Origin of the sequence: Halomonas shengliensis, from assembly GCF_900104135.1 — a bacterium.
Lineage (GTDB): Bacteria > Pseudomonadota > Gammaproteobacteria > Pseudomonadales > Halomonadaceae > Halomonas > Halomonas shengliensis.
On record NZ_FNIV01000011.1, the window covers coordinates 55,488 to 98,002 of the forward strand.

Annotated in this window: 40 protein-coding genes (1 of these 40 only partly in view); 34 read left to right on the plus strand and 6 right to left on the minus strand. The window is 71.2% G+C overall.

Features of this window, described 5'->3' with window-relative positions:
* Positions 1 to 1,212: the 3' portion of a uracil-xanthine permease family protein gene (locus BLP95_RS14270; protein ID WP_089680515.1), read on the plus strand. Its footprint begins 27 nt before the window's first position; 1,212 of the gene's 1,239 nt are visible here — the last part of the coding sequence; its start codon lies off the left edge, out of view; it ends in the stop codon at positions 1,210 to 1,212.
* Position 1,213: 1 nt separating this feature from the next.
* Here BLP95_RS14270 and BLP95_RS14275 read toward each other — a convergent pair whose 3' ends face one another.
* Both BLP95_RS14275 and BLP95_RS14280 read right to left on the minus strand, forming a co-directional pair.
* Positions 1,214 to 2,113: a carbon-nitrogen hydrolase gene (locus tag BLP95_RS14275; RefSeq protein ID WP_089680517.1), complete on the minus strand. Its 900-nt coding sequence runs from the start codon at positions 2,111 to 2,113 to the stop codon at positions 1,214 to 1,216.
* A gap of 18 nt (positions 2,114 to 2,131) precedes the next feature.
* Positions 2,132 to 3,178, minus strand: a complete 1,047-nt coding sequence (locus tag BLP95_RS14280) for an agmatine deiminase family protein (RefSeq protein ID WP_089680519.1) — start codon at positions 3,176 to 3,178, stop codon at positions 2,132 to 2,134.
* Between the two features lie 155 nt (positions 3,179 to 3,333).
* Here BLP95_RS14280 and BLP95_RS14285 point away from each other — a divergent pair, with 155 nt between their 5' ends.
* The 4 genes from BLP95_RS14285 to BLP95_RS14300 all read left to right on the plus strand — a co-directional run bounded on the left by BLP95_RS14285 (position 3,334) and on the right by BLP95_RS14300 (position 8,557).
* On the plus strand, positions 3,334 to 4,173 hold the full coding sequence (locus BLP95_RS14285) for an SEL1-like repeat protein (protein WP_089680520.1): 840 nt from the start codon (positions 3,334 to 3,336) through the stop codon (positions 4,171 to 4,173).
* Positions 4,170 to 6,452, plus strand: coding sequence for an EAL domain-containing protein (locus BLP95_RS14290; RefSeq protein ID WP_089680523.1), 2,283 nt, complete (start codon positions 4,170 to 4,172; stop codon positions 6,450 to 6,452). Before BLP95_RS14285 ends, BLP95_RS14290 begins: the two co-directional genes overlap by 4 nt.
* A gap of 118 nt (positions 6,453 to 6,570) precedes the next feature.
* Positions 6,571 to 7,812, plus strand: a complete 1,242-nt coding sequence (locus tag BLP95_RS14295; protein ID WP_089680526.1) for a lipoprotein-releasing ABC transporter permease subunit — start codon at positions 6,571 to 6,573, stop codon at positions 7,810 to 7,812.
* Positions 7,813 to 7,849: 37 nt separating this feature from the next.
* Complete coding sequence (locus tag BLP95_RS14300; RefSeq protein WP_089680528.1) at positions 7,850 to 8,557, plus strand: ABC transporter ATP-binding protein; 708 nt, start codon at positions 7,850 to 7,852, stop codon at positions 8,555 to 8,557.
* A 72-nt stretch (positions 8,558 to 8,629) separates the two neighbouring features.
* Here BLP95_RS14300 and BLP95_RS14305 read toward each other — a convergent pair whose 3' ends face one another.
* Entirely contained in the window at positions 8,630 to 9,160 is a 531-nt protein-coding gene (locus BLP95_RS14305) for a DUF2062 domain-containing protein (protein ID WP_089680530.1), read from the minus strand.
* 262 nt (positions 9,161 to 9,422) lie between these two features.
* Between BLP95_RS14305 and BLP95_RS14310 the strand changes: the two genes are divergently transcribed.
* From BLP95_RS14310 to murB, 9 genes are read left to right on the plus strand one after another with little or no spacing between them, the layout of a single operon-like run.
* Positions 9,423 to 11,702: a DNA internalization-related competence protein ComEC/Rec2 gene (locus BLP95_RS14310; RefSeq protein WP_089680533.1), complete on the plus strand. Its 2,280-nt coding sequence runs from the start codon at positions 9,423 to 9,425 to the stop codon at positions 11,700 to 11,702.
* A gap of 43 nt (positions 11,703 to 11,745) precedes the next feature.
* Positions 11,746 to 12,432 (plus strand): MotA/TolQ/ExbB proton channel family protein, encoded by a 687-nt coding sequence (locus BLP95_RS14315; protein ID WP_176760302.1) that lies wholly within the window; start codon positions 11,746 to 11,748, stop codon positions 12,430 to 12,432.
* Positions 12,429 to 12,866 carry an ExbD/TolR family protein gene (locus BLP95_RS14320; RefSeq protein ID WP_089680536.1) on the plus strand — a complete coding sequence of 146 codons (438 nt, stop codon included), beginning with the start codon at positions 12,429 to 12,431 and terminating at the stop codon, positions 12,864 to 12,866. Before BLP95_RS14315 ends, BLP95_RS14320 begins: the two co-directional genes overlap by 4 nt.
* Positions 12,863 to 14,635, plus strand: a complete 1,773-nt coding sequence (msbA, locus tag BLP95_RS14325) for a lipid A export permease/ATP-binding protein MsbA (RefSeq protein ID WP_245678765.1) — start codon at positions 12,863 to 12,865, stop codon at positions 14,633 to 14,635. The genes BLP95_RS14320 and msbA overlap by 4 nt, the downstream gene beginning before the upstream one ends.
* The gene (gene lpxK / locus BLP95_RS14330; RefSeq protein WP_089680538.1) at positions 14,632 to 15,705 is read left to right on the plus strand and encodes a tetraacyldisaccharide 4'-kinase; all 1,074 of its coding nucleotides are present in this window, start codon (positions 14,632 to 14,634) and stop codon (positions 15,703 to 15,705) included. Before msbA ends, lpxK begins: the two co-directional genes overlap by 4 nt.
* A 10-nt stretch (positions 15,706 to 15,715) precedes the next feature.
* Positions 15,716 to 15,925 carry a Trm112 family protein gene (locus tag BLP95_RS14335; RefSeq protein ID WP_089680599.1) on the plus strand — a complete coding sequence of 70 codons (210 nt, stop codon included), beginning with the start codon at positions 15,716 to 15,718 and terminating at the stop codon, positions 15,923 to 15,925.
* Positions 15,925 to 16,713 (plus strand): 3-deoxy-manno-octulosonate cytidylyltransferase, encoded by a 789-nt coding sequence (gene kdsB, locus BLP95_RS14340; RefSeq protein ID WP_089680540.1) that lies wholly within the window; start codon positions 15,925 to 15,927, stop codon positions 16,711 to 16,713. The genes BLP95_RS14335 and kdsB overlap by 1 nt, the downstream gene beginning before the upstream one ends.
* Positions 16,713 to 17,189 carry a low molecular weight protein-tyrosine-phosphatase gene (locus BLP95_RS14345; protein WP_089680542.1) on the plus strand — a complete coding sequence of 159 codons (477 nt, stop codon included), beginning with the start codon at positions 16,713 to 16,715 and terminating at the stop codon, positions 17,187 to 17,189. The genes kdsB and BLP95_RS14345 overlap by 1 nt, the downstream gene beginning before the upstream one ends.
* Positions 17,189 to 18,205 carry a UDP-N-acetylmuramate dehydrogenase gene (murB, locus tag BLP95_RS14350; protein WP_089680544.1) on the plus strand — a complete coding sequence of 339 codons (1,017 nt, stop codon included), beginning with the start codon at positions 17,189 to 17,191 and terminating at the stop codon, positions 18,203 to 18,205. Before BLP95_RS14345 ends, murB begins: the two co-directional genes overlap by 1 nt.
* Positions 18,206 to 18,290: 85 nt before the next feature.
* Here murB and rne read toward each other — a convergent pair whose 3' ends face one another.
* A complete protein-coding gene (gene rne, locus BLP95_RS14355; RefSeq protein ID WP_089680546.1) occupies positions 18,291 to 21,527 on the minus strand; it encodes a ribonuclease E in 3,237 nt (1,078 codons plus the stop codon).
* A gap of 561 nt (positions 21,528 to 22,088) precedes the next feature.
* Here rne and BLP95_RS14360 point away from each other — a divergent pair.
* From BLP95_RS14360 to sppA, 3 genes are read left to right on the plus strand one after another with little or no spacing between them, the layout of a single operon-like run.
* A complete protein-coding gene (locus tag BLP95_RS14360) occupies positions 22,089 to 23,036 on the plus strand; it encodes an RluA family pseudouridine synthase (protein WP_089680548.1) in 948 nt (315 codons plus the stop codon).
* 9 nt (positions 23,037 to 23,045) lie between these two features.
* On the plus strand, positions 23,046 to 23,699 hold the full coding sequence (locus tag BLP95_RS14365; RefSeq protein ID WP_089680549.1) for an HAD-IA family hydrolase: 654 nt from the start codon (positions 23,046 to 23,048) through the stop codon (positions 23,697 to 23,699).
* Between the two features lies 1 nt (position 23,700).
* Positions 23,701 to 24,804, plus strand: a complete 1,104-nt coding sequence (sppA, locus tag BLP95_RS14370) for a signal peptide peptidase SppA (RefSeq protein WP_089680551.1) — start codon at positions 23,701 to 23,703, stop codon at positions 24,802 to 24,804.
* A 112-nt stretch (positions 24,805 to 24,916) separates the two neighbouring features.
* On the opposite strand, the gene BLP95_RS14375 is transcribed toward sppA, so the two are convergent.
* Positions 24,917 to 25,516 (minus strand): Maf family protein, encoded by a 600-nt coding sequence (locus tag BLP95_RS14375; RefSeq protein ID WP_089680554.1) that lies wholly within the window; start codon positions 25,514 to 25,516, stop codon positions 24,917 to 24,919.
* Positions 25,517 to 25,618: 102 nt separating this feature from the next.
* On the opposite strand from BLP95_RS14375, the gene BLP95_RS14380 reads away from it, so the two are divergent.
* The 16 genes from BLP95_RS14380 to BLP95_RS14455 all read left to right on the plus strand — a co-directional run bounded on the left by BLP95_RS14380 (position 25,619) and on the right by BLP95_RS14455 (position 39,548).
* Positions 25,619 to 26,146 (plus strand): YceD family protein, encoded by a 528-nt coding sequence (locus BLP95_RS14380; protein ID WP_089680556.1) that lies wholly within the window; start codon positions 25,619 to 25,621, stop codon positions 26,144 to 26,146.
* Between the two features lie 33 nt (positions 26,147 to 26,179).
* Complete coding sequence (rpmF, locus tag BLP95_RS14385) at positions 26,180 to 26,350, plus strand: 50S ribosomal protein L32 (RefSeq protein ID WP_023005526.1); 171 nt, start codon at positions 26,180 to 26,182, stop codon at positions 26,348 to 26,350.
* Between the two features lie 43 nt (positions 26,351 to 26,393).
* Positions 26,394 to 27,455, plus strand: coding sequence for a phosphate acyltransferase PlsX (gene plsX / locus BLP95_RS14390; RefSeq protein WP_089680557.1), 1,062 nt, complete (start codon positions 26,394 to 26,396; stop codon positions 27,453 to 27,455).
* Positions 27,456 to 27,472: 17 nt separating this feature from the next.
* Positions 27,473 to 28,432 (plus strand): ACP S-malonyltransferase, encoded by a 960-nt coding sequence (gene fabD, locus BLP95_RS14395; RefSeq protein ID WP_089680560.1) that lies wholly within the window; start codon positions 27,473 to 27,475, stop codon positions 28,430 to 28,432.
* A 30-nt stretch (positions 28,433 to 28,462) separates the two neighbouring features.
* A complete protein-coding gene (fabG, locus tag BLP95_RS14400; RefSeq protein ID WP_089680562.1) occupies positions 28,463 to 29,206 on the plus strand; it encodes a 3-oxoacyl-ACP reductase FabG in 744 nt (247 codons plus the stop codon).
* 133 nt (positions 29,207 to 29,339) lie between these two features.
* Positions 29,340 to 29,573, plus strand: coding sequence for an acyl carrier protein (acpP, locus tag BLP95_RS14405; RefSeq protein WP_008956801.1), 234 nt, complete (start codon positions 29,340 to 29,342; stop codon positions 29,571 to 29,573).
* 209 nt (positions 29,574 to 29,782) lie between these two features.
* The gene (gene fabF, locus BLP95_RS14410) at positions 29,783 to 31,021 is read left to right on the plus strand and encodes a beta-ketoacyl-ACP synthase II (protein WP_089680565.1); all 1,239 of its coding nucleotides are present in this window, start codon (positions 29,783 to 29,785) and stop codon (positions 31,019 to 31,021) included.
* Positions 31,022 to 31,027: 6 nt separating this feature from the next.
* Positions 31,028 to 31,849, plus strand: coding sequence for an aminodeoxychorismate lyase (gene pabC / locus BLP95_RS14415; protein WP_089680567.1), 822 nt, complete (start codon positions 31,028 to 31,030; stop codon positions 31,847 to 31,849).
* Between the two features lie 25 nt (positions 31,850 to 31,874).
* On the plus strand, positions 31,875 to 32,879 hold the full coding sequence (gene mltG, locus BLP95_RS14420) for an endolytic transglycosylase MltG (RefSeq protein WP_089680571.1): 1,005 nt from the start codon (positions 31,875 to 31,877) through the stop codon (positions 32,877 to 32,879).
* A gap of 32 nt (positions 32,880 to 32,911) precedes the next feature.
* The gene (gene tmk, locus BLP95_RS14425) at positions 32,912 to 33,604 is read left to right on the plus strand and encodes a dTMP kinase (RefSeq protein ID WP_245678766.1); all 693 of its coding nucleotides are present in this window, start codon (positions 32,912 to 32,914) and stop codon (positions 33,602 to 33,604) included.
* Positions 33,592 to 34,602 (plus strand): DNA polymerase III subunit delta', encoded by a 1,011-nt coding sequence (locus BLP95_RS14430; RefSeq protein ID WP_089680575.1) that lies wholly within the window; start codon positions 33,592 to 33,594, stop codon positions 34,600 to 34,602. The genes tmk and BLP95_RS14430 overlap by 13 nt, the downstream gene beginning before the upstream one ends.
* The gene (locus BLP95_RS14435; RefSeq protein ID WP_281187386.1) at positions 34,599 to 34,970 is read left to right on the plus strand and encodes a PilZ domain-containing protein; all 372 of its coding nucleotides are present in this window, start codon (positions 34,599 to 34,601) and stop codon (positions 34,968 to 34,970) included. The genes BLP95_RS14430 and BLP95_RS14435 overlap by 4 nt, the downstream gene beginning before the upstream one ends.
* Positions 34,971 to 35,016: 46 nt before the next feature.
* Positions 35,017 to 35,865: a TatD family hydrolase gene (locus tag BLP95_RS14440; RefSeq protein ID WP_089680579.1), complete on the plus strand. Its 849-nt coding sequence runs from the start codon at positions 35,017 to 35,019 to the stop codon at positions 35,863 to 35,865.
* A gap of 94 nt (positions 35,866 to 35,959) precedes the next feature.
* A complete protein-coding gene (locus BLP95_RS14445; RefSeq protein ID WP_089680581.1) occupies positions 35,960 to 36,520 on the plus strand; it encodes a DUF1285 domain-containing protein in 561 nt (186 codons plus the stop codon).
* A complete protein-coding gene (locus tag BLP95_RS14450) occupies positions 36,511 to 38,727 on the plus strand; it encodes an ATP-dependent helicase (RefSeq protein WP_089680583.1) in 2,217 nt (738 codons plus the stop codon). The genes BLP95_RS14445 and BLP95_RS14450 overlap by 10 nt, the downstream gene beginning before the upstream one ends.
* The gene (locus BLP95_RS14455) at positions 38,724 to 39,548 is read left to right on the plus strand and encodes a sulfurtransferase (RefSeq protein WP_089680585.1); all 825 of its coding nucleotides are present in this window, start codon (positions 38,724 to 38,726) and stop codon (positions 39,546 to 39,548) included. The genes BLP95_RS14450 and BLP95_RS14455 overlap by 4 nt, the downstream gene beginning before the upstream one ends.
* 132 nt (positions 39,549 to 39,680) lie before the next feature.
* Here BLP95_RS14455 and BLP95_RS14460 read toward each other — a convergent pair whose 3' ends face one another.
* Positions 39,681 to 41,321: an electron transfer flavoprotein-ubiquinone oxidoreductase gene (locus tag BLP95_RS14460; protein ID WP_089680587.1), complete on the minus strand. Its 1,641-nt coding sequence runs from the start codon at positions 41,319 to 41,321 to the stop codon at positions 39,681 to 39,683.
* A 374-nt stretch (positions 41,322 to 41,695) separates the two neighbouring features.
* Between BLP95_RS14460 and BLP95_RS14465 the strand changes: the two genes are divergently transcribed.
* Positions 41,696 to 42,448 carry an electron transfer flavoprotein subunit beta/FixA family protein gene (locus tag BLP95_RS14465; RefSeq protein ID WP_023005541.1) on the plus strand — a complete coding sequence of 251 codons (753 nt, stop codon included), beginning with the start codon at positions 41,696 to 41,698 and terminating at the stop codon, positions 42,446 to 42,448.
* Positions 42,449 to 42,515 lie beyond the last annotated feature (67 nt).

The window sequence follows — 42,515 nt, forward strand, 5'->3', positions numbered from 1 at the left end:
GCCGACTCCCTCCCGCGCACGCTGCTCACCGGCGTGCAGATGCTGTTCGTGGCCTTCGGCGCCCTGGTGCTGGTGCCGCTGCTCACCGGGCTCGACCCCAGCGTGGCGCTGTTCACCGCCGGCGTCGGTACCCTGGTGTTCCACGGCGTGACCCGGGTCAGCGTGCCGGTGTTCCTGGCCTCGTCCTTCGCCTTCATCGCGCCGATCCAGGGCTCCATCGCCAGCTTCGGGGTCTCGGCCACCCTGGGCGGGCTGATGGCAGCCGGCCTGGTCTATGTGGCGATCTCCCAGGCGGTGCGCCTCAAGGGCACCGGCTGGCTGCATCGCCTGCTGCCGCCGGTGGTGGTGGGTCCGGTGATCATGGTGATCGGCCTGGCGCTCGCGCCCGTCGCGGTGGACATGGCCACCGGCGAGACCAGCGACCATATCGGCTATGGTCAGGCGCTGGTGCTCTCCATGGTCAGCCTGCTGGTGACCCTGGTGCTGGCGGTGTTCGGCCGCGGCATCGTGCGTCTGGTGCCGATCATGGGGGGGATCCTCACCGGCTACCTGCTGGCGCTGGTCATGGGCCTGGTGGACTTCACGCCGGTGCGCGAGGCGAGCTGGCTGGCGCTGCCCGCCTTCACCGCGCCGAGTTTCCACTGGGCGGCGATCCTGTTCATGATCCCGGTGGCGATCGCCCCGGCGGTGGAGCATATCGGCGACATGATCGCCATCGGTTCGGTGACCCGCAGGAACTACCTGGAGAAGCCGGGCCTGCATCGCACCCTGCTGGGCGACGGCCTGGCCACCACCGCGGCGGCGCTGTTCGGCGGCCCGCCCAACACCACCTACTCCGAGGTGACCGGGGCGGTGACCCTGACCCGCGCCTTCGACCCGCGCATCATGCTGGTGGCGGCCTGTACCGCCATCGCCCTGGCCTTCGTGGCCAAGCTGGGGGCGCTGCTGCAGACCATCCCCGGGCCGGTGATGGGAGGCATCATGACCCTGCTGTTCGGCTCCATCGCCGTGGTGGGCATGAACACCCTGGTGCGCGCCGGTCACTCGCTGACCGCGCCGCGCAACCTGGTGGTGATATCGCTGATCCTGGTGTTCGGCATCGGCGGCATGCAGGTGGGCGGCGGCCAGTTCACCCTGCAGGGGGTGAGCCTGGCCGCCCTGGTGGGCATCGTGCTCAACTGGGTGCTGCCGGGCGCCGAGGAGGACGAGTAGGTCAGTCCCGGTAACGGCGTGTCAGGTCACCGTAGGCGTCGACGCGGCGGTCTCGCAGGTAGGGCCAGATACGCCGCACGTCCTCGCCGCGGCCCATGTCCAGGGTCACCAGCAGGCGCTCGGCCTGGGTGCCGGCGTGGGCCAGCAGCTCGCCCTGGGGCCCGGCGATGAAGCTGCCGCCCCAGAAGTCGACGCCGCGGCCGACGCCGGAGTGGTCCGGCTCGTGGTCGACGCGGTTGGCCACCACCACCGGCACGCCGTTGGCCACCGCGTGGCTGCGCTGGATCAGGGTCCAGGCGTCCTTCTGGCGCGCCTTCTCGTCATCGTCGTCGGCAGGGTCCCAGCCGATGGCGGTGGGGTAGAGCAGAAGTTCCGCCCCGGCCAGGGCCATCAGCCGTGCCGCCTCCGGGTACCACTGGTCCCAGCACACCAGCACCCCGAGCCGCCCCACCGAGGTATCGATGGGGGCGAAGCCCTGGCCGGCGCCATCGGCGTCGCCGGGGGTGAAGTAGAACTTCTCGTAGAAGCCCGGATCATCGGGGATATGCATCTTGCGGTAGTGGCCGACGGCGCCCAGCTTGCGGTCATAGACCACCGCGGTGTTGTGGTAGAGGCCGGCCGCTCGGCGCTCGAACAGCGAGCCCACCAGCACGATGTCGAGCTCGGCGGCCAGCGCTGCGAGGCGGCTGCCGGTGGGGCCGTCCAGGGGCTCGGCCAGGTCGAAGAGTTCGGTGTCCTCGTACTGGCAGAAGTAGTGGGTGGCGTGCAGCTCCTGGAGCATGACCAGCTCGGCGCCGGCGGCGGCCAGCTCGCGGATGCCGGCCTCGCTCTCGGCGAGGCTTCTGGCCTTGTCGGGCCAGCCGGGCTGCTGGACCAGGCCGACCTTCAGATGGCGGGGCATGAGGGCGTCTCCTTCGATTCAGTTCTTGGCCTGGGCGAGGCTGCCACTGGGCAGCTGCATGGTCAGGCAGTGCAGGCTGCCGTGCTGTCGGATCACGCTGCGACAGTCGATGGGCACGATATCGCGGCCCGGGAAGGCCTCGGCCAGGGCCGCGAGGGCCCGGGCGTCGGCGGCGTCGGCGTAGGTGGGCACCAGCACGGCGCCGTTGAGGATCAGGAAGTTGGCGTAGGTGGCCGGCAGCCGGTGGCCATCCTCCGGGTCGTGGCAGGGCGCGGGCCAGGGCAGGGGGATCAGCCGGTAGGGCTGGCCGTCGGCACGGCGCAGCGCCCTGAGCTCCGCCTCCATGGCGGCAAGCGCCGGGTAGTGGGGGTCCCGGGCGTCGTCGCAGCGTACGTAGGCGATGGTGCCAGGGTCGCAGAAGCGCGCCAGGGTATCCACGTGGCTGTCGGTGTCGTCCCCCTCGAGATGGCCGTTGGCCAGCCACAGCACCCGGGTCACGCCGAAGTCCTGGTGGAGCCACTCCTCCACGGCGCGGCGGTCGAGGCCGGGGTTGCGGTTGGGGTTGAGCAGGCACGCCTCGGTGGTCAGCAGGGTGCCCTCGCCGTCGCTCTCGATGGCGCCCCCCTCCAGTACCAGGCCGCGCTCGCTCACCGGGCAGGCGAACAGGCCCGCCTCGGCCAGGCGCCGGGTCAGGGTGTTGTCCCGGGCGGCGGGGAACTTGCCGCCCCAGCCGGTGAAGACGTAGTCGTGCAGCGTCAGCGCGCCGTCGCGCTCCACCGCCAGCGGGCCGTGGTCCCGCGCCCAGGTGTCGTCGGACGCGGCGACCACCAGCGTCAGCCGCTCATCCGCAACCCCCAGGCGCGCGAAGCGCTCTGTCAGATGGGTGCGGGTGAGGGTGTCGGGCACGCTGATCACCACCCCCTGGTAGCGGGTGATGGCCACCACCATCGCCTCCAGGGTCGCCTCGATGCGCTCGAGCAGCGCCGCCCAGTCGCTATCGGGACTCGGCCAGGTCAGTTGTACGGCATCCTGGGGGTGCCATTCGGGAAGCAGTCGGGTGGCCATCGGCGTGCGGTCCGGGTGAGGGGGTGTGGGCGCGAATGTAGGCGGCTCGGCGCCGCTATGCAATAGCGCTCGCCCGGTCGGTCGCGACTGGCCATCGCCCCGGGCGGTGGTATCCTGAAGCCATTCCCGCCCTGCCACGGTCGCCAAGGAGCCCCATGCGCGCCATCCTGCTGCTTTCTCTCGTCACCGGACTCGCGCTGGCGCTCGGTGGCTGTCAGAGCCTTTCCGACCGCGAGAGTGTGGCGGCCACGTCCAGCGACTGGCTGGCGCGCACGGGGGAGGCGATCAGCGCCCAGGGCGAGCGCCTGGGCGAGCTGTTCTCGGGACGCGATGGCGACGGCGAGGCCCAGGCCGCCGCCCGTGCCGAGGAGCGTCGGGCGCTCTTCGACCAACCCTGGATCGACCCGCTGACCCGCTACCTGGAGACGCACGGCAACGATCCTGACTACGCCGACGTGCTGCCCGAGATCGCCCGGGAGCGGGAGCGGCGTTGTGCCGCCATCGGTGCGGAGTACGCGCAGCGGGAGGCCACCCGGGAGACCCTGGCGCGCCTGCGGCGCGGCTACCTCTACTCCTGCCCCGGCGAGGTCAACGACTTCCATGCCCGGGTGCGGGAGCGCGAGGCGCAGCGTGCCACCCGGCGTTCCGCCGCTGTCGCGGCACAGGAGCCGCCCGGGGCGCCAGCCGAGGCGGCACCGGAGCAACCGGATGCCGACCTCGAGGAGGCGCTGGATCGCCGCCAGGCCAACGACTGCTATGTCTTCTTCACCATCCGTAACTTCCGGCAGGCCCGCGAGGCGTGCCTGGCGCCGGCCAAGCGGGGCGACCCCCGTGCCCAGCGCCACCTGGGCAGCCTGGCCGAGCTGGACGGCGACCGGGAGGCGGCGCTGCGCTGGTACCGGAAGGCCGTGGCCGGCGGCGATGCCCAGGCCGGGGAGCGCTTAGAGGCCCTCGACACCGCCTCCGGCGAGGAAGCCACCGGGGCCGATCGGTGAGGCGCCAGCGCCCGGTGCTGGGGCGCCGTCCGCTGATCATGCTGCTGCTGGCGCTATTGGTGGTGCTGTTCCTCGGCGGCATGTGGCTGCTCTCGACCCTCAACCTGCGCCAGGCGGAGGAGACGCTGGCCTCGCTGCGCCAGCGCCAGATCGTCGATACCTTCCATGCCAATATCGACCGCATCGACGCCCACCATCGACGCATGGAGCAGAACAGCCGCGACCTGGCCCGGGCCGGGCGGTTGCTCACCGAGATGGGGGCCGGCGAGGCGGCCCTGGCCGAGACCTTGACCCAGGCCCTCGAGGAGTTTCCCGATGCCCGCGGGGCCACCCTGTGGCTCACCGCGCTCGACCCGCCGCGGGCGCTGTATGCCCGCCGTTCGGAGGCGGGCGTGACGGCCACCCCCCTGGACACCGACTGGCAGGAGGCGGGCTGGTTCCAGCGCCGTCTCGCCGCCTGGCGAGAGGGGGAGGGGCAGCCCTACTGGTCCACCACCTACTTCAAGGCGGCGGTGGACGACGCGGTGATCAGCGTCGCGGCCCCGGTGCTCGACGACGACGGCCGGCTGCTGGGCATGGCGGCCAGCGACTGGGTCGCCGAGGACATCATCGGCCTGATGGCCGGCGTTGAGGTGACCCCGAGCACCTTCGCCTTCCTGGTGGACCGCGAGAACCGCAACCTCTCGAGCCTGGCCCGTGCCGAGGACCTCGCCGACGCCGGCCGGCGCATCGATGCGGTCTCGGCGCTGGGCCTGCATCGCGAGATCGTCGCCCTGGCGGCCGAGGAGGGGCCGGTGCGGCGCCCGCTGACGCTTGAGGGGGAGGCGTGGACGCTCTATCTCGGCGCGACCCGTGCCGGCATGGCCTTCGGCATCGCCGTGCCCCAGGCCGAGGTCGATGCCGTGCTGGCGCCCATGCGTCGGGTCAACCGGCGGCTGTTGATCGGCATCGGGCTGGCGATGGCGCTGCTGGCCGGGGTCACCCTCTTCCTGGTGGCGGGCCTGCTGCGCCAGCTGCGCACCCTCTACACAGACCCGCTCACCCGGCTGCCCAACCGGGCGCGGCTGCTGGCCGACCTCGAGGCAGGGCGTGCAGGCACCCTGGTGCTGGTCAACGTCGACGGCTTCAAGCAGTTCAACGACCTCTTCGGCCATCGCTGTGGCGACCGGGTGATCCAGCACGTGGCGGAGCGCCTGGAGGAGGCCCTGGCGGCGGCGCCCTGGCGGGGCAGTCGGCTCTATCGCATGCCCGGCGACGAGCACGCCCTGTGGCTGCCCGGCGCACCGAGCGACGAGGCGCTGCGCGAACGGGTCGAGGCGTTGTCCCAGGCGCTGCATGGCCTGCGCCTGGCGTGGCGCGGCCAGGAGTTGCCCCTGCAGCTGACCCTGGGGGTGGCGTCGAGCTGGCAGCTCGACCGCCAGGGCGACCGTGAGGAGAGCCTGCACTCCTCGGCCAATATCGCCCTGAAGCAGGCGCGCGCCGAGCGGCGCTCCTTCGCCTTCTACGACCCGGCGACCCGGGTGCGTCGCGACTATGAGCGCAACCTGGCGTGGGCCAACCGCCTGGGCCAGGCGCTGGACGAGGGGCGCGTGGTGGCCTACTTCCAGCCGATCCTGGATCTCGGCAGTGGCCGCGTGGGCAAGTTCGAGTGCCTGGTGCGCATGCTCGACGAGGCGGGGGAGCCGGTCAGCCCCGGCGCCTTCCTGGAGGTGGCCCGGCGCAGCCGCCTCTATCGCCGCCTGACCCTGACCATGGTCGAGCGCTGCCTGGCGGCGCTGGCCGAGACGCCCCATGACGTCTCCCTCAACCTCTCAAGCGAGGACATCCTCGACCCGGAGATCAGCGAGGCGCTGCTGGCGAGGGTCGCCGAGCAGGGCGTCGGCGAGCGTCTGATCTTCGAGATCCTCGAGTCCGAGGGGATCGACAACTACGCCGCGGTCAGCGACTTCATCGCCCGCGCCAAGGCGCTGGGGGTGCGCATCGCCATCGACGATTTCGGCAGCGGCTACTCCAACTTCGAGCACCTGCTGCGCCTCGATGTCGACCTGCTCAAGATCGACGGCAGCCTGGTGCGCCAGCTCGACGGCAGCGGCGACGCCGAGAGCCTGATCCGCGGCATCGTGGGCTTCGCCCGGGAGCTGGGGATCGCCACGGTGGCGGAGTTCGTGCACAGCGAGGCGGTACTGGCCCGGGTCCGGGCCCTCGGCGTGGACCATGCCCAGGGTGCCTGCATCGGCATGCCCGGTCCCGAGCCGCGCTGGACGGGCCTGCCCGACTGAGCCTCCGTGCAAATCCCGGGGAGGCGGCGGTGCCCCCGGTGCAGCGTCCCGGCAAAAGCCTTACCATGGGCGCCCGTCACCGGGCTACAGGGCTCTCGCCGCGACAAGGACCGCCAACATGCTGGACAGACTTCCTTTCCTGATCGGGTTGCGCTACGTGCGCGCCAAGCGCCGCAACCACTTCATCTCCTTCATCTCGCTGACCTCCATGCTGGGGCTGATGCTGGGCGTGGCCGTGCTGATCCTGGTGCTCTCGGTGATGAACGGCTTCGACCACGAGCTGCGCACCCGCATCCTGGGCATGGTGCCCCATGCCAAGATCGAGTCACGCACCGGCATGGTGGAGTGGGAGTCCCTGGCCGAGCGGCTGATGCAGCGCGAGCGGGTGATCGGCGCGGCCCCCTATGTGGAGCAGCAGGGCATGTTCTCGGTGGGGGGCAACAACCAGGGTGCCATGGTCAACGGCATCCACCCCGACTGGGAGGACCGCGTCTCGATCATCGGCGAGCACATGCGCGAGGGGAGCCTTGCCGACCTCGCGCCCGGCGAGTGGAACATCGTGCTGGGGTCGATCCTGGCCCGTCGCCTGGGCGTGGGGGTGGGCGACCGGGTCACCCTGCTGGTACCCGAGGCCTCCATCACCCCGGCCGGGGTCTTCCCGCGGCTCAAGCGTTTCACCGTCAGCGGCATCTTTAGCGTCGGCGCCGAGCTCGACGCCGGGCTGGCCTATGCCCATATCGAGGACATGCAGACCCTGGCGCGCCTCGGTAACGCCGTGGGCGGCCTGCGCCTGGAGCTCGATGACCTCTTCGCGGCGAGCGCCGTGACCCGCGCGATCGTCAACGACCTGGGGGTCGGCTACCGCGGCTACGACTGGACCTACTCCCACGGCAACCTCTTCCAGGCGATCCAGATGGAGAAGCGCATGATCGCGCTGCTGCTCACCGTGATCATCGCCGTGGCAGCCTTCAACATCGTCTCCACCCTGGTGATGGTGGTCACCGACAAGCATGCCGACATCGCCATCCTGCGCACCATCGGCGCCACGCCGCGCTCGATCATGGGCATCTTCGTGGTGCAGGGACTCGCCATCGGGGTGATCGGCATCCTGGTGGGGGTGGGGCTCGGGGTGCTGCTGGCGCTGACCATCGCCGACCTGATCGGCTGGGTCGAGTCCGCGTTCGGTATCCAGTTCCTCGACGCCGGGGTCTATTTCATCAGCGACCTGCCGTCACGGCTGCACTGGGAGGACGTGGGCAACATCGTCGCCGCGGCGCTGGGCCTGACCTTCCTCTCCACCCTCTACCCCGCCTGGCGCGCCGCGCGGGTCCAGCCGGCGGAGGTGCTGCGCTATGAGTGAGGCCCGCCGCGAATCCGCCCCCCACCAGGAGACGCCCATGGAACGCGCCGCCGGCCAGACCATGCTCGAGTGCCACGACCTGACCCGCACCTACCGCGAGGGGCCCCAGGACATCACCGTGCTGGATGGCCTGGCGCTGTCCGTGGCCGCCGGCGAGCGGGTGGCCATCGTCGGCAGCTCCGGCTCCGGCAAGACCACGCTGCTCAACCTGCTCGGCGGCCTCGACCGCCCCAGCCGCGGCGAGGTGCGCATCGCCGGCGAGCCGCTCTCGGCGCTGGGGGAGGCCGCCCTGGGACGCTTCCGCAATCGCCATATCGGCTTCGTCTACCAGTTCCACCACCTGCTCGCCGAGTTCACCGCGGTGGAGAATGCCGCCCTGCCGCTGATCGTGCGCGGGCTGGGCAAGAAGGCGGCGGAGGCACGCGCCATGGCGCTGCTGGAGAAGGTGGGCATGGCCCCCCGCGCCGATCACAAGCCGGGCGAGCTGTCGGGAGGGGAGCGCCAGCGGGTGGCCATCGCCCGCGCCCTGGTCACCGACCCAAGCCTGGTGCTGATGGACGAGCCTACCGGGAACCTCGACCAGCACACCGCCGCGGGGATCCTTTCGCTGATGGACGAGCTGGCGCGCACCACCGCCTGCGCCTTCGTCATCGTCACCCACGACCCGGCGCTCGCCGCCCACCAGGATCGCGTCATGCGTCTCGACGAGGGTCGACTGACCGAGCAGCCACGCGAGGGCGCCTGACGTCCTCGGACGCATCCTTGCCCTTGGCAACGCGGCCGCCCTCGAGGCGGCCGCGCGCGTCTCGGGCCTGGGTCAGGCTTCGCGGCAGGCGCGCCGCCGCCGTCGTCGCGCCTTCCAGCTGCGCGAGACCTGCCAGCGCCACAGCAGGCGGATGGCCAGGTTGCCGAGCAGGGCCAGCCCCAGGGCGGTGACCACCGAGCCCAACGCCAGGGCCGGCAGCAGGTCGCCGAGCCTCTCGGCGACCCACTGGGCCGAGAGGCGGTCGGGGGCCTCCCGGGCCGGCACCTGCATCAGCCAGGCGCCGAGGCGGTAGTTGGCATAGAAGATCAGTGGCATGGTCAACGGGTTGGTGACCCACACCAGCCCCACCGCGAGCGGCAGGTTGCAGCGCGCCAGCCAGGCGCCGCCGGCCGCCACCGCCATCTGGAAGGGAATCGGCAGCATGGCGCTGAACAGCCCCACCGAGAAGGCGTTGGCGACGCTGCGCCGGCTCAGCACCCACAGCGCCGGGTTGCCGATCAGCCCCTCCATGAAGCGCAGCGAGCGCTGGCGCCTCAGGGTCTCGGGGTGGGGCAGGTAGCGCTGTAGCAGGCGGCGCGGCATGGCGTGGGCTCGCGGAGTCGTTTCCTCGCCTATTATCCATAGATGCACAGGGCGCCGCACCCGCGGCCCCAGCCGGTGGGGCTATCGCATTTCGCCATGCGGCGACAGCGAAAGGCGCCGGGGACAGGGCGAAGAGGGGGTCCTATGCCAGGGATGGCATCGGTAGCGCCCAGGGACGGGTTCACAGCGCCCCGGAGCCTTGAGCGGTGCTTCCATCCACGATAGCTCCTACCTCTCTCGGCGACGCCCTTGGAGCGAGAAGATGTGGAAGGGATGGGCACTTTCCCTCGCCCTCGCCGTGCTGGCGGGGGTGGGGCTCGGTCACGGCGAACCGCCGGGCCTCGTCGAGGGGCTGGCGGTGGCGCTGCTGCTGGTCCTGGCCGCGCGCCGGCCCGGGCCCCTCGTGCTGCTGCTGGTGGTCGCCTGGACGGCGGGCGGCGTGCTCTCGGCGCGTCATGCCGAGCTGCCACCGGGGCTCTCCGGGGTCGACCTGGCCGTGGAGGGGCGGCTGACCTCGGTGACGCCCCAGGGGCGGCTCACCCGCCTGGTCGTGGAGGTGGACCATTGTCGTCCCCTCGCGCCGGGTCGGCTGCCCTGCAACGACCTGGAACGGCTACGCCTGAATGCCTACGGCGCTCCACCCATGGCGGCCGGGGAGCGCTGGGCGCTCGGCGTGCGGCTGCGCCCACCCCACGGGCTCGCCAACCCCGGCACCTTCGACTACCGCGCCTGGCTGTGGCGCGAGGGCTTCCAGGCCACCGGCTATGTGCGCGACGCCCCTCCGCCTCGCCGCCTGGCCGAGGCGGGTGTTTCGCCGCAGCGCCTGGCGCTGGACTTCCTCGATGCCAAGCCGCTGCCGGAGCGGGCGGCGCGCTGGCTGGCGGCCCTCACCCTGGGCGCCGACCAGCGACTCGTCGATGACGACTGGGCACTCCTCAACGCCAGCGGTACCACCCACCTGGTGGTAATCTCCGGGCTCCATGTGGGCCTGGCGGCCGGTGCCGCCCTGCTGCTGGGGCGTGGTCTGGCGCGCCTGGCCACGCCCGGGCGCTGGCGGCTGGCGGTGTGGCCCTGGTGGCTGGCCGCCGCGGTCGCCTCCGCCTATGCCGGGCTGGCGGGGCTCGAGCCGCCGGCCCTGCGTGCCCTGATCATGACCCTGGTGGGGCTCTGGGTAGCCAGCGGTCGTCACGCTCCGGGCCCCTGGCAGGGGTGGTGGCTGGCCCTCGCCCTGGTGCTGCTGCTCGACCCACTGGGCGCCTGGCAGCCCGGGCTGTGGCTCTCCTTCGGGGCGGTGGCGGTGCTGATCCTGATCTGGCAGGGGCGCCCGCGTCCGCGTGGCTGGCGTGGCTGGCTGTGGGGCCTGGTGCGCACCCAGCTGCTGCTGGCGCCGGCCATGGCGGGGGCGGTGCTGCTGGCCTTCGACCGCCTGGCCCCCGCCGCCCCGCTGGTCAACCTCGTCGCCGTGCCGCTGGTGGGCAGCCTGATGGTGCCCCTCGGCCTGCTGGGCTGGCTGTTGGCGCCGTTGGGGCCGCCCGCCGACCTCTGCTGGTGGGGCTTCGCCCGGCTCGCCGAGGGGCTGGCCCGCCTGCTCGAGACCGCGGTGGCGTGGCTGCCGGCCTGGCACCCGGAGCCCGCCCTGGGGCTGCCGCTGGCGCTTGCGCTCTTGCTGCTGGCCGGCCTCTGGGGGCTGCCGGGGCTCGACGCGCGCCTGCGCCTGGTGGCGACCCTGGCACTGGCCCTGCTGCCGGCGCTGTGGCGACCGGCCACGCCGGCCCACGGCGAACTCGAGGTGCGGGTGCATGACGTGGGGCAGGGGCAGCTGGTGGAGCTGATCACCGCCAACCATCGGCTGCTCTACGACACCGGCCCCCGCTTCGGCTCGGGCTTCACGCCGCTGGAGACGCTGTGGCCGGCGGGGCAGCGATTCGATGCCGTGATCGTCAGCCACGACGACGTCGACCATGCCGGCGGCGTGGCGGCCCTCGAGGCGTCGCACCGGGTCGCGCGCTGGCTTGCCCCGCCGGGGGCCGAGGTGGCCGGTGAGCCCTGTGTCGCCGGTCGCGAGTTGGAGCGCGACGGGGTGCGTTTCCGGCTGCTGTGGCCACCCCCCGGAGAGGCGGGCCGCGTCGACAACGACCGCTCCTGTGTGCTCGAGGCAGTGGCGGGGCCGCATCGGCTGCTGCTCACCGGCGACCTGGGGGCGGCCGGCGAGCGGCGCCTGCTGAGTGAGGTCGGCGGACCCTTGGCGCTGCTGCTGGCCGGCCACCACGGCAGCGCCACCAGCTCGACCCCGGCGCTGGTGGCGGCGCTCGCCCCGCGCCATCTGGTCTACAGCGTGGGGCGCCATAACCCCTTCGGCCATCCCGCCGCCGAGGTGGTGCGCCGCTTCCGCGATGCCGGGGCCTGCCAGTGGAGCACCGCCCTGGACGGGGCCCTGGGGTTTCGCCTGGGTGGCGCCGGCCTGCCCACGCCGCAGGCGGCGCGCGCCTCGGCGAGGCCCGGTGTCGATTGCCCCCGCCTTGCGGTAGAATCGCCGCCATAGGCAGGCGCTCCGCGATGAGGACGCCGATGGGGAGGGAACGCGCATGGACATGATGGAGGCCCTGATCGCCGGCGGCTGGCTGATGCTGCCGCTGCTCGGCTGCTCGCTGCTGGCCACGGTGATCATCATCGAGCGCCTGTGGACGCTGCGTGCCGGGCGCATCGCACCGCGCGGATTGGGGCAGGAGGTGTGCACCTTGATCACCCGCGGGCAGGTCAACCTCTACTGGCTGGAGAGCCACTCGCCGCTGGGTGGGGTACTCGCCGCCGGGCTGCGCAACGCGCGCCTGGGGCACGAGCAGGTGAGGGCACGCCTGACCGAGGCCGCCACCGCGGTGATCCACGACATGGAGCGCTTCCTGAGCCCGCTGGGCACCATCGCCGCCATCGCCCCGCTGATCGGCCTGCTGGGCACCGTGGTGGGCATGATCGAGGTGTTCTCGGTGATCGTCTCCGGCGACGGGGCGAGCCGCACCGCGGACCTGGCCGGGGGCATCTCCCGTGCCCTGGTCACCACCGCGGCGGGCCTCACCGTGGCGATCCCGGCGCTGATGTTCCACCGTTACTTCCAGCGCCGGGTGGAGGACATCACCGTGCGCATGGAGGAGCAGGCCGGCCAGGTGGTGGAGTTCCTGGCCCACTACGGTGACGACCTCAACCTTGCGGAGCGCCAGGAGGCCGAGCGGGTCGAGGCCGACGGCCGCCTCGCCCCCGAGGTGAAGCGCCCGTGAGGTTTCCCCGCCGGCGCCGCGATCCGGTGGAGGTGAACCTCACCCCGCTGATCGACGTGGTGTTCCTGCTGCTGATCTTCTTCATGGTCTCCACCACCTTCGAGACCCGCCAGGCGCTGGAGCTGACCCTGCCGGAATCGGTGAGCGGTACCGCCGCCGAGCCCTCGCCGGTGACCCTGGTGGTCACCGCCGAGGGAGGTTACCGACTGGGGGGGCGCGATCTCGCCGCCGCCGCGCTCCCCGCGGCACTGGCCGCCGAGGCCGACCAGGCCCGCGAGCATGGCCTGGTGGTGGAGGCCGACGCCCGCGCCCGCCACGCCGACGTGGTGCGCGCCCTCGACCAGGCCGCCGCCCAGGGCATCCGCCAGGTGCGCATCGCCACCACCCAGGGCGGCGCCGGCGACACATCCACCCAAGACGCGGAGACGCCGTGACCCCCACCGGGACCTCCCAACACGCGGCCCAGCGCTCGGGCCTGACCCTCTATCGCCGCCTGCTCGGCTATGTGCGGCCCCACTGGCGCTCCTTCGCCCTGGCGGTGCTGGGCTACGCCATCTATGCCGCCTCCAGCACCGCCCTGGCGGAGATGATGAAGCGGCTGATCGACGGCATCCAGGAACCCGATGCCGCCTTCCGCCTCTTCCTGCCGCTGTTCGTGGTGGGCATGTTCGCCGCGCGTGGCCTGGGCACCTTCCTGGGTACCTACTTCATGAGCAACGTGGCGCGCAACGTGGTGCACGCCCTGCGCTGCGATGTCTTCAACCACATGCTCCACCTGCCGGGACGCTTCTTCGACCGCCACTCCAGTGGCCACCTGATCTCGCGGGTCACCTACCATGTCGAGCAGGTCACCGGCGCCGCCACCAAGGCGCTCACCATCCTGCTGCGCGAGGGACTCTTCGTGATCGGCCTGGTGACCTACCTGCTGTGGACCAACTGGATGCTGACCCTGCTGTTCCTGGCGGTGACGCCGCTGATCGGCGCGGTGGTCAGCTACGCCAGCAAGCGCTTCCGGCGCATCTCGGGGCGCATCCAGGCCTCCATGGGGGAGGTGACCCACGTCGCCTCAGAGGCGCTCTCCGGGTACCGGGTGGTGCGCACCCATGGTGCCGAGACCTATGAGAAGGCACGCTTCGCCGCCGCCAGCGAGTACAACCGCCAGCAGAGCATGAAGGAGGCGCTGACCAAGGCGGTCAGCACCCCGGTGATCCAGCTGCTGGTGGCCCTGGCCCTGGCGGTGCTGGTGTGGCTCGCCATGTCGCCGGCGCTGATGGCAGACATGACGGCCGGCGAGTTCGTCGCCTTCATCACCGCCGCCTCGCTGATGGCCAAACCGGTCCGCCAGCTCACCGAGATCAACAGCGAGATCCAGAAGGGCCTGGCCGCCTCCTCGGAGCTCTTCGGCCTGCTCGAGGAGCCCAGCGAGCCCGACCAGGGCCGCCGCGACCCGGGCCGCCTCGCCGGCCGGGTGCGCTTCGAGGGGGTCCACTTCCGTTACGACGAGGGCCAGCCCGAGGTACTCAAGGGCATCGACCTCGATGTGCGCGAGGGGGAGATGGTGGCCATCGTGGGCCGCTCGGGGAGCGGCAAGTCGACCCTGGTGGGGCTCCTGCCGCGCTTCTATCGCCCCACCCGGGGGCGGGTGCTGGTGGACGAGGTGCCGCTGGAGGAGTATCGCCTGGCGCCGCTGCGCCGCCAGATCGCCCTGGTCTCCCAGCAGGTCACCCTGTTCAACGCCAGCATCGCCGACAACATCGCCTACGGCGTCGACGATCCCGACCCGGCGGCGATCGAGGCCGCGGCGCGTGCCGCCCACGCCCATGAGTTCATCGCGCGCCTGCCGGAAGGCTATGCCACCCAGGTGGGCGACAACGGGGTGATGCTCTCCGGCGGCCAGCGCCAGCGCCTGGCCATCGCCCGCGCCATCTTCAAGGACGCCCCGCTGCTGATCCTCGACGAGGCGACCTCGGCGCTGGACACCGAGTCCGAGCGCCACATCCAGGCCGCCCTGGAGGAGGTGTGCAAGGGGCGCACCACCCTGGTGATCGCCCACCGCCTCTCCACCATCGAGCGCGCCGACCGCATCCTGGTGATGGAGCAGGGCGAGATCATCGAGCAGGGCAGCCATGCCGAGCTGCTGGCCCGGGACGGTGCCTATGCAGCGCTGCACCGCCTGCAGTTCCAGGAGGCCGAGGCGCCATGAGCGGGCTGGCCGAGCGCTGGCTGGCCGCCGCCTACCGCGGCGACCCCTGGCTCGTCGCGCTGCGTCCGTTGGAGGCACTCTACCGCTGGGCGGTGGCGCGCCGCGCCGCCGCCTATGCCGAGGGCCGGAAGGCGACCTGGCGGGCCCCGGTGCCGGTGATCGTGGTGGGCAACCTGACCCTGGGCGGCACCGGCAAGTCGCCGCTGGTGGCCTGGCTGGTGGGACACCTGGCCGAGCGGGGCCTTCGGCCCGGGATCCTCTCGCGGGGCTACGGCGGCGACAGCGACGCCTACCCGCTGCTGGTGGACGACGCTACCCCGGCGAGCCGCTGCGGGGACGAGCCGCGCATGCTGGCCGACCAGACCGGCGTGCCGGTGGTGGTGGACCCCGACCGCCCCCGCGGCGCGCGGCGGCTGCTGGAGGCGGGCTGCGACATCCTGGTCGGCGACGACGGCCTGCAGCACCTGGCGCTGGCCCGGGACCTGGAACTGGTGGTGGTGGACGGGGCGCGGGGCTTCGGCAACGGCCGCTGCCTGCCGGCGGGGCCGCTGCGCGAGCCGCTGTCGCGGCTGGCCAGCGTCGACGCCGTGGTGGTCAATGGCGAGCCGCGCGCCGTGCTGCCGGTGCCCGCCCGGCGCATGGCGCTGGTGCCTGCGGCCTGGCGGCGGCTGGGCGACGGGGCGCGTCACGCCGTCGAGGCGCCACCCTTCGCGGGACCGGTGCACGCGGTGGCGGGCATCGGCCGACCGGCGCGCTTCTTCGAGACCCTCGCGGCGCTCGGCGTCGAGGCGATCCCGCACCCCTTCGCCGACCACCACGCCTACCATGCGGAGGAGCTCGACTTCGGCGACGACCGACCGCTGGTGATGACCGCCAAGGATGCCGTCAAGTGCCGTGGCCTGGCGCCGGCGGAGAGCTGGGTGCTGGAGGTGGCCGCCGAGCCCGAGCCCGCCTTCGTGGCCTGGCTGGACGCGCGCCTCGCCGCACTGGCGGGCCAGGCGCGTCAGCCGTCACAGGAGCGAGAGACGATTCCAGAAGCCGGCGACGGGCCGGCTTCCCACCGAGAGTGAGGTGAACACCATGGACAAGGAGCTGCTGGCGATGCTGGTCTGCCCGCTCTGCAAGGGCAAGCTCAAGTACCACCGCGAGGCCGAGGAGCTGCACTGCCGCTTCGACGGCCTGGCCTATCCCATCCGCGACGGCATCCCGGTGATGCTACCCGAGGAGGCCCGCGAGCTCTCTGCCGACGAGAAGCTCCACGACTCCCCCGGACGCACGGGAGAGGCGTGATGCCCGGGCGCGACTTCATCGCCGTCATCCCGGCGCGCTTCGCCTCGTCGCGGCTGCCCGGCAAACCCCTGGCCGAGATCGCCGGCGAGCCGATGCTGGCCCACGTCTGGCGCCGCGCCGGGCAGAGCGCCGCGCGCCGGGTGGTGGTGGCCACCGATGACAGCCGCATCGAACAGGCCATGACCGCACTGGGCGCCGAGGTGGTGATGACACGGGCCGACCACCCCTCCGGTACCGACCGCCTGGCCGAGGTGGCCGAGCGCCTGGGGCTTGCCGACGACGCCGTGCTGGTCAACGTCCAGGGGGACGAGCCGCTGATTCCGCCGACGCTGATCGATCAGGTCGCCGGGCGGCTGTTCGACGATCCCGGCGCCTCCATCGCCACCCTGGCCGAGCCGATCGCCGAGGTGGAGAGCCTCTTCAACCCCAATGTGGTCAAGGTGGTGCGTGCCCTGGATGGCCGCGCCCTCTACTTCTCCCGGGCGCCCATCCCCTGGGATCGCGACGCCTTCGCCACCCGACCCGAGCTGCTCGAGACCGATGCCTGGCTGCGCCATATCGGCCTCTACGCCTACCGCGTCGGCTTCCTCGCCGAATATCGTGACTGGCTGCCGTCGCCCCTGGAGCGCCTGGAGCACCTCGAGCAGCTGCGCGCGCTGCACCATGGCCACGCCATCCAGGTGGCGCTGGCCCGGGAGCCGCACCCCGCCGGGGTGGACACCGCCGAGGACCTGGCCCGGGTACGGGCCCTGCTGACCACCGACGACGCCGAACCGGGAGGCCACTGATGCGCGTGCTCTTCGTCTGCCTGGGCAACATCTGTCGCTCGCCCACCGCCGAGGGCATCTTTCGCCGCAAGCTCGAGGAGCGAGGCCTGGCCCATCGGGTCGCGGTCGACTCCTGCGGCATCGGCCCCTGGCACGTGGGCAAGGCCCCCGACACCCGTGCCCGGCAGGCCGCCGCGCGCCGCGGCATCGATCTCTCGGGGCTGCGTGCCCGCCAGCTGGCCGACGCTGACTTCCAGGCCTTCGACTACCTGCTGGCCATGGATCATGACAATCTCGCCGCTCTGCGCGAGAGGGCCCCGAAGCCGCTCGAGGCCCACCTGGGGCTCTTCCTCGAGTTCGCCGGGCTGCCCGACACCGCCGTGCCCGATCCCTACTACGGCGGCGAGGATGGCTTCGAGGCGGTGCTCGACCTGGTCGAGCGTGGCGCCGACGGCCTGCTCGACGCCATCGCCGCGCGCCTGGAGACGCCGCGCTGATGGCGGCGATCCAGCGCGACCACGACCTGACGCATGCCAACACCCTGGGCCTGCCCTGCGTGGCCGAACGCTTCACCGCGCCGACCAGCCTGGCGGCCCTCGAGGAGGCGCTCGTCGAGGCGCGGTCACGGGGCTGGCCGCTGACCCTGCTGGGCGGCGGCAGCAACCTGATCCTGCCCGAGCGGCTGCCGGGCCTGGTGGTGCGGCCGGCCATGGCCGACTGGTGGCAGGAACCGGGCGAGCAGGGCAGGGTACGCGTCCATGCCGAGGCCGGGGTGAACTGGCATGACCTGGTGATGGAGCTCGCCACCCGCGACCTGTGGGGCACCGAGAACCTGGCGCTGATCCCCGGCTCGTGCGGGGCGGCGCCGATCCAGAACATCGGCGCCTATGGCGTGGAGCTCGCCGAGGTGCTCGAGGCGGTGGAGGTACTCCACCTGGCGACGGGGCGCCGGGAGATGATGACGCCCGCGGCGTGCGCCTTCGGTTACCGTGACAGCGTCTTCAAGGGAGCGCTGGATGGTCGGGTGGTGATCACCCGGCTGGTGCTCGCGCTATCCACTGCGCCGCGTCCACGGCTCGGCTATGGCGACCTGGCCGCGCGGGTGGGGGCGACACCCAGCGCCCTGGAGGTGGCCGAGGCGGTATGCGCCATCCGCCGCGAGAAGCTGCCCGATCCGGCACGCCTCGGCAACGCCGGCAGTTTCTTCAAGAACCCGCTGGTGGCGGCGGGACTGGCCGCACGCCTGCTCGCCGAGTTCCCCGAGATGCCGCACTTCCCCCAGCCCGACGGCCGCGTCAAACTGGCCGCGGGCTGGCTGATCGACCGCTGCGGCCTCAAGGGCTGGCGTGAGGGGCACTTCGGCGTGCACGAGCGCCAGGCACTGGTGCTGGTGCACTTCGGCGGCGGCAGCGCCGGTGAGCTGCTGGCCTTCGCCGAGCGTGTCGCCGGACGCGTCGAGGAGCGCTTCGGGGTGTCCCTGGAGCGCGAGCCACGCCTGGCGGGCACCGGCTGACCCGTCCCTTTCCGTTCCCCTGAAACGACATCGCCCGCAGCCATGGCTGCGGGCGATGTCGTTGGGCCCTGGGAGGGCAGGGGCGTCAGCCCTGGTTGCCCTCCTGGGACTTGGCCTCCTGCTCGCGCCGGCGGATCTCGCGCGGATCGTTATGGGCGCGGCGTCGGCGGCGACGACTGGCGCGGCTCTCGGTCGAGGGCTCCTCGGCCTTGGCACTTGCCTCCTTGCCTTCGGCCTTCGCTGCCTCGGGCTTGACGTCTGCCTTAGGCTGTTCGGCCTTTGCCTCGGCCTTCGGAGCCTCTGGCTTGGTCTCGGCCTTGGCTGCCTCGGGCTTGGCTTCGGCCTTGGGTGCCTCGGGCTTGGCTTCCGCCTTGGGAGCCTCTGACTTGGCCTCGGCCTTGGCTTCGGCCTTGGATGCCTCAGGCTTGCCTTCCGCCTTCGGGGCCTCTGGCTTGGCCTCGGCCTTGGGGGCCTCGGGCTTGGTCTCGGCCTTGGGGGGCTCAGACTTGGCTTCCGCCTTCGCTGCCTCGGGCTTGGCTTCGGCCTTGGTTGCCTCTGGCTTGGCCTCGACCTTGGGTGCCTCGGGCTTGGCCTCGGCCTTGGCTGCCTCGGGCTTGGCTTCCGCCTTGGTAGCCTCTGACTTGGCTTCGGCCTTGGGTGCCTCGGGCTTGGCTTCCGCCTTAGGAGCCTCTGGCTTGGCCTCGGCCTTGGCTGCCTCGGGCTTGGCTTCCGCCTTGGTAGCCTCCGACTTGGCTTCGGCCTTGGGTGCCTCGGGCTTGGCTTCCGCCTTAGGAGCCTCTGACTTGGCCTCGGCCTCGGCCTTGGCTTCGGCCTTGGGTGCCTCAGGCTTGCCTTCCGCCTTCGGGGCCTCTGACTTGGCCTCCGCCTTGGGAGCCTCTGACTTGGCCTCGGCCTTGGGGGCCTCGGGCTTCGGGGCCTCGGACTTGGCTTCCGCCTGGGGGGCCTCTGACTTGGCCTCCTCCTTCGGGGCCTCCTCTTTCGGGGCCTCGGCCTGCAGGCGCTGCTGCTCCTCTACCGCCTTGGGGTTGAGGGCGTGCTGGCGGCTGCGGCTGCGCGGGTTGTTGCGAGTGCGCTTGGGCTTGCCGTCGTCGACCGCGGCCTCGGCGCGCGGCTCGTCGGCCTTGCGGCTCTCCTCCTGACGGCGGGGCTCGGCGGGCTTCTGGCTGGAGCGGCTGTCACGCTTGTCGCCGCCCTGGCGTCGGCCGTCGTCGCGCCCCTTGCTGCCCTCCGGCTGGCGAGCCGGGCGGCTGTCGTCGCGGCGGGCGCTTTCCTGGCGTTCCTGACGACCGTTCTCCTGGCGGCCACGGCCGCGGCTACCACGATTGCCGCGGTTGTCGCCGCTATCGCCCTTGTCGCTTCTGGCGTCGGTCCGCTCGCTCTCCTGGCGGGCGGCGCCGCGGCGCTCGTCGCTGCGCGGGCGGCGCTGGCGATTGCCGCGTTCGTTGCGCGACTCGTCACGCCCGGTCGGCTTGCGCTCGCCCTTCGCCTGGTCGGTGACGGCACGCGACCCCGCCTGGCGGCCGGCGTCGGGTGCCTCGTCACCGCCTAGCAGCTTGGTCAGACCCTTGACCAGGCGGCCGAGCACGCCGCCCTGGGGCTCCACGGCCACCGGGGGAGCGCTGCGTGCAGGCGGGGCGGCCTTGGTCTTGGCGGGGGCGGGAGCCGGGGCCTCCTCCTCCTGCAGCGAGGCGGGGGCGGGCTCGTGATGGATCACCGTCTTCACCGCGGCCTCGGCGCGCTGCACCGGCTTGCCGAAGGTGGCCTCGGGCTCCTTGCCCACCTCGGTCTCGGTGGAGAGCTCGAAGCTGGACTTCTGGCTGCCATCCTCGTCGACGTGGTCGTCGCGCAGGCGCTGGACGTCGTAGTGGGGGGTGTCCATGTCGGGGCTGGGCAGCAGCACCACGCGCACGCCCTGGCGCCGTTCGATGTCGGCCAGCACGTTGCGCTTCTCGTTGAGCAGGTAGGTGGCCACCGGCACCGGCAGGATGGCGCGGATCTGGGCGCTGCGTTCCTTCATCGCCTCCTCCTCGATCAGGCGCATGATCGAGAGCGAGATGGAGCGCACGTCGCGGATGGTGCCCTGGCCGTTGCAGCGCGGGCAGACCACGCCGCTGGTCTCGCCCAGCGACGGGCGCAGGCGCTGGCGCGACATCTCCATCAGCCCGAAGCGGGAGATGCGTCCGATCTGGACCCGGGCGCGATCGAGCTTGAGGGCGTCGCGCATGCGGTTCTCGACCTCGCGCTGGTTGCGTGCCGGGCTCATGTCGATGAAGTCGATCACCACCAGGCCGCCGATGTCGCGCAGGCGCAGCTGGCGGGCGATCTCGTCGGCCGCCTCCAGGTTGGTCTGCAGCGCCGTCTCCTCGATGTCGCTGCCACGGGTGGCGCGCGCCGAGTTGATGTCGATGGAGACCAGCGCCTCGGTGTGGTCGATGACGATGGAGCCGCCGGAGGGGAGCTTGACCTCGCGCTCGTAGGCGGTCTCAATCTGGGATTCGATCTGGAAGCGCGAGAAGAGCGGCACCTCGTCGGCGTAGAGCTTGATCTTCTGCTGGTAGGAGGGCATCACCTGGCGGATGAAGCCCAGCGCCTGCTCATGGACCTCGGGGCTGTCGATCAGCACCTCGCCGATGTCCTGGCGCAGGTAGTCGCGCATGGCGCGGATGATGACGTTGGACTCGCGGTAGATCAGGAAGGGGGCGGGGCGCTTGCCGGCCTCACTGGTGATCGACTCCCACACCTGCACCAGGTAGTCGAGGTCCCACTGCAGCTCCTCGGGGCTGCGGCCGATGCCCGCGGTGCGCACGATCAGGCCCATGCGGTCCGGCACGCTGAGCTGGTTCATGGCCTCCTTGAGCTGGCTGCGCTCCTCACCCTCGATGCGCCGCGAGATGCCGCCGGCCTTGGGGTTGTTGGGCATCAGCACCAGGAAGCGGCCGGCCAGGGAGATGAAGGTGGTCAGGGCGGCGCCCTTGTTGCCGCGCTCCTCCTTGTCGACCTGGACGATGACCTCCTGGCCCTCCTTCAGCACCTCCTTGATGCTGGGGCGCCCATCGGGCTCCTTGACGAAGTACTCCCGGGAGATCTCCTTGAGGGGCAGGAAGCCGTGGCGGTCGGCGCCGAAGTCGACGAAGGCGGCTTCTAGGGAGGGTTCGATGCGGGTGATCTTGCCACGGTAGATGTTGGCCTTCTTCTGTTCCCGGGCACCGGACTCGATGTCCAGATCGTAGAGGCGCTGTCCATCGACCAGCGCGACGCGCAGCTCTTCGGGCTGGGTCGCATTGATGAGCATCCGTTTCATGTTGACTCGCACTATGGGGCGCCGGCGAGCGCGACGTGGCGAACCGCTGTGTGCTGCGTGCCTGTGCTCAGCGCATGTCACGGATGCGCAGTTGCGTCCGACCGCGTCGCTCCCGGTGGGGCAGCGCCGCGGCATGAGCCTGTTGAGTACGGGGCGGAGGCAGGACATGTCTCGGTGGGCGTCACCCATCCGGCCCTGCGGTCACCGCCAACACCTGGCAATCATCGATTCGCCGACGCCGGCCTCCGGCACGCTGTTGAACGTGTCCCGTGGCCTGCCACCGCCCCGTGACGTCGGGGAGCGGCGGGGGGATACGGGCGTGGCGCGTTTATCGCTGTATCACTTGTCTTGCAACGGGCGGCGGGACGTCTCGGCGTCGTCGCGGCCTGATCTTTTCGCTCCGGCCTGCGTGTCTGCGGGCAGGCGCTGTGGGGCGCTAGTTTGCCCATTGGAGCGCCTCGGCAATATAACATCAAGCGACAAGGGCAGCAATTGGCGCGGGGCGGGTCACAGTGCGTTAGAATGCGCGCTTTCGCAGTTTCCAAGCAGTGGGGTCTCGGCATGGCCGAAGGGCGCGACGTACAGTGGGTGGAGGTCACGGAGGGGCAGGACGGCCAGCGGGTCGACAACTTCCTGATGACGCGCATCAAGGGGGCGCCGCGGGCGCTGATCTACCGCATCGTGCGCAAGGGTGAGGTGCGGGTGAACAAGAAGCGCGTCAGGCCCGATACCCGCCTGGCCACGGGGGACCTGGTGCGCATCCCGCCGCTCAAGCTCTCGCCGCGCGAGGCGGTGCGCGAGGTGAGCGATGGCCTGCGTAACCTGCTGGCCGGCAGCGTGCTGCTGGAGGGGCGCGACTGGCTGGTGCTCAACAAGCCGTCGGGGCTCGCCGTGCACGGCGGCAGCGGGGTCAAGATCGGCCTGATCGAGGCGCTGCGCCAGGTGCGTGAGGACCTCGACTTCCTGGAGCTGGTCCATCGCCTGGATCGCGATACCTCGGGCTGCCTGCTGCTGGCCAAGTCGCGCCCGGCGCTGCTCGCGTTGAACAGCGCGCTCAAGCAGAAGCAGATGGAGAAGCGTTACCTGGCCCTGGTGGCAGGGCGTTGGCCGGCGCGGCGCGACTTCGTCGCCGCTCGCCTGGATCGCTACACCCTGGCCAACGGCGAGCGCCGGGTGCGGGTCGACCCCGAGGGCAAGGTGGCGCGCACCCGCTTCGCGGTGCGCGAGGCCCTGCCCGGCGTCACCCTGCTCGAAGCGGAGCCGGTGACCGGGCGTACCCATCAGATCCGTGTGCATGCCGCCCACGCCGGTCACCCGCTGCTTTGCGACGACAAGTACGGCAGCCGTGACAGCCAGGCGCTGACCGCGCGACTGGGGCTGGGGCGACTCTTCCTGCACGCCGAGTCGCTGGCCTTCCCCGAACCCACCAGCGGACGCGAGGTGCGTATCCGCGCGCCGCTGCCCGATGACCTCCAGGCGGCGCTCGCCCGCGCCCGCCAGGCCGGCTGAGGAGTGACGATGCGCTATCGACTGGTGATCTTCGACTGGGACGGGACCCTGATGGACTCCGTGGCCCGCATCGTCGACTGCATGCAGGCGGCGGCCCGGGACGCGGGCTGGGGGCACCTGGCGCCTGCCGCGGTGCGCGACATCATCGGCCTGGGGCTGCCCGAGGCCATCGCCACCCTCTGTCCGGGGATCGACCCCGATCGCGCCGAGCTGCTGCGCAGTCGCTACGCCTGGCACTTCGTCGAGGGCAACGACACCCCGATGCGTTTCTTCCCCGAGGTGGAGGCGGGGATCGCCGCCCTACGCGGGCAGGCTGACCAGCGCCTGGCGGTGGCCACCGGCAAGAGCCGGCGCGGCCTCGACCGCGTCTTCTGCGAGAGCGGCAGCGGTCGCTGGTTCCATGCCAGTCGCACCGCCGACGAGACCCGCTCCAAGCCGCATCCGCAGATGCTCGAGGAGCTGCTGGCGGAGTTGGCGGTGCCGGTGGAGGAGGCGGTGATGGTAGGCGATACCGCCTACGACCTGGAGATGGCGCGCGCCATCGGCATGGACCGCGTGGCGGTCACCTGGGGCGTGCATGCCCCCGCGCGGCTGGCCGACAGCCGGCCGGCCTTCACCGCCGAGGCGGTGCCGCACCTCTTCGACTGGCTGCAGGGGAAGTGAGATGAGCGACGAGCGAGACGACAAGCGGCCGGCGGACCCCTGGACCGACGGGCCCCAGCTGAGCCGCGAGGAGGCCAGGAGCCGCCGCCAGGGGCGCGAGGGGGAGGGCGAGAGCTCACCCGTGGCCGAGGACGCCGAGGCGCTGCGCGAGCGCCAGCGCCTGGAGCAGATGGCGATGATGGGGCGCTGGATCGACGGTGTGCTCGCCGAGCAGCGCCGCTCGCGGCGCTGGAAGCTGTTCTTCCGCTTCCTGTTCGCGGCGCTGATCCTGGCGTCGCTCTCGGTCAGCCTCTATAGCCTGCTGGCCGGGCCGCCGTCGGTGGGCGGTGACGCGGGGCCGCACCTGGGGCTGGTCAGGGTGGAGGGCACCATCGACGCCGAGGGGCGCGCCAGCGCCGAGCGCATCAACCAGGGGCTCCGGCGCGCCTGGGAGTCGCCGCAAAGCGAGGCGGTGGTGCTGCATATCAACAGCCCCGGGGGGAGCCCGGTGCAGTCCCAGCGCATCTTCGAGGAGGTGATGCGGCTGCGCGACGAGGGCGACAAGCCAATCATCGCGGTGATCGAGGATATCGGCGCCAGTGGCGCCTACTATATCGCCGCCGCCGCCGACGAGATCGTCGCGGCCCCGGCGAGCCTGGTGGGCTCGATCGGGGTGATCTATTCAAGCTTCGGCTTCCAGGAGGCGATCGACCGCCTGGGGGTGGAGCGTCGGGTCTATACCGCCGGCGACAACAAGGCCTTCCTCGACCCCTTCTCGGACGTGGCACCGGCGCAGCGCGAGTTCTGGCAGTCGGTGCTCGACAGCACCCATGGGCAGTTTATCGCCGCGGTGCGCGAGGGACGCGGCGAGCGCCTGGCCGACGACGAGGCGCTGTTCAGCGGGCTGGTGTGGAGCGGCGAGCAGGCCGTGGGCCTCGGCCTGGTGGACGAACTGGGCAGCCTCGACAGCCTGGCCCGGGAGCGCCTGGCCGAGCCACGCCTGCACGACTACACGCCACGCCTCGACCCCTTCGAGCGCCTGTCGCGCCAGTTCGGCCGGGTGGCCTTGGAGTGGCTGGGCCTGCCGCGGGCGGAATCGCCGGTGCGTTACCAGCTCGCCCCCTAGGCGGCGAGAAATGCTCGGCTACAAGGAGCAAGGGACGAGCTGCAAGGAACCCCGTGTGCTGTGGCCAGCAGTGTGGGGTTGATACTGTGTGCTCCTTGCTCCTTGCTCCTTGCTAATCGGGCGAAGCCCGGTCGCCTAGCGGATCCATCCCCGCCTCGCGCAGCAGCGCGCAGAGGCGGATCAGCGGCAGGCCGATCAGGGTGTTGGGGTCGTCGCCCTCGAGGCGCTCGAAGAGGGTGATGCCGAGCCCCTCCATGCGGAAGCTGCCGGCACTCTCCAGCGGCTGCTCACGCGCCACGTAGTTTGCGATCTCCGCCTCGCTCAGGGCACGGAACACCACGTCGTAGGTCTCGTGGCAGACCCGGTGCTCGCCGCGGCGGGTGTCGACCAGCGCCAGGCCGGTGAGGAAGCGCACCCGGTTGCCCGAGAAGCGTGCCAGCTGGGCGCGGGCGGCGGCGAGGTCGGCGGGCTTGCCGAGGATCTCGCCGTCGAACAGCGCCACCTGGTCGGAGCCGATGATCAGGTGGTGGGGAAAGGCCTGGGCGACCCGGCTCGCCTTGGCCAGCGCCAGGCGGTGGACCAGGGCACCGGGCGACTCGCCGGGGTGCGGGGTCTCGTCGATGTCCGGGCTCTGCCAGGCGTAGGGCAGGCCGAGGCGGTCGAGCAGCTGGCGGCGCCAGCGCGATCCGGAGGCAAGCACGAGGTGCGGCACGGGGCGATCTCCAGGGGCGTGGGGAAGGCGTCAGCCTAGCATGCCGCTACCCCTCGCGCCGGCTTTGACAGGGGCGGGGGGAGTGCCTATCATTGCGCGCCTATGTTGACCACGCGACTCCCGGGCCATGTCGAGCCCTATAAGCTCGCCGCCCGCGACGAGCACCTGGAAGGGCTGATGGCCCTGGACGCCTTCGCGCGTCTCACCGAGGCGGTGGGGCCGCAGCAGGGCGACGTCGAGGTGTGGCTGGACTTCACCATCGACGCCCAGGGACGCCGGGTGATCCAGGGCCGCCTGCGGGCCGAGCTGCAGCTGCCGTGCCGGCGCTGCCTCACGCCCATGGCGCAGCGCGTCGAGAGCGAGTTCCTGCTCGGCATGGTCACCAGCGACGCCCTTGCGGCGGAGCTGCCCAGCACCCACGAGCCGGTGCTGGTGGAAAACGAACAGCTGAACCTGCTGACGGTGGTGGAGGATGAGCTGATCCTCAGCCTGCCGCAGGTGGTTTACCACGATGAGGCCGATTGCGCGGTCTCACGCGACCAGCTGACCAGCGGGGAGGAGGCCGCGGCATCCGCGGCCCCCGCCTCCAGCCCCTTCGATGTGCTGCGGCACCTCAAGGGCAAATCCTGACTTCATCATCGATTCACTCTGGAGTGACATCCCATGGCAGTTCAACAGAACCGCAAGACCCGTTCCAAGCGCGGCATGCGTCGCAGCCACGACGCCCTGAGTGCCCCGGCCCTCTCCCAGGACAAGGAGACCGGCACCACTCACCTGCGTCACCACGTCTCTCCGGACGGCTTCTATCGCGGCCGCAAGGTCGTCGACGCCTGAGTCGACGACGCGACCTGCGGTGACCCCCGGCCTCTGACCCCTCGTGCGGATCGCCATCGATGCCATGGGAGGGGATCTCGGCCCCCGCGCTACCGTGCGGGGCGCCGCCGGGGCGGCCCTCCAGGACCCCCGTCTCGCGCTGCGGCTGTTCGGCCCCCGGGCCCGCCTCGAGCGTGAGATCGCCAGCCTGCCGCGGCGTCTCGCCGCGGCGGGTTCGCGTATGGAGGTCGTGGATGCCCCCGGCGAGATCGCTCCCGGACTGCGGCCCTCGGAGGCGCTGCGTCACGGCGGCGACAGCAGCATGGCACGCATGCTCGACTGCCTGGCCGCCGGCGAGGCGTGCGCGGCTATCAGCGCCGGCAACACCGGGGCGCTGATGGCCCTGGGGCGTCGCGCCCTGGGCACCGTGGCGGGGATTCCCCGCCCGGCGATCAGCACCGCCATCCCCACCCGGGAACAGGGGCGCTGCTACCTGCTCGACCTGGGCGCCAACGTCGAGGCCAGCGCCGAGCGCTTGGTGGATTTCGCCCGCATGGGCGAGGTCATGGCGCGGCGCGTGGATGGCATCGCCCGGCCTCGGGTGGCGCTGCTCAACGTCGGTGTCGAGGGCACCAAGGGCACCGCTAGCGTGCGACAGGCGGATGCCCGGCTGCGCGAGATCCCCGGCCTCGACTACCGCGGCTACGTCGAGGGCGACGGCATCTTCGCCGGGGCCGCGGACGTGGTGGTGTGCGACGGCTTCGTGGGCAACGCCGTGCTCAAGGCCAGCGAGGGCCTGGCGCGGATGCTGGTGGCGCGGGTCCAGCAGACCTTCGAGGCCCACTGGGGCAGCCGCCTGGTGGGTCTGGCGGCGCGGCCGGCGCTGCGCCGCCTGCGTGCCGAGCTCGACCCGGTACGCTACAACGGCGCCAGCCTGCTGGGGCTTGCCGGCATTGTGGTGAAGAGCCACGGTGGCGCCGACGCCGAGGGCTTCCGCTACGCCGTGCTCAGGGCCGTGCAGGAGGTGGAGCACGACCTCCCCCGGTCGCTGGCCCGGGAGCTTGGCGGCAAGGACGCAACGATTTCCCGTCGTGCCGGCACGGCCGGCGACGATGACAGCCAATAAAAGCTAAGGTGACCAAGATGACTCAACCGCTCGCCCTCGTGTTTCCCGGACAGGGTTCCCAGCAGGTCGGCATGCTGCGGGAGCTGGCGGAGCGCTACAGCGTGGTGGGCACCACCTTCGAGGAGGCCTCCGAGGCCCTCGGCTACGATCTCTGGCAGGTGGTCCAGGAAGGGCCCGCCGAGGCGCTCAATGCCACCGCCTGCACCCAGCCGGCGCTGCTCACCGCCAGCGTCGCCATCTGGCGCATCTGGCAGGAGCTCGAGGGGCCGCGACCCGCTTCCATGGCCGGCCACAGCCTCGGCGAGTACAGCGCCATGGTGTGCGCCGGGGTGATGCCCTTCGCCGAGGGGGTCAGGCTGGTCAAGCTGCGCGGCGAGGCGATGCAGGCCGCGGTGCCGGCGGGGCAGGGCGCCATGGCGGCGATCCTCGGTCTCGACGATGCCACCGTGGAGCAGGCCTGCGCCGAGGCGGCCCAGGGGGACGTGGTCTCGGCGGTCAACTACAATGCCCCGGGCCAGGTGGTGATCGCCGGCAGCAAGGCCGCCGTGGAGCGCGCCATCGCCGGCTGCCAGGCGGCGGGGGCCAAGCGCGCCATGCCGCTGCCGGTGTCGGTGCCCTCCCACTGTGCGTTGATGGCGCCGGCCGCCGAGCGCCTGGCCGAGGCGATGGACGGGGTGGCGCTCAAGGCGCCGCGCTATACCGTCATCCAGAACGTGGATGCCCAGGCCCACGCCGACGTCGAGACGCTGCGCACGCGCCTGATCGAGCAGCTCTACCGGCCGGTGCGCTGGACCGACTGCGTCGAGGCGATGAGCGCGCGGGGCGCCGAGGTGTTCATCGAGTGCGGGCCCGGCAAGGTGCTCACCGGGCTTGGCAAGCGCATCGCCCGCGGCAGCAAGGGGCTGGCGGTCAACGACCCCGACAGCCTGGATGCGGCCCTGGAGCTGGCCCGCGGCGTGGCCGCCCAGCAGGGCTGATCTTCTTTCACAGGATGAAGGCGTAAGCATATGACTACCGAATCCAGAGTCGCCCTGGTCACCGGGGCCAGCCGCGGCATCGGCCGGGCCATCGCCCATGAGCTGGGTCGCCAGGGGCGCATCGTGATCGGCACCGCCACCAGCGACGCCGGCGCCGAGCGCATCGATGCCGACCTCAAGGCCCAGGGCATCCAGGGCGCCGGCCGTCGCCTCGACGTCACCGACCAGGCGAGCGTCGATGCCCTGATCAAGGCAATCGGCGAGGAGTTCGGTGCCCCGACCATCCTGGTCAACAACGCCGGGATCACCCGCGACAACCTGCTGATGCGCATGAAGGAGGAGGAGTGGGACGACGTCTTCGACACCAACCTCAAGTCCGTCTATCGCGTCAGCAAGGCCTGCCTGCGCGGGATGACCCGTGCGCGCTTCGGGCGCATCGTCAACATCAGCTCGGTTGTGGCGACCATGGGCAACCTCGGCCAGACCAACTATGCTGCCGCCAAGGCGGGCATGGAGGGCTTCACCCGGGCGCTGGCGCGTGAGGTGGCCTCCCGGGCCATCACCGTCAACGCCGTGGCGCCGGGCTTCATCGCCACCGACATGACCGAGGCACTGCCCGAGGAGCAGCACAAGGCGCTGCTCGGTCAGATCCCGCTGGCGCGCCTGGGCCAGCCCGAGGAGATCGCCGCGGCGGTGGGCTTCCTGACCGGGGAGAGCGCCAGCTACATCACCGGCGAGACCCTGCACGTCAACGGCGGCATGAACATGCGTTGAGAGGCGCCGGGGACGGCGGTTGCGCCGGCTCCGGGGCCTCTATACACTACCCCGCAGCTTCCGGCTTGCGGATCTGGAACCCCAAACGGCTGGTCATCTGGACGGCCAATATGAACGACTGGAGTACGTCATAATGAGCACCATCGAAGAGCGCGTTAAGAAGGTTGTGGCCGAGCGCCTGAACGTCAAGGAAGAGGACATCCAGAACAGCTCCTCCTTCACCGAGGACCTGGGCGCCGACTCCCTGGACACCGTCGAGCTGGTCATGGCGCTCGAGGAGGAGTTCGACACCGAGATTCCGGACGAGGAAGCCGAGAAGATCACCACCGTTCAGGAAGCCATCGACTACGTCAACGCCCACCAGTAAGCCTGGTGGCGGTCGATACCGCTTGCTGATGCTCGGGACCGTCCTGCCGGAACGGTCCACCGAAAAGCCGCCCGCCGGGCGGCTTTTTCGCACCCGGACGCCATGTGCCGTTCGGCCGGGGCGGCATATCGCGGGCAGAGTCGGTATAATGCGCCGAAACAGGCGGCCCGGCGGGGCCGCGATCATCCTGGACGCCTGGAGGAACGCTGATGACACGTAGACGGGTAGTGGTGACCGGCCTTGGCCTGGTCACGCCGGTGGGGAATGCCGTGGAGGAGAGCTGGCGCAACATCGTGGCCGGCAAGAGCGGTATCGCGCCCATCGAGCACTTCGATGTCAGCGGCTTCAACACGCGCTTCGGCGGGTCGGTGAAGGACTTCGATATCAGTCCCTACCTGAACCCCAAGGAGGCCCGCAAGATGGACCTCTTCATCCAGTACGGGATGGCGGCCGGGGCCCAGGCGATCCAGGATGCCGGCATCGAGTGCTCCGAGGAGAACGCCTCGCGCATCGGCGTGGCCATCGGTTCCGGTATCGGTGGTCTGCCGATGATCGAGCACAACCACAGCGCCCTGCTCAAGAGCGGGCCGCGTCGGATCTCGCCCTTCTTCGTGCCCGGCTCGATCATCAACATGATCTCCGGCAACCTGGCGATCCAGCATGGCTTCCGCGGCCCCAACATCGCGATCACCACCGCCTGTACCACCGGCACCCACAACATCGGCTACAGCGCGCGGACCATCGCCTACGGCGATGCCGACGTCATGGTGTGCGGCGGCGCCGAGATGGCCACCACGCCGCTGGGTCTCGGCGGCTTCTCGGCGGCCCGGGCGCTCTCCACCCGCAACGAGGACCCGGAGGCGGCCAGCCGTCCCTGGGATCGCGATCGCGACGGCTTCGTGCTCTCCGACGGGGCCGGTGTGCTGGTGCTGGAGGAGTACGAGCATGCCAAGGCACGTGGGGCGACCATCTACGCCGAGCTGGCCGGCTTCGGCATGAGTGACGACGCCTACCACATGACTGCCCCGCCCGAGGACGGCAGCGGCGCGGCGCTCTCCATGGCCAACGCCGTGCGCGACGCCCGCCTCGACCCGGCGGCGATCGATTACATCAACGCCCACGGCACCTCCACCCCGGCCGGCGACCTGGCCGAGAGCCGCGCGGTGCAGCAGGTGATGGGCGAGGCGGCGAAGTCGGTGGCGGTGAGCTCCACCAAGTCGATGATCGGCCACCTGCTGGGTGCCGCCGGCGCCGTCGAGGCGGTGTTCTCGGTGCTGGCCATCCGGGACCAGGTGGCGCCGCCCACCATCAATCTCGACAACCCCCAGGAGGGTTGCGAGCTGGACTATGTGCCGCACACCGCCCGTGAGATGAAGATCGACGTGGCACTGTCGAACTCCTTCGGCTTCGGCGGCACCAACGGCACCCTGGTCTTCTCCCGGGTCTGAGGTCCCATGGCCGCCCCGAGCCCGACCGAGCCCGCGGGCTGGCCCCTCGATGACCGCGGCGCCGCCTATGGCGACGGGCTCTTCGAGACCCTGCTGGTCAGGGCGGGGCGGCCGCTGCTGTGGGACGAGCACCTGGCGAGGCTGGCCCGGGGCTGCCATGCCCTGGGCATCCCCATGCCGCCCGAGCACGACCTGGCGGCCCCCCTCGCCGAGGCGGGGCCGGGGCTCGAGGTGCTCAAGCTCACCCTGACCCGTGGCAGCGGCGGGCGCGGCTATCGCCCGCCGGCGGCCCCCGCGCCGCGGCTGCGCTGGCAACTGGCCGCCTTCGTTCCGGATAGCGGGCGCTGGTGGAACGGTGTGCGGGTGCGGCTCTGCCGACTTCGCCTCGGTCTCCAGCCGGCGCTGGCGGGGATCAAGCACCTGAACCGCCTGGAGAACGTGCTGGCCCGTAGTGAGTGGCAGGACGACGCCATCGCCGAGGGGCTGCTCGAGGATGCCGAGGGGCGGCTGGTGGAGGCCACCGCCATGAACCTCTTCTGGCGCCGCCACGGCCGCCTGGAGACCCCCCGCCTCGGCCGTTGCGGCGTGGCCGGCACCCTGCGCGAGGCGCTGATGGGGTGCCTGTCGCTCCATGAGGTCGACGCCGGGCTAGAGGCGCTGATGGAGGCCGAGGCGGTGTGGCTGGGCAACTCCGTTCAGGGCGTGTGGCCGGTGGCGCATCTCGAGGACGTCGAGGGCCGGGGGCTCGCCGTCTGGCCGGTGGGAGCGGCACACCGCGCCTTCCAGGCCGAGGCCCACGCCCTGCTGGGCTACCCGTGCCTTCCATGAGTGACCAAAGCTGACGAGGACGACGATGCGGCGAGTGCTGATCTTCCTGCTGGTGCTGGCCCTGGTGGCCGCAGCGGCGCTGTTCGGTGGCTATCGCTACTGGCAGTCACGCCTGGCGGCCCCGATCGCGCTCGAGGAGGCGCGGCTCTACGAGGTGCCCCAGGGCGCCGGCTACCACCGGGTGGTGGGTGAGCTGGCGCGCGAGGGGGTGATCGAGGAGGCCTGGGCCTTCCGTGCCCTGGCCCGCCTGGAGCCCCACAGCCTGCCGCGGCTGCGCCCCGGCGAGTATCGCCTGGAGCCCGGCATGAGCGGGCGCGAGCTGCTCGAGCTGCTGGGCAGCGACCGGGTGGTCACCTATCCATTGACGGTGCCGGAGGGCTGGACCTTCGCCCAGATGCGCGAGCTGCTGGCCGATGCGCCCAAGCTCGCGCAGCTTACCGCCGAGCTGTCCGACGAGGCGCTCATGGCGCGGCTGGGGCGCGAGGGACAGCACCCCGAGGGCTGGTTCTTCCCCGACACCTACCTCTACCACAAGGGCGTCAGCGACCTGGAGATCCTCGAGCAGGCCCTCGCCCGCATGGAGGCGACCCTCGAGGCGGTATGGGCCGCGCGCGACGACGACCTGCCCCTGGAGAGTCCCTACGAGGCGCTGATCATGGCCTCCTTGATCGAGCGTGAGACCGGCGCCCCCGAGGAGCGCCCCGAGATCGCCGGGGTGTTCAAGCGCCGCCTGGAGCGCGGCATGCGCCTGCAGACCGACCCCACGGTGATCTACGGCATGGGGGAGCGCTACGCGGGCAATATCACCCGCGCCGACCTGCGCGAGGCGACTCCCTACAACACCTACGTGATCGACGGCCTGCCGCCCACGCCGATCGCCCTGCCGGGGCGTGCCTCGCTGGAGGCGGCGGTCAACCCCGAGCCCGGCGAGACGCTCTATTTCGTCGCCAAGGGCGACGGCACGCACCACTTCTCGCGTACCCTGCGCGAACACAACAACGCGGTGAATCGGTATATCCGCAATCGCTGACGGGAGCAGGCATGGGCAAGAGGACAGGGCAAGTGTCAGCGCAATCTGCAAGGAGCGCCGGTGACAGCCCGGAGAGGCGCGGCCGTTTTATCACCCTCGAAGGCGGCGAGGGGGTGGGCAAGTCCACCAACCTGGCCCGGGTCGTCGGCTGGCTCGAGGCGCGTGGCCTCGAGGTGGTGCAGACCCGCGAACCCGGCGGCACGCCCCGCGCCGAGGCGATCCGACGCCTGCTGCTCGACCCCGAGGAGCGCGAGCCCCTCGACGAGGACGCCGAGCTGCTGCTGGTGTTCGCCGCCCGCGCCCAGCACCTGGCGCGGGTGATCCGCCCGGCGCTGGCGCGGGGGGCCTGGGTGGTGTGCGACCGCTTCACCGACGCCACCTTCGCCTACCAGGGCGGGGGGCGCGGCCTCGACCCGGCACGTATCGCCGAACTCGAGGCCTTCGTCCAGCGCGGCCTGACCCCGGACCTGACCCTGCTCCTCGACATGCCCATGGCCGAGGCCCAGTGCCGCCTCGAGGGGCGCCTGGCGGGCAGCGGTGAGCGGCGCGACCGCTTCGAGCAGGAGCGCGGCGACTTCTTCGAGGCGGTGCGCCAGGCCTATCTGGCCCGCGCCGCAAAGGCTCCGGAGCGCATCGCCCTGATCGATGCGGCCCGCTCCCCGGAGGCCGTCGGCCGGCAGATCGAGGAGGTGCTGGCGAGGAGGATGGCGGCATGGCAGCGCTGAACACGACGCCGATCGCCGAGCGCGAGCCGCTGCCCTGGCTGCGCCCGCGCTTCGCCGAGCTGGTCCGCCTGGCCGATGCCGGCCGGCTGCCCCATGCGCTGCTGATCTCCGGGCCGCGTGGGGTGGGCAAGCACTCCCTGGTGGATGCCCTGGCCGCCCGTACCCTGTGCGCCGCGCCCGGCACCGCCGCCTGTGGGGAGTGCCACGCCTGCCGCATGCTGGCCGCCGGCTACCACCCCGACCTGATGCGCGTCGAGCTCGAGGAGGGCAAGCGGCAGATCCGCATCGATGCCATCCGCGAGGTCAACCAGGTGGTCGCCCAGACCGCCCAGCAGGGGGGCTACCGGGTGATCGTGATCGCCCCGGCCGAGGCGCTCAACGTGGCCGCCGCCAATGCCCTGCTCAAGAGCCTGGAGGAGCCCGGCGCGCGCACCCTCTTCGTGCTGCTCTCCGATATCCCCTCGCGACTGCTGCCGACCATCCGTTCGCGCTGCCAGCACTGGAGCCTGGGGCCGCCGGCGGTGGACGACTGCCTGCCGTGGCTCGCCGAGCGCTTCGGCGATGAGGGAGAGGCGCGTTTCTGGCTGCAGGTCGCTGGGGGGCTGCCGCTGGAGGCGCTGCGCCTGGCCGACCCCGAGTCGCGGGCCCTGCGCCAGCAGCTGGTGGAGACCTTCGAGGCGCTGGTGCGCGGTGGCGAGCCGGTGGCCGAGGCGGCCCGCCTCGACCGCCAGTCCATCGACGCCATCCTGTGGTACGGTATCGCCTGGCTCGAGGACCTGATCCGCCTGGGCCTCTCCGGCGAGAGCGAGGGCCTGCGCAACCCCGACCTGCTGCCGCTCTACCGGCAGGCGGTGAAGAACGCCCGGGTACGCGACTGGTTCCGCCTGCTGGACTATGCCCGCGAGGAGCGCCGCCTGCTGGCTGCCGGCGGCAACCCCAATCCGCAGCTGGTGCTGGAAGCCTGGCTGGTGCGCTGGTCGGCCCTGCTGCGCTCCTGAGGCGCCACGCAAGAGATCCCGAGGAGAGACCCATGGCAGCCCAGAAGGCTCTGTCGCTGAATATCCAGGATGTCCAGACCCTGCTCTCGGCCTACATGCCGATGCTGGAGCGTGGCGGCATCTTCGTGCCCACCCGGGAGCGCTACGAGCTCGGCCAGGAGATCTACCTGCTGCTGACCCTACCCGGCGAGAGCGAGCGGGTGCCGGTCACCGGCCAGGTGGTATGGGTATCCCCGGAGGGCGTCACCGGTCGGCGCATGCCCGGCGTCGGCATCCACTTCAGCGCCGCCGACCAGGGCGTTCGCGACCGCATCGAGAACCTGCTGGTTGGCCACCTCGACAAGGGCGCCCAGACCTACACGCTGTGAGGCGCCTCGCGCCTGGAGCCATTCACCCGTCATCCGGATATACCGCATGTTTGTCGACTCCCATTGCCATCTCGACCGCCTCGACCCCGCCACCCATGACGGCGACCTGGCCGCTACCCTGGCGGCCGCCCGTGCCCGCGGGGTAAAGCAGTTCCTGGCCATCGGCGTCACCCTGGAAGACGTGCCCGGCGTCGCGGCCATCGCCCGCGAGCATGACGACGTGGTGATCTCCGCCGGCGTCCATCCGCTGCATCTTGTGGATGAGGAGCCCGATGTGGAGGCGATCATGGCGGTCGCCGACCGCTATGGCGCGGTTGCCATCGGCGAGTGCGGGCTGGACTATCATTACCTCAGGAAGGCACCGGAGAAGGTCCCTTCCCAGGAGGTACAGCGCGAGCGCTTCCGCCGCCAGCTGATTGCCGCCACCGAGCTCGAGCTGCCGGTGATCATCCATACCCGGGAGGCGCGCGACGAGACCCTGGAGATGATCCGCGAGTACACCGATCCCGCCATCGGCGGCGTGTTCCACTGCTTCACCGAGGACCTCGAGATGGCCCGCGAGGCGGTGCGTCACGGCTTCTATATCTCGCTCTCCGGGATCCTCACCTTCCACAGCGCCAGGGCGCTGCGCGAGGTGGCCCGGCAGGTCCCGCTGGACCGCCTGCTGATCGAGACCGACAGCCCCTACCTCGCGCCGGTGCCGCATCGCGGCAAGCCCAACGAGCCGGCCTTCGTGGTGGAGGTGGCCGAGTGCCTCGCCGCCGAGCGCGGCATCAGCGTGGAGGAGGTGGCGATGCAGACCAGCGCCAACTTCTATCGGCTGTTCCGCGCCGCCATGCCGGAGGTCTCCGAGGAGATGCGCGGCATCCTGAAGGGTGCCGGCCTGGTGACCTGACGCCGCCGTCGCCGCGTCGGGAGCCGATATGCGTCGGCCCAGACGCCTGCCGAATGCGCCTGTCGAGCCCGCCCGTCGAGAAGAGGAGGAGGCGATGGACCTGGAACCGCTGGTCGCCCGCATCGATCCCGAGGGGGAGATCCCGCCCGTGGCGCAATGGCACCCCGAGCACTCGGCACAGATGGACCTGGTGATCGCCGCCGATGGCCGCTGGATCCACGAGGGCTCCCCCATCGCGAGGCCGCGCCTGGTGCGCCTGCTCTCCACCATCCTGCGCCGCGAACCCGACGGGCGCTACGCCCTGGTGACCCCCGCCGAACGCCAGTTCATCCGTGTCGAGGACCGCCCCTTCCTGGTGGTCGACGCCGAACCCGACGGCGACGGCGGCTGGTGGCTGACCACCAACGTCGGCGACCGCCTGCCCCTGGATGCCGACCATTCCTTCACCCTGAGTGCCACCCCCGGCGGCGAGACGGTGCCCGAGGTGCCGGTGCGCCTCGGCCTTGCCGCGCGCCTCGGGCGCAACGTCTTCTACCGCCTCGCCGAGCACGCGGAGCCCATGACCCTGGCGGACGGTCGCCCGGCGCTGGGGCTTGAGAGCGGCGGCCTCCGGCATCCGCTGGGCGTGCTGGAGGACGACGCGGCGTGCGACTGACCGCCGAACAGCGCGCCGTGGTGGGGCATGCCGGCGGGCATGCCCGGGTCGCCGCCGTGGCCGGCTCCGGCAAGACCACCACCATGGTCGCCCGAGTGCTGACCCTGCTGGAACGCGGCGTGCCCCCGCAGCGCATCCTGGTGCTGATGTTCAACCGCTCGGCGCGCGAGGACTTCCAGGCGCGCCTGGCGGCCATGGCCCCGCCCGGTCAGGCGCTGCCCGACGTGCGCACCTTCCACTCGCTGGGCCACCGCCTCTCGGCCAGCCTCACGCGCTGGGGGGCGCTGGCGCCGCGCCGCCTGCTTACCGCCGACTGGCAGCTGGAGCGGCTGATGCGCCAGGCCACCCAGCTGGCCCTGGGCGACCAGGATGGCGAGGCCCGGGAGTCGGCGCTGGAGGGTGAGCGCCTCGAGGCGCTCGCCCACTTCTGCGCCCTGGTGAAGGCCGAGATGGAGCCCGCCGCCGCGCTGCATGAGCGGCTCGACTACGGCGAGGAGACCCGCCACTTCCCCGCCGCTTTCGACCACGCCGAGGCGCTGCTCGAGGCGCATGGCCTGATGGGTTACGCCGACCTGCTTTACCGCCCGCTGCGGGCGCTGGAGGCGGATGACGCCCTGCGCGCCCGGGTCAAGGGCTTCCTCGATCATGTGATCGTCGACGAGTATCAGGACATCAATGTCGCCCAGCAGCGGCTGCTGGCGCTGCTGGCCGGCGAGCGCGCCGAGGTGATGGCGGTGGGTGACGCCAACCAGTGCATCTACGAATGGCGCGGCGCCCACCCCGACACCATGCTGGAGCGCTTCACCGCCACCTTCGGCGCCGCCGTGGACTATCCGCTCTCCACCACCTTCCGCCACGGCCACGCCCTGGCCCTGGCCGCCAACCACGCCATCGAGGCCAATCGCCGCCGTCCCGACCAGCTCTGCCTGGCCGCCGATGGCAATCCGGCGACGCGCCTGGCGGCGGGGCAGGGCAGTCGCGGCCTGCTGGAGGCCCTGGCCGGCTGGCAGGAGGCGGGGCGCACCCTGCAGGAGGCCTGCGTGCTGGTGCGCAGCTGGGCGCTCTCGGTGCCGTTGCAGCTGGCGCTGCTGCGCGAGGGGATTCCCTTCCGCCTGGCCCGGGAGGACCGCTTCGTGTTCCGCCTGCCGCTGGTGCAGGCGCTGGCCGGCTACCTGCGCCTGGCCCGGGAGCCGGGGCTGCTGCGCGACCCCGGCCATCTTGCCCTGCTGCTGGCCCAGCCGACCCCCTTCGTCGCCCGCGAGCGGCTGCACGCCCTGGCCGAGCGGCTGGCCGACGGCCAGCGCTGGCCCGAGGCCCAGGATCCGCTGCTGGCGGGGCTCAAGCCCCACCAGCGGCGCACTCTCAAGAAGCGTTGGGCGCTGCTCTGCCAGCTGCCGCGGCTCACCGACTGGCCGCCGGCGGCGCTGCTCGACCACGTGGTCAAGGAGGTCGACGCCGAGAAGGTGCTCAAACGCGCCGCCTCGCGGCGCGACAAGGGCGAGGAGGACGTGCGCCTGCTCGACGTGCTGCGCGAACAGGCGAGCGAACTGGGCAACGACCCCGAGGCCTTCATCGAGCTGCTCAGCCGGCCGGTGGAGAACCATGGCGACGGCGTGCTGATCACCACCGTGCACGGCGCCAAGGGGCTGGAGTGGCCGCTGGTGGCGCTGGCCGGGGTCAACGAGCAGGACTTTCCCCATTACACCCGCGACAACCCGCTCTCCCCGCCACGCCTGGAGGAGGAGCGGCGGCTCTTCTACGTGGCCATTACCCGCGCCCGTGAGCGCCTGGTGCTGCTCCACGACGGCGGTGAGCATCGCCCCAGCCGCTTCCTCGCCGAATGTGCCTGGGAGCAGTGCGACCGCCTGGCGCGCCGCCTCGAGCCGGAGGACGAAGCGGTCGGCGCGGGCGACGCCGCTCCCCTGGCGGTCGAGCGCCCGGCCCTGGTACGCCGCTATCTGACCGCCCTGGGGCGCGAGCTTCCCCTGGCCGAGGCCAAACCCGGCCCGGCCGAGGCCGCGGCGGCCTATCACACCTTCGACGTCGGCCAGCGGCTGCGCCATGCTGTCTTCGGCGAGGGCGAGATCGACCTGGTGGAAGGGGATCCCGACAACCCGGTGATCGAGGTGCGCTTTCGCCACGCCGGCCGACGGCGGTTGATCGCGCGCCGGGCGCCCATCGAACTGCTGCAAGGAGACCTCGCATGACCCCACCGTTGATCGCCGCCTGGGAGCTGGAGGAGGCGCTGCAGGGCCCTCGACCGCCGCGGCTGCTGGACTGCCGGGCGCGACTGGGCGACCCCGATGCCGGCCATGGGTTGTGGTGGAAGGCGCATCTGCCGGCCAGCCATCACCTCGACCTGGATCGTGACCTGGCGGGGCCGCCGGGGGAGGGCGGTCGCCACCCGCTGCCGGCGCCGGAAGCGTTCACCGCCACGCTCCAGCGCCTGGGGCTGTCGCCGGGGGTGCCCATCGTGGTCTACGACGACATGGGTGGCCAGCTCGCCGCGGCGCGCGCCTGGTGGATGCTGGCCTGCTGGGCGGGGCATCCCGACGTGAGGCTGCTCGACGGCGGCGTCCAGGCGTGGCTGGCCCGGGGTGGCGAGCTGCGCGAGGGGGATGCCGTGACGCCACGCGCCTCCGACTGGACCCCCGACTACCGTGACGCCGCCTGGGTCTCCGCCGAGGAGGTCGCCTCGGGGCGTGCCCTCAAGGTGGATGCCCGTGCCCGCGAGCGCTTCCGCGGCGAGGCCGAGGCCATTGACCCGGTGGCGGGACATATCCCCGGTGCCGTCTGCCGACCCAGTGCCGACAACCTCGCCGCCGATGGCCACTTCAAGCCCGCCGCCCGGCTGGCCGAGGAGTTGCCCGAGGCCGTTGATGCGGTGGCCTACTGCGGCTCCGGCGTGACCGCCTGCCACAACATCCTCGCCTATGCGGTGGCCGGGCGGCCGCTGCCGAGGCTCTACCCCGGCTCCTGGAGCGAGTGGATCCGCGACCCGGCCCGCCCGGTGGCGACCGGGGAGTAGGCCGGGCTTCACCAAGAGTCGCAAGCCACAACAAACAAGCAGCAAGCTATCCCCGCCGCCTTTGAACATGGAAAAAAGGGGGCAGGCCTTGGTGGCCTGCCCCTTGAGTCCCCCATCCTGTCTTCTTGCCGTTTACATGTTCGGGTAGTTGGGCCCGCCGCCGCCCTCCGGCGCCACCCAGGTGATGTTCTGGGCTGGGTCCTTGATGTCGCAGGTCTTGCAGTGCACGCAGTTCTGGAAGTTGATCTGGAAGCGCGGCTTACCGTCGTCATCCTCGACCACCTCGTAGACCCCCGCAGGGCAGTAGCGTTGGGCCGGCTCGGCGTACTCGGGGAGGTTGTCGCGGATCGGCAGCTCGGGGTCGGCCAGCTTGAGGTGGCAGGGCTGGTCCTCCTCGTGGTTGGTGTTGGAGAGGAACACCGAGGAGGGCTTGTCGAAGGAGAGCTTGCCGTCGGGCTTGGGGTAGTCGATCTTCTCGAATTCGCTGGCCGGTTTCAGGGCCGCGTGGTCCGGGGTGGTGTCATGCAGGGTGGGCAGCTTGCCCCCCAGCAGCTGGTCCACGAAGTTGTAGGCGCCGCCGGCCATGGTGCCGTACTTGTGGATCGCCGGGCCGAAGCTGGCGCTCTCCTTGAGCTCGGCGTAGGCCCAGCTCGCCTCCCACTTCGCGGTGAAGTCGGTCAGTTCCTGGCCGCCCTCGTCACCCTTGGCGATCGCCTCGAACACCGCCTCGGCGGCCACCAGGCCGGACTTCATTGCGGTGTGCAGCCCCTTGATCTTGGCGAAGTTGAGGGTGCCGGCGTCGCAGCCGATCAAGAGGCCGCCGGGGAAGGTCATCTTCGGCAGGCAGTTCAGCCCGCCCTTGGCGATGGCCCGGGCGCCGTAGGCGACGCGCTTGCCGCCTTCCAGGTGCTTCGCCAGCACCGGGTGGTGCTTCATGCGCTGGAACTCGTCGAAGGGGGAGAGCCAGGGGTTCTGGTAGGAGAGGTCCATGATCAGGCCCACCACCACCTGCTGGTTGTCGCCGTGGTAGAGGAACCAGCCGCCGTGGGTGTGCGTGTCCAGCGGCCAGCCGGAGCCGTGCAGGATTAGGCCCGGCTCATGCTGCTCGGCGGGGACGTCCCACAGCTCCTTGAGGCCGATACCATAGTGCTGCGGGTCCTTGCCGGCCGCCAGGTCATACTCCTCGATCAGGCGCTTGCCGATATGCCCCCGGGCGCCCTCGGCGAACAGGGTGTACCTGGCGCGCAGCTCCATGCCTGGCATATGGCCGTCCTTGGGCTGGCCGTCGGCGCCGACGCCCATGTCGCCGATCAGGATGCCCTTGACCACGCCCTCCTCGACGATCGCCTCCTGAGCGGCGAAGCCGGGGAAGATCTCTACCCCCAGCCCCTCGGCCTGCTCGGCCAGCCAGCGGCACAGGTTGCCGGCGCTGATCACGTAGCGGGTCAGGTCGCCGCCGGTGTTGTGCATGCTCTTGGGCACCAGGGCGTTGGGCAGCTTCTGTCCCTTCTCGGCGTCCTTGAGCAGGTAGACCTCGTCGCGGCTGGCCGCGGTGGTCAGCGGGGCACCGCGCTCCTCCCAGTCGGGGAACAGCTCGGCCAGGGCGCGGGGCTCGAAGATGGCGCCGGAGAGGATATGGGCGCCCACCTCGGAGCCCTTCTCCACCACGCACACCGAGAGCTCCTGCTCGGCCTCATTGGCCTGCTGCATCAGGCGGCACGCGGCGGCCAGGCCCGAGGGCCCGGCGCCGACGATGACCACATCGAATTCCATGGACTCGCGTTCGACTTGTTCTGTCACCTGCTCTCTCCTCGCTGATCGGGGCGACGCGGGCGCTTACCACCAACGTCGAACCAATTTAAAACGGTCGTTTGCTTCTAGCCTGATCCCATGATAGGCATAATACGCCAAACGGGTCACCCCCTCGATGGTGCAATGGGCTCGTGCAGCTACCGAGATTGTTGCGATGCATCGAGCTGTGGCACATTGAGACTGTTTTGTCATGTGGCGCCTATCAAACGCTTGCATGAAACTGATAAGAGCATGCCGCGTGGATCTAAGCGGCCCGTCTCAGGACGGCGGACGGATCACCGTCACGCCAACGGGAAAGTAATGGTTCAACTCCCGAGGAACCAAGCGAGGACACCATGAAAGTACTCGTCGCGGTCAAACGCGTCATCGACTACAACGTCAAGATCCGGGTCAAGCCGGATCACTCCGACGTCGACCTCACCAACGTCAAGATGGCCATGAACCCCTTCTGCGAGATCGCCGTGGAAGAGGCGGTGCGCCTGAAGGAGCGCGGGGTCGCCACCGAGATCGTCGCCGTCACCGTGGGCCCCAAGGCCGCCCAGGAGCAGCTGCGCACCGCGCTGGCGCTGGGCGCCGACCGCGCCATCCACGTCGAGACCGACGAGCGCGTCGAGTCGCTGGGCGCCGCCAAGGCGCTGGCCAAGCTGGTCGAAGAGGAGCAGCCGGGCCTGGTGATCCTCGGCAAGCAGGCCATCGACACCGACAACAACCAGACCGGCCAGATGCTCGCCGCCCTGACCGGCCTGCCCCAGGGCACCTTCGCCTCCGAGGTGACGGTCGAGGGTGAGAAGGTGCAGGTGACCCGCGAGGTCGACGGCGGCCTGCAGACCGTCGAGCTGACCCTGCCGGCGATCGTCACCACCGACCTGCGCCTTAACGAGCCGCGCTACGCCAAGCTGCCCGACATCATGAAGGCCAAGAAGAAGCCGCTGGACGTCAAGAGCCCGGCGGATCTGGGCGTCGAGGTGGCGAGCAGGATCAAGCTGCTCAAGGTCGAGCCGCCGGCCGAGCGTCAGGGCGGCGTCAAGGTGGGCTCGGTGGACGAGCTGGTCGACAAACTCAAGAACGAGGCGAAGGTGATCTCATGAGCATCCTGGTTCTGGCCGAACATCACGACGGCGCCCTGGCCGGCGCCACCGCCCATGTGGTCGCGGC

Bases quoted from the DNA above. Each gene is read 5' to 3' on its own strand.
- BLP95_RS14275 (WP_089680517.1), bottom strand. From the start codon at position 2,113: ATGCCCCGCCATCTGAAGGTCGGCCTGGTCCAGCAGCCCGGCTGGCCC.
- BLP95_RS14280 (WP_089680519.1), bottom strand. From the start codon at position 3,178: ATGGCCACCCGACTGCTTCCCGAATGGCACCCCCAGGATGCCGTACAA.
- BLP95_RS14285 (WP_089680520.1), top strand. From the start codon at position 3,334: ATGCGCGCCATCCTGCTGCTTTCTCTCGTCACCGGACTCGCGCTGGCG.
- BLP95_RS14295 (WP_089680526.1), top strand. From the start codon at position 6,571: ATGCTGGACAGACTTCCTTTCCTGATCGGGTTGCGCTACGTGCGCGCC.
- BLP95_RS14300 (WP_089680528.1), top strand. From the start codon at position 7,850: ATGGAACGCGCCGCCGGCCAGACCATGCTCGAGTGCCACGACCTGACC.
- BLP95_RS14305 (WP_089680530.1), bottom strand. From the start codon at position 9,160: ATGCCGCGCCGCCTGCTACAGCGCTACCTGCCCCACCCCGAGACCCTG.
- BLP95_RS14310 (WP_089680533.1), top strand. From the start codon at position 9,423: ATGTGGAAGGGATGGGCACTTTCCCTCGCCCTCGCCGTGCTGGCGGGG.
- BLP95_RS14315 (WP_176760302.1), top strand. From the start codon at position 11,746: ATGGACATGATGGAGGCCCTGATCGCCGGCGGCTGGCTGATGCTGCCG.
- lpxK (WP_089680538.1), top strand. From the start codon at position 14,632: ATGAGCGGGCTGGCCGAGCGCTGGCTGGCCGCCGCCTACCGCGGCGAC.
- BLP95_RS14335 (WP_089680599.1), top strand. From the start codon at position 15,716: ATGGACAAGGAGCTGCTGGCGATGCTGGTCTGCCCGCTCTGCAAGGGC.
- kdsB (WP_089680540.1), top strand. From the start codon at position 15,925: ATGCCCGGGCGCGACTTCATCGCCGTCATCCCGGCGCGCTTCGCCTCG.
- BLP95_RS14345 (WP_089680542.1), top strand. From the start codon at position 16,713: ATGCGCGTGCTCTTCGTCTGCCTGGGCAACATCTGTCGCTCGCCCACC.
- murB (WP_089680544.1), top strand. From the start codon at position 17,189: ATGGCGGCGATCCAGCGCGACCACGACCTGACGCATGCCAACACCCTG.
- rne (WP_089680546.1), bottom strand. From the start codon at position 21,527: ATGAAACGGATGCTCATCAATGCGACCCAGCCCGAAGAGCTGCGCGTC.
- BLP95_RS14360 (WP_089680548.1), top strand. From the start codon at position 22,089: ATGGCCGAAGGGCGCGACGTACAGTGGGTGGAGGTCACGGAGGGGCAG.
- BLP95_RS14365 (WP_089680549.1), top strand. From the start codon at position 23,046: ATGCGCTATCGACTGGTGATCTTCGACTGGGACGGGACCCTGATGGAC.
- sppA (WP_089680551.1), top strand. From the start codon at position 23,701: ATGAGCGACGAGCGAGACGACAAGCGGCCGGCGGACCCCTGGACCGAC.
- BLP95_RS14380 (WP_089680556.1), top strand. From the start codon at position 25,619: ATGTTGACCACGCGACTCCCGGGCCATGTCGAGCCCTATAAGCTCGCC.
- rpmF (WP_023005526.1), top strand. From the start codon at position 26,180: ATGGCAGTTCAACAGAACCGCAAGACCCGTTCCAAGCGCGGCATGCGT.
- fabD (WP_089680560.1), top strand. From the start codon at position 27,473: ATGACTCAACCGCTCGCCCTCGTGTTTCCCGGACAGGGTTCCCAGCAG.
- fabG (WP_089680562.1), top strand. From the start codon at position 28,463: ATGACTACCGAATCCAGAGTCGCCCTGGTCACCGGGGCCAGCCGCGGC.
- acpP (WP_008956801.1), top strand. From the start codon at position 29,340: ATGAGCACCATCGAAGAGCGCGTTAAGAAGGTTGTGGCCGAGCGCCTG.
- fabF (WP_089680565.1), top strand. From the start codon at position 29,783: ATGACACGTAGACGGGTAGTGGTGACCGGCCTTGGCCTGGTCACGCCG.
- pabC (WP_089680567.1), top strand. From the start codon at position 31,028: ATGGCCGCCCCGAGCCCGACCGAGCCCGCGGGCTGGCCCCTCGATGAC.
- mltG (WP_089680571.1), top strand. From the start codon at position 31,875: ATGCGGCGAGTGCTGATCTTCCTGCTGGTGCTGGCCCTGGTGGCCGCA.
- BLP95_RS14430 (WP_089680575.1), top strand. From the start codon at position 33,592: ATGGCAGCGCTGAACACGACGCCGATCGCCGAGCGCGAGCCGCTGCCC.
- BLP95_RS14440 (WP_089680579.1), top strand. From the start codon at position 35,017: ATGTTTGTCGACTCCCATTGCCATCTCGACCGCCTCGACCCCGCCACC.
- BLP95_RS14445 (WP_089680581.1), top strand. From the start codon at position 35,960: ATGGACCTGGAACCGCTGGTCGCCCGCATCGATCCCGAGGGGGAGATC.
- BLP95_RS14455 (WP_089680585.1), top strand. From the start codon at position 38,724: ATGACCCCACCGTTGATCGCCGCCTGGGAGCTGGAGGAGGCGCTGCAG.
- BLP95_RS14460 (WP_089680587.1), bottom strand. From the start codon at position 41,321: ATGGAATTCGATGTGGTCATCGTCGGCGCCGGGCCCTCGGGCCTGGCC.
- BLP95_RS14465 (WP_023005541.1), top strand. From the start codon at position 41,696: ATGAAAGTACTCGTCGCGGTCAAACGCGTCATCGACTACAACGTCAAG.